Below are 54,326 nucleotides of genomic sequence, written 5' to 3' on the forward strand. Positions count from 1 at the left end.
GCTGGCGAATACAAGTTCAACCGCTGAGAGCACTCAGCAGGGCATGGTGACGCGCGGTAAAGGCTGCGCGCACCTCGGGCGGGGGACGCAGGCGGATCGCCAGACCCCGCACAAGGACAGGATCCGGCTTTCCGAAGATCCTGTCCGCCTCGGCCTCTGAAAATCCCGCGATCTGCTCGGCTTCCAGCCTGGCCGAAACCGTATCTGCCGCCTTGATCGCACGTTTGATCGGGGCGGGCAGCACCGCGGGCAGGCCGAAGCGCAGATGCACCGCCGCCGTCAGCCGCTCATCCAGCTCGCCATAGGCCGTGCCGATCGCCGCCTTGACCGGGGTGATCATGTCGCCCAGCACATATTCGGGCGCATCATGCAACAAGGCCGCCAGCCGCCAGCGTTCGCCGACCCCGGGATTGGCGCGGGCGAACAGCTCCTCGACCAGCAGCGAATGTTCCGCCACCGAATAGGCGTAATCGCCCCGCGTCTGGCCGTTCCAGCGCGCGACAAAGGCCAGGCCATGGGCGATATCCTCGATCTCGATGTCCATGGGCGTCGGGTCGAGCAGATCCAGCCTGCGCCCTGACAGCATCCTCTGCCATGCCCGTTTCATCGAAAATCCCCCGTTTTCCTTCTGCTAGCCAAAGCGAAAGAGACTGTAAACGTCGCAGCTTCGCTTCGTTGCGCCACGGGGCTCAAGGTGCTATGCAACCGCCGACTGAAATTCAAGGAGCGCCCGATGGCCGATTACATCGTCAAGGATATCAAGCTGGCTGATTTCGGCCGCAAGGAACTGGATATTGCCGAAACCGAAATGCCGGGCCTGATGGCCTGCCGCGAAGAATTCGGGCCGAGCCAGCCGCTCAAGGGCGCCCGCATCGCCGGCTCGCTGCATATGACGATCCAGACCGCGGTGCTGATCGAAACGCTGAAGGCGCTGGGCGCCGAAGTGCGCTGGGCCTCGTGCAACATCTTCTCGACCCAGGATCACGCCGCCGCCGCCATCGCCGCGGGCGGCACGCCGGTCTTTGCCGTCAAGGGCGAGACGCTGGAAGAATACTGGGCCTATACGGACAAGATCTTCCAGTTCCCGGAAGGCACCTGCAACATGATCCTGGATGATGGCGGCGATGCGACGCTGTACATCCTCTTGGGCGCCCGCGTCGAAGCCGGGGAAACCGATCTGATCGCCACGCCGACCTCGGAAGAGGAAGTCTGCCTCTTCAACCAGATCAAGAAGCGCATGGTCGAAAGCCCCGGCTGGTTCACCCAGCAGCGCGCGGCGATCAAGGGCGTTTCGGAAGAAACCACGACGGGCGTGCATCGCCTGTATGACCTGCACAAGAAGGGCCTCCTGCCCTTCCCGGCGATCAACGTGAACGATTCCGTCACCAAGTCGAAATTCGACAACAAATACGGCTGCAAGGAATCGCTCGTGGACGGTATCCGCCGCGCCACCGACACAATGATGGCGGGCAAGGTCGCCGTCGTCTGCGGTTATGGCGACGTGGGCAAGGGCTCGGCCGCAAGCTTGCGCGGCGCGGGCGCCCGGGTGAAAGTGACCGAGGTCGATCCGATCTGCGCGCTGCAAGCCGCGATGGACGGCTATGAAGTCGTCGTGCTGGAAGATGTGGTGGCGGATGCCGACATCTTCATCACCACCACCGGCAACAAGGACGTGATCCGCATCGAGCACATGCGCGAGATGAAGGACATGGCCATCGTCGGCAACATCGGCCATTTCGACAACGAAATTCAGGTCGCCGCGCTGAAGAACCACAAATGGACCAACATCAAGGACCAGGTGGACATGATCGAGATGCCCTCGGGCGCGCGGATCATCCTGCTGTCCGAAGGCCGCCTCCTGAACCTCGGCAATGCCACCGGCCACCCCAGCTTCGTGATGTCGGCGAGCTTCACCAACCAGGTTCTGGCGCAGATCGAGCTTTGGACCAAGGGCGCCGACTATCAGCCGGGCGTCTACATCCTGCCGAAATCGCTGGATGAAAAGGTGGCGCGTCTGCATCTGAAGAAGATCGGCGTGAAACTGACCACGCTGCGTCCCGATCAGGCCGAATACATCGGCGTCACCGTCGAAGGCCCGTTCAAGTCGGACCATTACCGCTATTGATCCTGCCAGTCACGGCAACGGGCGGGGCCTTCGGGCCCCGCTTTCGTTTGCGCCCTGCCCGATCGGCAAAGACATGCCGGATCAAAGCCCGCGCCGGGGAAACCCTTTGTCTCGCACAGCGCTCCGCCCTAGGCTGGCCACGACAGGGAAAGAACGCGCCGACCACGGAGACGACGACAGATGGGCAAGCGAGACGCATTGATCGCGAAATATGCCGAAGATTTGCAGGGAAAATGTGGCATCACGCCGGACATGGCGCTGCTGGAAAAGGTCACCATCGGCTGCGGCCCGGCGATCTACGACCCCGATGCCGAAATCGTTGCGGCCAGCCAGAAAAGCGAGCTTGACCACATCCGCCGGGCCTTTCTTGGCAAGAAGCTCGGCCTGCCCGACAGCCCCGATCTCGACGATGCGATCGACGCCGCGATCGAAACCTATGGCCGGTCGGAACCGCGCAAATATCGCGCGGTGATCTATTACATGCTGGTCCGGCATTTCCGCAAGGAAAGCCATTACCTCTGATCAGATCAAGCCCTTGATCGCCGCCACATGGGAAGGACTGGCGGCGGTCACATCGGCCAGCAGCTCGGCCAGCACCGTGTCCATCGCTTCGGGCGCCACGATCCGGTCGATCAGCCCCCAGGACAAGGCCTCGGCCGCGTCGATCTTTTGCCCCGCCATCAGGATCATCTTCGCCCGCGCCGGACCGACCAGCACCGCAAGCCGCTTCGGGTCCGAGGGCTGCGGCAGGAAGCCCAGTTTCATCACCGGATAGAAGACCTTCGCCTGCGGCACGGAAATGCGCAGATCGCAGGCCAGAGCCATGCCCATCGCCCCCCCGGCCAAAGTGCCGTTCAGCGCCGCGACGGTCAGACAGGGCAGCGCCGCCACCGCCCCCGACAGCCGCTCCCAGACCGGATCGGTGGCAAGGCCTGTCTGCGCCTCGTCAAGGTCCATCCCCGCCGAAAACACCTTGCCGGTGCCGCGCAGAACAAAAGCATGTGCCTGCGCACGGCCCGCCGCATCGGCGGCATCGGCAATCTCGGACAGCATCGCCCGGGTCAGGGAATTCGCCTTTTCCGGCCGGTCGATCGTCACCGTCCAGACGCCCTCGGCCGATTTCACATGGATCATCCGTCCCTCCGCGCTCTGGTTTCCCAAACCTGTTAGCAACCCCATTGCCCCTTGACCATTCCTGACGTGCAGCGGAAGGTGGACCAATTCCTTTTTCCACGAGGTCCCCGATGGCACGGCTGAAGTCCGCTGGCACCACCACATTCTTCGCGCTTCTGATGAGCTCGACCGCGGCCATGGCCGATGTCACCCCGGAACAGGTCTGGGAGAGCTGGCAAAAACAATATTCCGCTTATGGATTCACCGTCACCCCCGGCGCCGTCGAACGCGATGGCGACGTGCTGACGATTTCGGATCTGGTCCTGACCAACGAGACGACGACCGAAATCGGCACCGACAAGCAGGTCTCGAAGACGAAGCTGACCGTGCCCGCGATCTTGCTGGAAGATCTGGGCGACGGCACCGTCAAGGGCGCGGTCGAGGGCGAGATAACCGGCAGCAATGACACCACCGATGCCGCGGGCAAGACCGAAACCGCGAAGATCAAGATCGACAAGACCGATGCCAGCGTGGTGATTTCGGGCACGCCCGAGGAAATGTCCTATCTGGTCGATGCGCCCAGCATCTCCGCCAGTATCGAGGCCCAGCCCTCGGCCCCGGGCAGCCAGCCGGCGCTTTTGGGCATGACCCTGACCGGGCTGACCGGCACGCAAACCATGTCTTCGGCCGGCGGTCAAAGCACGAAGGCCGATCTGAAGGCCAGCGCGATGTCGCTGAGCATGACCGGCGCCGATCCCGAGGAATCGACGACGATCGACGCCAAGGTCGAAATGAAGGATCTGGCGATCAAGGGCGACAGCCTGATGCCCGAAGGTGCGGATGCCGCGCAGCTCGGCGATGCGATCGGCAAGGGCATGCGCACCAACAGCGACATGAGCTATGGCGCCCTGAGCTATACGATGCAGTCTGGCACCAAGACCGGCCCGGTGAGCGTCACCGGCTCGGCCGAGGGCGGCCATGCGATCATCGCCTTTTCCCGGGACGGTGTGCGCTATGCGGCCACCGGCACCAAGACCCGGATGGAGATTAAAACCGCCGAATTCCCGATGCCGATGTCGGCCAGCATTGATCAGGGCGAGATCGACTTTGCCCTGCCGCTTTCCGCCACGACCGCACCGCAGCCCTTCACCAGCAAGGTTTCGCTTGTCGGGCTGAGCCTGTCCGAGCAGATCTGGCAGATGATCGACCCGATGGCGAAGCTGGCGCATGATCCGGCGACCCTGATCATCGACCTGACCGGCACCGGTCGGCCGACGGTCGATCTGTTCTCGGGCGCCGCCGCGGCCTCGCCGGTGCCGCCGGTGGAGATCAACAGCCTGAATGTGAACAAGGTGCAGCTGACCGCCGCCGGGGCCGAACTGACCGGGACGGGGGCGATGACCTTCGACAATTCCATGGGCGTGCCGATGCCGATCGGCGCGGTCGATCTGCAGCTTTCCGGGGCCAACAAGCTGATGGACGGGCTTGTGGCCATGGGGGTCATGCCGCAGGATCAGGTGATGTTCGCCAAGATGATGATGGGCATGTATGCCGTGCCCGCGGGCGAGGATCTGTTCACCTCGAAGATCGAGTTCAAGGAAGGCGGCCATATTCTGGCCAATGGCCAGCCGATCAAGTAAGACAGACGAACCGGAACAGCGAAACCGCCCGGCCTTCCGGGCGGTTTTTCACAAGGAGAGCCGATGCCCCCCGTTCTTGCCGATCTGACCGAGGCCCTGCTGACCGCCGCCCGCAAGGCCGGGGCCGAAGCCGCCGATGCGCTGGCTGTCGATGGTCGCGCCGTGTCGATCGACGTGCGCGGCGGGGCTTTGGAACAGGCGGAACGCTCCGAAGGGCTGGAGATCGGCCTGCGCGTGCTGATCGGCGGGCGTCAGGCCTGTGTCTCGGCCTCGGATATTTCCGCCCGCACGATTTCCGACATGGCCGAACGCGCCGTGGCGATGGCCCGCGAAGCCCCAAAAGACCCGCATGCCGGTCTGGCCGATCCGTCGCAACTGGCGCAGGGTTGGGACATTGAGGCGCTGGAACTGGCCGATCCGGGCGCAGAACCGCTGGCGAACGCACTGGAAACCGACGCGCGCGAGGCCGAAGCGGCGGCGATGTCGGTCAAAGGGGTCTCGCAGGTGCAATCGGCCTCGGCCTCGTGGTCGAAGCGTCTGTTGCACATGGCGGCAACGAACGGATTTTCAGGCGGTTACGCCCGCACCTCGCGGTCGATCTCGGCGGTGGCGATTGCCGGTGAAGGCGCGGCAATGGAACGCGACTGGGCCTCGGAGGCGCGGATTTTCGGCGCCGATCTGCCCGCGGCCACGTCCATCGGGCTGCAGGCGGGCGAACGCGCCGTGGCCCGGCTGGGCGCAGTGCAACCGAAAACCGGGGCCTTTCCGGTGCTGCTGGATGAACGCGTCGCGGCCAGCCTGATCGGCCATCTGTTGTCGGCGATCAACGGCACCGCCATTGCCCGGGGCGCTTCCTGGCTGCGCGATGGTCTGGAAACCGAAGTGCTGCCCAAGGGCCTCAGCCTGATCGAAGACCCGTTCCGGCCGCGCATCTCGGGCTCGCGTCCCTTCGACGCCGAGGGGCTGCCCCCCGCCCGCCGCGCGCTGGTGGACGACGGCGTGCTGACCGGCTGGGTGCTGGATCTGGCCACGGCGCGCAAGCTGGGGCTGCGCAGCACCGGCAATGCCTCGCGTGGAACATCGATGCCGCCCAGCCCCGCCGCGGCCAATGTCGCGCTGACGCAGGGCCCGAAATCGCGCGAGGATCTGATCCGCGACATGGGCACCGGGCTTCTGGTGACCTCTTTCATCGGCGCGACGATCAACCCGACCACGGGCGATTATTCGCGTGGGGCGGCAGGCTACTGGGTTGAAAACGGACAGATTTCGCATGTGGTGAACGAATGCACCGTGGCCGGAAACCTGCGCGAGATGCTGCGCCGGATCATCCCCGCCAATGACGCGCGGCCACATCTGAGCCATGTCGTGCCGTCGCTTCTGCTTGAGGGGCTGACGATTGCCGGGTGCTGATGCCGCCACCGATCTTGAACTTCTGATCAAGGCCGCCGAAGCCGCGGGCGAATTGGCGCTGCAATACTGGAAACATGCGCCGAAACATTGGGACAAGGACGGCGATGCCGGTCCGGTATCCGAGGCCGATCTGGCGGTGAACGACCTGCTGGCGCATATCCTGCGCAAGGCGCGGCCAGATTATGGCTGGCTCTCCGAGGAAAGCCAGGACGACGCGGCCCGGCTGTCCTGTCGGCGCCTCTTCGTCGTCGATCCGATCGACGGCACCCGCGCCTTCCTGTCGAACGAGCCCGGATTTGCCCATGCCATCGCCGTCGTCGAAGAGGGCGAGGTTCTGGCAGGCGTCGTGCATCTTCCGGTGTTCGAGGAGACCTATGCCGCGATCCGCGGCGGCCCGGCATTGCTGAACGGCCAGCCGATCCGCAGCGCCGATCCGGCCTCGATCCAGGGGTCGAGCCTGCTCGCCTCGAAAGTCTGCGATGTCGCGACGAACTGGATTGACGAAAAGCCCGATTATCGCCGTTTTTTCCGCCCCTCGCTGGCCTGGCGGCTGTGTCTGGTGGCCGAGGGCCGCTTTGACGCCAGCCTGACGGTGCGGCCGACCTGGGAATGGGACGTGGCCGCCGCCAGCCTGATCGCCACCTGCGCGGGCGCCATCGTCACCGACCGGGCGGGCGCCTCGATCCGCTTCAACACCCCCAGCGCCCAGATCGAGGGATTGCTGGTCGGCGCCCCCGGTCTGCATGCGCAATACCTGTCCCGCTTGCGGCCCCTGGCCGAAGAATCCGATCTCTGATTACCGGATATAAACCTTCTCTCCCTAGCTTCAGCCTTGGCAAGAACTGCTGAACCAAGGGGGAATCCCATGCCAAGGCTTTGGCGCACCGTCATTTTCTTCATGCTGGGCATGTCGGCGCTGCTGCGTCCCGTGCTGGCGTCCGAGTCGGCCAGTTCGATCTCGGCCACCTGCGAAAGGGTCGCGGAATATGCCGCGCAGCAAAGCGGGGTTCCTGTTTCGGTGCTGAAAGCGATTTCGCTGACCGAAACCGGCAAGAAGATCGACGGCAAATTGCGGCCCTGGCCCTGGACCGTGAACATGGAGGGGGCGGGTCACTGGTTCGACACGCTTGATGAAGCCCGAACCTATGTGTTCAAGGAATTCCAGCGCGGGGCGCGCAGCTTCGACATCGGCTGCTTCCAGATCAATTACAAATGGCACAACGAGCATTTCTCCTCGATCGACGAGATGTTCGATCCGCAGGCGAATGCGCTTTATGCCGCCAAGTTCCTCTCCGATCTTTACGCCGAGACCGGGTCGTGGAACGCCGCCGCCGGGGCTTACCATTCCCGCACCAAGGAACATGCGGACCGCTATTCCGCCCGCTTCGCCGAGTTGCGTCAGCGCTTCATGGGCGCCGATGCTGCCGGGGAGGCGCTGGCGATGAATGCCGCACCCGAGGCGATGGGCTATGACGACATTCCGGAAATCCCTGACATCGTTGCCGCGATGAACGCGCCGATGACGCCGCCGAAGCCGCCGCGGGTCAATTCCTACCCGCTGCTGCGCCGCACCGGCACCGTCTCTCCGCCGCTTGGCGCCGCCCCCGGGGCCAGCCTTTTCGCCATCGCGCTCAACAAGACCGAGGTGAACTGATGCCGAAGCTGACGATTTCGGCGATCTTCCAGCCGACCATCCTTCTGGCTCTGGCGCTGATGGCGGTGATCGTGATGATGATCCTGCCGGTTCCGGCCTGGGTGCTTGACCTTGGCCTGGCGGTTTCCTTTGCCCTTGCGATCCTGATCTTCACCGTGACGCTTTTCATCGAGCGTCCGCTGGATTTCTCGGCCTTCCCGACGATTCTGCTGGCCTCGCTGATGCTGCGGCTGTCGCTGAACGTCTCCTCGACGAAGCTGATCATCGGCAATGGGCACACCGGACCCGGGGCCGCCGGACATGTGATCGAGGGTTTCGCCAATTTCATCATGGGCGGCTCGGTGATGATCGGGCTTGTCGTCTTTGGCGTGATCCTGATCGTCAACTTCATCGTGATCACCAAGGGCGCGGGCCGGATGGCCGAGGTGGGCGCCCGTTTCGCCCTCGATGCGATGCCGGGCAAACAGCTTGCCATCGACAGCGACATGAACGCTGGCGCCATCGACCATGCCGAGGCGCGGGCGCGGCGCGAAAAGGAACAGGCGGAAACGACCTTCTTTGGCTCGCTTGACGGTGCGTCGAAATTCGTCAAGGGCGATGCGGTCGCCGGTCTGCTGATCACGCTGCTGAACCTTGTCGTCGGCCTGGCCATCGGCACGATCGTGCATGACATGCCGCTGCAGCGCGCCTTGGAAACCTATGCGATCCTGACCGTCGGCGATGGCCTGACCAGCCAGATCCCGGCCGTGATCATCTCGATCGGCTCGGCCATCCTGCTGTCGCGCGGCGGTGCCAAGGGCTCGGCGGATTCGGCTCTGTTCGAGCAGCTTTCGCGCTATCCCTCGGCGCTGGCCACGGTGGCGGTGCTGATGGCGGGCTTTGCCATCGTGCCCGGACTGCCCTTCGTGCCCTTCATGATTGGCGCCATCGTGCTGGGCGGCACCGCCTTCATGGTCAAGCGCAGCACGATGAAAAAGGCCGAACTGGAGGCGATGCGCATTCCCGAAAGCACCGAGCCGAAGAAACGCAAGTCGATCGGCGACGTGCTGGATGTCGATGATATCCATGTCGAATTCGCCCCCGATCTGGTGGCGATGGCGCTGGACCCGGCAACCGGGCTCGACGCGCGGATCACCAACATGCGCAACCATGTGGCGGCCAGCTATGGTCTGATCCTGCCCGAAATCCGTCTGACCGACGATGCCACGCTGGATTCCGGCTGCTACCGCATCCGCATCCAGGGGGTCGAACAGGCCAAGGACAAGCTTTTCCCCGATCGCATCCTGGCGCTGATCACCGACAATCGCGATTTCCTGCCCGAGGGCGAAGACGTGCGCGAACCGGTCTATGGCGCCCCCGCGCGCTGGCTTTCGCCCGCGAAACAGGAAGATGCCGCCCTTGCCGGCTCGACCGTGGTCAGCCCGACCGAGGTTCTGGCAACCCATCTGCTCGAGGTGATCCGCCGCAATTTCGGCCGTCTGATGACGCTGCGGGCGCTGCGTCGCCTGCTGGACGAGGTCTGCAACCTCTCCGATCCGGTGCGGGCCGATTCGAACCGGCGGCTGCTTGACGAGCTGATCCCCGACAAGGTGCCGGTCGATCTGCTGCTGGCGGTGCTGCGCCTGCTTCTGGAAGAGCGTGTCTCGATCCGCAACTTGCTGGTGATCGTCGAATCCATCGCCGAGGTCCGCGGCATGCAATCGCCCGAGGCGATCTGCGAACATGTCCGCCAGCGTCTCGGCTTCCAGCTCGTCGCGGAATACCGCCGCGACGATGGCACGCTGCCGCTTTTGCAACTGGCGCCCGAATGGGAGGACACTTTCGCCGCCTTCCAGGTTCCCGGCGATCGCGGCCAGACCGATGTCGCGCTGCCGCCCGACAAGTTCAATCGTCTGGCCAACAATGTCGCCGAACGGATCGCGAAAGCGGGCGAAGCGGGCATCTTCCCGGCCATCGTCACCTCGACGCGGCGCCGTCGCTTCCTCAAGACGGTGCTGGGCGCCAAGGGCATCCTGGCCCCGGTGCTCAGCTTCGAGGAAATCGGCCTTGATGCGCGGCCCTCGATGGTCGGCGTGGTGCAGGCATGACCGAGGATCTTGCCCTCCTGCTGCAATCGACCCAGAACCTGCTCTGGGTCGGTTTCGTCGTCTTCCTGCGGGTGGGCGGCACGATGGCGGTGATGCCCGCCTTCGGCGAGATGCTGGTGCCGACCCGGGTCAAGCTTGCGCTTACCCTGGCCTTTACGGCAATCGTCCTGCCCGGCGCCCTGCCCCATGTCCAGGCGCCCCAGAGCTCGCTGCCGATCCCGGTCTGGCTTTTTGCCGAGGCGGTGATCGGTCTTTTCCTCGGTCTGATGCTGCGTCTGTTCGTGCTTTGCCTGCAGATCGCGGGCACGATCGCGGCGCAATCCACCTCGCTGTCGCAATTGTTCGGCGGCACCACCGGCGAGCCGCAACCTGCGGTGGGCGAACTTCTGGTTCTGGCCGGTCTGGCGATCTCGGTCCATCTTGGCCTGCATGTGAAAGTGACGCAGATCTTCCTTGGCTCGTATCAGGTCCTGCCCCCGGGCGCCTTTCCCGATGCCGACCTGTTCCGGCAATGGGGTCTTGGCGGCATTTCCCAGGCTTTCGCGCTCGGATTTTCGATTGCGGCGCCTTTCGTGATCGCCGGGCTGATCTACAACGTCGCGCTGGGCGCGATCAACCGGGCGATGCCGCAGCTGATGGTCTCGATGATCGGCGCTCCGGCGCAGACGCTTGGCGGGCTTGCGCTGCTGATGGTGGCGCTTCCGACCGGGCTTGTGGTCTGGCATGACGCTTTCGAAACCTTCCTGGCCGCGCCCTTCGAGGTGACGCGATGAGCGAGGAAGACGAAAGCTCGAAGGAATTCGACCCAACTCCGCAGAAAATCGAGCAGGCGCGCAAACAGGGCGATCTGGTCCGATCCTCCGAAGTCACCGTCGCCGCGGTTTATGCGGGATTCGTGGTGACCGCGCTGGCCTTCGGCAAAGCCACGCTCGAAGGGTTCGGGTCCTGGGCCAGCGTGCTGATCGATCAGGCCGATTCGATCTCGACCGAGTTGCTGGGCGGCGGCACCAGCGTGGCCGCCCGAATCCTGCTGAATACGAGCCTGTCGATTGCGCCCTGGTTGCTGTTGCCGGGCGTTTTGGTGCTGGGTGCCCTGTTTGCGCAACGCGCGGTCGTCTTTGCGCCCGAAAAGCTGATGCCGAAGCTGAACCGCATTGATCCGATCGCGAATTTCAAACAGAAATTCGGCCGCACGGGCCTGTTTGAATTCGCGAAGAGCTTCGTGAAACTGGTGGTGATCTCGATCATCCTGGGCAATTTCATCCTGCGCGAACTGCCGGAGATCCTGCTCAGCCAGAAGTTCGACGCGATGATCGTGGCGGGTCGATTTCCCGAATTGATCGTCGAATTCCTGCTGCTGATGCTCCTTCTGGCGGGTGTGATCGGCGCCATAGACTATCTGTGGCAAAGGTTCGAATTCCTGCGTCGCAACAAGATGACGCGCAAGGAACTCACCGACGAGATGAAGCAATCCGAAGGCGACCCCCATATCAAGGCGCAACGTCGGCAAAAGGCGATCGAAATCGCGACCAGGCAGATGATCGCGGATGTGGCCAAAGCGGATGTGGTGATCGTGAACCCGACTCACTATGCCGTGGCGCTGAAGTGGGAACGCGGCGTGAAGCGGGCCCCGGTCTGCGTTGCCAAGGGCGTCGACGAGGTGGCCGCGCGGATCCGCGAGGTCGCGGCCGAATCCGGTGTTCCGATCCATTCCGATCCTCCGACGGCCCGCGCCCTGCATGCGGCCGTGGAGGTCGGCGAGGAAATCCATCCGGACCATTATCGCCCCGTTGCCGCGGCGATCCGCTTTGCCGAAAAGATGCGCCGCCGGTCGCGCGAACGCGGGATGAGAAAATGAAACGCAAGGATCTCGATTCACTACAGGGGATCGCCTCGATGATCCGCGATCGCGAGATGGCCGAACTGGCCAAATTGACACTGCGGCGGCAGCGTCTCGAAGCCGAACGGCAAAAAGTCGGCGAGGAGGCGCAGGCCGCCTGGCGTGCCGGCTCCGAGAACATGATGCTGGCCCGGGCGGCGGAAAGTTTCGAAAAATGGGCGCAGATCCGGCAAACGCAGATCACAGATCATCTGGCGCAGCTGCAGCCCCTGATCGACTTGCAAAAGCAACGCACGGCGGCGGCGACGGGCCGCCACCGAAATATCGGCGAAATCGCCCGGGATCTTCTGGCAACGCAGCAGAAAGCCAAGGACAACCGGCTTTAGCCCGGCTCAACCGATCTGGCTGAGCGCCTGGCACAGCCGGTCGAGATCGTCGAGCGACCGGTAGCGAATCGTCACCTTCCCGCCCTCGACCCCGTCGTGATCGATGCTCACCGCCATGGCGATGGTCGCGGAAAGATCCGCCTCCAGCGCGCGCGTGTCCGCATCCTTCTCTCGGGCGGGACTGGCGGCCGATCTGGGGGATGCGGCGACCGATGGCGACGTTTCGCCCTTGGCAAGGCGCTCGACATCGCGGACCGACAACCCCCGCGTGATCGCCTCCTTCGCCAGACGCACAGGATCGGTGGCGGTCACCAGCGCGCGGGCATGACCGGCCGTCAGCTTGCCCTCGCGCAGGAACTCCTGCACCTCGTCGGGCAGGTTGAGCAGACGCAGCAGATTCGCGATATGGCTGCGGCTTTTCGACAGTGCCTCCGCCAGTTTTTCCTGCGTATGGCCGAAACGATCCATCAGCTGGCGATATCCCATCGCCTCTTCCAGCGGATTGAGATCAGCGCGCTGGATATTCTCGATGATCGCAACCTCGAGGACCTCGGTATCGGTAAAATCGCGCACGATCACCGGCAATTCGTGCAGCTTCGCCAATTGCGCCGCCCGCCAACGCCGCTCGCCCGCGACGATTTCGTAAAGATCGGCGCCCTCGGGATGCCGCCGCACGATCAGCGGCTGGATGATCCCCTTTTCGGCGATAGAGGCGCGCAATTCCTCCAGCGCCTCGGGCGCGAAGCTCCGACGCGGCTGATCGGGGTTCGGAACCACCTTCTCGATCGGCACCAGCAGATCCTTGCGCCGCAGTGCGGTCTCGGGTTCCGTCACGGGAAGCTGGACATCCGCCATCAGCGCAGACAGGCCGCGACCAAGACCGCGGCGCTCGGGTTTCTTTTCGCTCATCGCCTAGCCTTTCGTTTTCATCGTCGCATGATGGTCGAGCAATTCCGCCGCCAGCGACCTGTAGGCCTCGGCGCCTTTCGACGACGGATCATAGCTCAGCACCGGCAAGGCGTAGGAGGGCGCCTCGGAAATGCGCACATTGCGCGGGATCATCGTCCGGAACACCAATTCCCCAAGCGTGGCCCGGGCATCGGCCTCGACCTGCTGCGACAGGTTGTTGCGCACATCATACATGGTCAACACGACCCCTTCGATCCGCAGGTCACGGTTTGCGGTTTGCCGCACCTCGCGGATCGTCAGCATCAATTGCGAGAGACCTTCGAGGGCGAAAAATTCAGCCTGCAGCGGCACAAGAACCGACTGCGCCGCGACCATCGCATTCACCGTCAGAAGATTGAGCGAGGGCGGGCAGTCGATCAAAACGTAATCCAGCGCATAAAGGTCGATATCGGTCTGTCGCAACGCATCATGCAGCAGAAAACTGCGCTTTTCCGACGAAACGAGTTCCATGTCGGCAGAGGAGAGATCGATCGTCGCCGGCGAAAGAAACAGACCATCGAAAGCAGTCTTGTGGATGACATCCGACAAAGGTGCTTCGCCGAAAAGCAGGTCGTAAGTGCTGAACTTGCGATCCGCAAGCTCGAGACCAAGGCCGGTCGAGGCGTTCCCCTGCGGATCGAGATCGACCAGCAGCACACGGCAGCCGCGTTCGGCCATCGCCGCCGCAAGGTTTATCGCCGTCGTGGTCTTCCCGACGCCGCCTTTCTGGTTGGCAATCGCGACGATTCTTGGCTGGGCGGGTCGTATAGGATCAGGCACGTTGCAACCCCTTGATTTTCAAGACCACGGAATCCGGGTCCGTGGCACTGGGTTTCTGTTCACAATCAAAGGACCATGGCTGACGCGCCAGTGCAACCTCTTCGCGCCAGCTTCTGCCCTTTGGAAAGATCGCGACACCCTCTGGCAACAGGTGGCGGCTTGCGAAACCAAGAAGAACGTCAAGCGGCGCGAGCGCGCGGGCCGAAAGATGGTCCACCTGGAGCGGATCAAGCGATTCGATCCGGACAGAGGCAACCTTCGCCCCAAGATCCAACTCACGAACAGCATTCACCAGGAAGGCAGCCTTGCGCTTGTCGCTCTCGACAAGCGTGAGGCGCATGGTCGGAAAGATCTCGCGCGCGAGAATTCCAATGACCAATCCGGGAAACCCGCCACCGCTGCCGAGGTCCCCCCAATGCTGCGGAGGCGGATCTGCGATCTGCAGAAGCTGCGCAGAATCCAGAAAATGCCTTGTCCAGACCTCGGAAAGCGTGCTTTGCGATACAAGATTGATCGCCGGGTTCCATTTCAGCAGCAGGGCTTCCATAAGTTCAAGCCGAAGAATTGTTTCACGTGAAACATCGAATCGGCGGCGAAAGTCGTCTTGTCCGGTCACTTCGATGCCGCCCTTTTCTCTTGCCGCAACCGCGCCAGAAGCAAGGCAAGCGCAGCCGGGGTTGCGCCATCGACCATGGCAGCCTGATGCAATGTTCTGGGTCGGGCCGCGGAAAACTTCGCCTTCAGCTCATTCGACAGGCCGGTCAATCCGGCATACTCGAAGCCTTCGGGAATTTCCCAGTTCTCGTCACGGCGCATGGCTTCCACATCGCGCTGCTGCCGAAGGATGTAATTTGCGTAAAGCGCCTCCCGGGCCAGCTGAGCGCCAATATCCGGAGAAATCTCTGAAATCTCGGGAAAGGCAGCGCCAAGCTGCTCAAAGCTGACATCGGCAAAAGACAGCAACTGAAAAGCCGAGCGCCTTGTGCCGTCCTGATTAAGGTCCAGACCGAGCGCCATCGTTTGTTTCGGTGTCAGCGTGATCGCCTCCAGAACCTCTCGTCCGGCGGATATCGCCTGCATCTTCCGTTCGAAAATCACGCGACGCTCCGGCCCGACACAGCCAATCTCGACACCCCGCGGCGTGAGCCGCTGATCTGCATTGTCCGCACGCAGGAACAAGCGGAATTCGGCGCGAGAGGTGAACATGCGATAGGGCTCACTGACCCCCCGCCCAATCAAATCGTCAATCATGACACCGATATAGGACTCTGTCCGGCTGAAATTGACAGGGTCACGGCCCAGCGCCCTGGCCGCCGCGTTGATCCCGGCAACGAGGCCCTGCGCCGCGGCTTCCTCATATCCGGTCGTGCCGTTGATCTGACCCGCCAGAAACAAACCTTCCTGATCGCGCAGTTCCAGCGCCAGCGTCAGCGCCCGCGGATCGACGAAATCGTATTCGATCGCATAGCCAGGCTGCAGAATGCGCACCTGCTCCAATCCGCAGATTGACCGGACATAGGCCTCCTGAACATCGGCGGGCAAAGAGGTCGAAATGCCGTTGGGATAGACCGTGTCGTCCTCCAGACCCTCCGGCTCCAGAAAGACCTGATGCGAGGACTTATCGGCGAAGCGAATCACCTTATCCTCGATAGACGGACAATATCTTGGACCGACCCCCTCGATATGCCCACCATACATCGCCGAACGCTTCAGGTTGTTGCGAATGACCTCGTGCGTCGCTTCATTGGTATGCGTGATGCCGCAGGAGATCTGGCGCACGAAGGGCTTTTGGCTGAGAAAGCTCAGCATCACCGGGTCTTCATCCCCCGGTTGCGTTTCCAGCCTGTCCCAGTCGATGCTCCGGCCATCCAGCCGCGGCGGGGTTCCGGTCTTGAGACGTCCAACCTTCGGAACGATGGCGCGCAAACGATGCGCCAAGGGCACAGAAGCCTCGTCGCCGACGCGCCCGCCAGGCCTGCGCTGATCGCCGACATGGATCACCCCGTTCAGGAACGTGCCCGTCGTCAACACGACAGCCGCGGCGCGAATCTCCGACCCGTCCGCCAATCGAACGCCCGCGATGGTCGACCCGGACATCAGAAGATCCGTCACCTCCCCGGCAACAAGGTCCAGATTCGGCTGGCGCGCGCAAAGGTCTGCAATGGCGAGACGATAGAGCTTCCGGTCGGCTTGGGTCCTTGGACCCTGCACGGCTGGTCCCTTGCGACGGTTGAGAAGCCGGAATTGAATTCCTGCCCGGTCGGCCGCCTTGCCCATCACACCGTCCAGCGCGTCGATCTCGCGGACAAGATGCCCCTTGCCCAGGCCCCCGATCGCCGGATTGCAGGACATGACACCGATCGCCTCAAGACGCATCGTCACCAACGCCGTCCGTGCCCTAAGCCGCGCGGCCGCATGCGCGGCTTCGGTTCCCGCATGCCCGCCTCCGACGACGATCACGTCAAAATGTTTCACGTGAAACACTCCTCATTTGCCGATGCAGAAACTGGCGAAGATTTCATCAAGAAGGGCCTCGACATCAACCCGGCCAAGCAAGGATTCCAACGCCCGGACCGCGGTTCGACACTGCTCCGCCGCCAGATCAAGCCGTTCCAACCCGTGATCCAGTTCGCCAGAGGCCGCCCGCAAGGCGGCTTCGGCACGGGCCAGGCAGTCGCGATGCCGTTCGCGCGTCATCACCCCGGCCCCTGACGCCCGCTGCGACAACCGTGCCGTGATTTCGGCCACAAGCCTGTCGAGTCCCTCGCCGGTCTTTCCGGAAACACGAAGACCATCGCCCCCGCCAAGGTCCGACTTGCCCTTCACGACAAGATCATCGGCAACCGGGTCCAAAAGCGGAACTTCCCCCTCATCCAGCAGAAAAACGCGCAAATCCGCCTGTTGCGCCCGTTCGAGCGCGCGCGCAACCCCGATGGCTTCGACGCGATCCTCGGTTTCGCGCAGCCCTGCCGTGTCCAGCAAAGTGACCGCAAGACCCGAAAGATCCATGCGAACCTCGATCACATCCCGCGTCGTTCCCGCGATTTCCGAGGTGATCGCCGCTTCGCGCCCCGCCAGCGCATTCAGCAGGGTCGACTTGCCCGCATTGGGCCGACCGACGATCGCTACTTCAAACCCTTCGCGAACCCGCTCCGTCACCGAAATCCGCGCCATCTCGCGGCCCAGTTCCGCGGCGACATCCTTCAGCAAATCGCGCACTTCCGGAGTCACGTCCTCGGGGACATCCTCGTCGGCAAAATCGATGCAGGCTTCCATCAGCGCCGCCGCGCGAATCAGCTTGCTGCGCCAGACCTCCACCATCCGCCCGACCGCTCCCGACAGGACCGCCAAGGCCTGCCGTCGCTGCGCCTCGGTTTCCGCTTCGATCAGATCGGCCAGCCCCTCGACCTGCGCCAGATCCAGCCGACCGCTCTCCATCGCGCGTCGGGTGAACTCTCCCGGTTCCGCCAGCCGCAGAAATCCCAAGGACCCAAGCGCCTTCAGCACCGCAGCAACGGTTGCCAATGCCCCATGCAGGTGCAATTCCGCCGATTCCTCGCCGGTGAAACTGTGGCCCGGGGCGAAGCAAAGCACCAGCGCTTCATCCAGCACATCGGCGCCGGATTTCAGCAGCCGCACCGCAGTTTGCCGCGGCGGGGGCACATTGCCGCAAAGCGCGGCCACCGCCGCCCAAGACTGCGGCCCGGACAGGCGAATGACTGCAATGCCGGCCTTGCCGCGGCCGGATGCCTGCGCATAGATCGTATCCATCGAAATCCCTCTCGGGGGTAACGATACCTCAGCCGTTCATCGAATCGAAGAACTCGCCATTGGTTTTCGTCTGCTTCAGCTTCGAGATCAGGAATTCGATCGCATCCGTCGTGCCCATCGGGTTCAGGATGCGGCGCAGCAGATAGGTTTTCTGTAGGTCTTTCTGATCGACCAGAAGATCTTCCTTCCGCGTACCGGATTTCAGAATATCCATCGCCGGGAAGACGCGCTTGTCGGCGACCTTGCGGTCCAGCACGATCTCGCTGTTGCCGGTGCCCTTGAATTCTTCAAAGATCACCTCGTCCATGCGCGAGCCGGTGTCGATCAGCGCCGTGGCAATGATCGTCAGCGAGCCGCCCTCTTCGATGTTGCGCGCCGCGCCAAAGAAGCGCTTCGGCCGCTGCAGCGCGTTGGCATCGACACCGCCCGTCAGCACCTTGCCCGAGCTGGGCACGACCGTGTTGTAAGCCCGCCCAAGTCTTGTGATCGAGTCGAGCAAGATCACCACATCTCGTTTGTGCTCGACCAGACGCTTGGCCTTTTCGATCACCATTTCGGCCACGGCAACGTGGCGCGTCGCGGGTTCGTCGAAGGTCGAGGAAATCACCTCGCCCTTCACCGAGCGCTGCATGTCGGTGACCTCTTCCGGGCGTTCGTCGATCAGAAGCACGATCAGATAGCATTCCGGATGGTTCATCGCGATCGAATGGGCGATGTTCTGCAGCAGAACGGTTTTCCCGGTCCGCGGCGGCGCCACGATCAGCCCGCGCTGCCCCTTGCCGATCGGCGACACCAGGTCGATGATCCGCGCCGAACGATCCCGCAGCGTCGGGTCCTCGATCTCCATCTTCAGCCGTTCATCGGGGTAAAGCGGCGTCAGGTTGTCGAAGGCCACCTTGTGACGCGCCTTTTCCGGGTCTTCGAAATTGATCCGTTCCACCCCGGTCAGGGCGAAATAGCGCTCGTTTTCGCCCGGCGCGCGGATGATGCCTTCGACCGTGTCGCCGGTGCGCAGGCTGAACTGACGGATCATCTCGGGCGACACATAGATGTCATCGGGGCCGGGCAGATAGTTCGCCTCGGGCGAGCGCAGGAAGCCGAACCCGTCCTGCAGCACTTCCAGCACGCCATCGCCACCGATCTCGATATCTTCCTCGGCATGTTCCTTGAGGATCGAGAACATCATCTCGCCCTTGCGCATGGTCGAGGCGTTCTCGATCTCCCATTCCTCGGCCATGGCCAGAAGATCCTTGGGGCTTTTCGCCTTCAGATCGGAAAGGTTCAAACGTTCGGTCATCTCGTATCCATCCGCGAAAGGCGCCAGACCCCGAAAGGGCGGCGCAGCAGGGGTCAGGGCTTGGCTAAACCTGTCGGCCGGACGGCCGGGGCTGCGGCGCTTCTACGCCCAAACCCCGGGTCGAGTCAACGAAGTCAGAATTTCACGATCACCGCGATGACGATGAGGAACATCAGCAGCGTCGGCACTTCGTTCATCATCCGCCATTGCCGGCCGGCCAGATCATTCGTGCCATCGACGAATTTCAGCCGCGCGCGTGCCAGGAACAGGTGAAACACCGTCATGGCGATCACGCAGGCGCCCTTGATCCAGGGCCATTGCATGCTCCAGTCGATGATCCCCGGCGTGAAGACCAGACACAGGCCAAAGACCCAGGTCGAGACCGCCGCCGGGTTCATGATCGCCTTGAGCAGCAGCCGTTCCTGATGCTGAAACAGCTGATCCATGTCGCTGCCGCGAACAACACCCTGCTTTCTCAGCCCTTCGACGTGATAAACGTAAAGCCGCGGCAGGTAGAACAGGCCCGCCATCCAGGCCAGCACCGACATCACATGCAGCGACTTCGTCCAGAAATACCACTCCGAAAGGAAATCCGTGACGAGTTCGAACATCTGAGCCTCCTGTGTCGGCTTCTTCTTAAGAATATTTCTTGAAAAGAAAAGATGATGATTTTGTAAGGGCTGTGGACAGTGTGGATAGATGACTTTTCCCGTCGCTTTTCCGCCCTGTGCGCAAGCTGGCGGCACTGTTGAAAAACCCTGTTGATGGTTTTGATTTATCCTTTTTTACTCAAAGCTTTGCGCGGTTGAAAATCGGGGTGTCCCCTTGGGGTATTCCGTTTTCGTTCTTGTGCGATGCGGCACTTCCTCACATCCGGCCGGGCGGGCTTCCCACATGCTGGGAGTCTCCCTTCGTTCCTTGACAAAAGCCCCCCCGAACGGGGAGGAAAGATGCGGGGCCGCTTGCTCCCCCAGCTTCACCCCATGGTTTTCCTGCCGGTTGTCCACATGTTTCCCGACCTTGTTCTGGCCTCGTCTTCGGAAATCCGCTCCCGGCTTTTGCGCGCTGCCGGGCTTGGTGTGACGATTTCGCCAGCCCGTATCGACGAAGAGGCGATCCGTCACGGGCTCGCACAGGAGGGCGCCACGCCCCGCGATGTCGCCGATCATCTGGCCGAGGCGAAGGCGGTGAAGCAATCCGCCCGCTACCCCGGCGCGCTGGTGCTGGGCGCCGATCAGGTGCTTGAATTGCAAGGCGAGATCTTCTCGAAACCCGAAACCCCCGATCAGGCCCGGGCGCAGCTGCGCGCGCTGTCGGGCCAGACGCATCGGCTGCTCTCGGCGCTGGTCGTGGTGCAGGATGGCCGCCCGCTATGGGGCCATCTGGCCGAGGTGCGGCTCACCATGCACCCGCTCTCTGACGCGTTCATCGCCGAGTATACCGCCCGCAACTGGGACTCGATCCGCCACGCCGTCGGCTGCTACAAGCTCGAAGAGGAAGGCGTGCGGTTGTTTTCCGCGGTCGAGGGCGATTATTTTGCCGTTCTGGGCCTGCCCCTGATCGAATTTCTGAACTGGCTGCGCGCCCGAGGAGATCTGACGACATGACCCGCATTCCTCTGGCCGGGGTGATCGGTCATCCGATCAATCACTCCCGCTCGCCCGCGCTGCATGGCTATTGGCTGAAAACCTGTGGCATCCGTGGCCATTACATCCCGATGGATGTGGCCGAAGGCGATCTGGAAGCCGTTCTGCGGGCCCTGCCCCGCGCCGGGTTTGTCGGCTGCAACATCACCATTCCGCACAAGGAAACAGCGCTGGCGCTGGCCGATGTGGTCTCTGACCGTGCCGCGCGGATCGGGGCGGCGAATACGCTCGTTTTCGATGAAACCGGCCGGATTCATGCTGACAACACCGACGGCATCGGCTTTCTTGCCAATCTGATCGAGGGCGCCCCGGGCTGGCAGGCCAGTTCCGGCCCCGCCGCGGTGATCGGCGCAGGCGGCGCCGCCCGCGCCATCGTCGTGGCCCTGCTTGATGCCGGTTGCCCGGAAATCCGCATCGCCAACCGCACCCGCGCCCGGGCCGAGGCACTTTGCACCGAATTCGGCCCCCGCCTCGTGGTTCAGGACTGGGACAGCGTCGGCCAGATCTTCGAGGACGCGACGACGGTGGTGAACACCTCCTCGCTTGGCATGGCGGGCAAGGCCGCCTTCGACCTGCCGCTGGACACCCTTTCCGCCCCGGCCGTCGTCACCGATTGCGTCTATACCCCCCTGCGCACCGATTTCCTGAATGCCGCCGCCGCCCGCGGCTGTGTCACCGTCGACGGTCTTGGCATGCTCTTGCATCAGGCCGTCCCGGGGTTCGAGCGCTGGTTCGGCCACCGCCCCGAAGTCACCCCGGAATTGCGCGCCGTGGTGTTGGCGGCATGAAAGGCCCCTTCCGTCTCGGTCTCACCGGCTCGATCGGCATGGGGAAATCGACGACGGCGCGACTTTTTGCGGATGAGGGCATCCCGGTCTGGGATGCTGACGCCACGGTTCATGCGATTTACGCCAAAGGCGGCGCCGCCGTTGCGCCTTTGGCGGCGATCTTCCCCGAAGCGATCCGCGACGGCGCGGTGGATCGGGACCGGCTGAAGACCCTGCTGAAAGCCGACAAACAGGCTCTATCCCGGCTGGAATCGGTGGTTCATCCGCTGGTGCAGGCGTCGCGGCAGGCGTTCCTTCTGGCCCATCAAACCGCGGATCTGATCCTTCTGGATATCCCGCTGCTCTATGAGACCGGCGCCGAAAAGGACTGCGATGCCGTGCTTGTCGTCACCGCCCCGCCCGATGTGCAACGCGCCCGCGTTCTGGCCCGCGGCCAGATGACCGCTGCGCAGCTGGACATGATCCTCGCCCGCCAGCTGCCCGATGCCGAAAAGCGCCGCCGTGCCGATCATGTGATCCAGACCTTGATCCTTGAACAGACCCGCGCCGAAGTGCGAAAGCTGATCGCAACCCTGCGGAGCCGCCATGCGTGAAATCGTCCTTGATACCGAAACCACCGGATTTGAACCCTCCGAAGGGCATCGCATCGTCGAAATCGGCGCGGTCGAGCTGATGAACCACGTCCCCACCGGGCGGACCTATCATCAATACATCAACCCCGAACGCGCGATGCCGCAGGAAGCCTTTGCCGTGCATGGCTTGGGCGATGATTTCCTGCGCGACAAGCCGAAATTCGGTGCGATTGCGCAGGATTTCCTCGATTTCATCGGCGCGGATTCGAAGCTTGTCATCCACAATGCCGCCTTCGACATGAAATTCCTGAATGCGGAACTCGGCTGGGTGCAAAAGCCGCTGATCGCGGCGGATCGTGCGCTGGACACCCTGGCGATGGCGCGGCGAAAATTTCCCGGCTCGCCCGCCACGCTCGATGCGCTGTGCCGTCGGTTCGGCATCGACAATTCGGCCCGGACCCTGCACGGGGCGCTCCTCGATTCCGAGATTCTGGCCGAAGTCTATCTGGAACTGATTGGTGGCAGGCAACCCGGGTTTGGCCTCAATATCGACCCTGTTCAGGCCAAATCCACGGTTTCCGGCGGCGAATGGCGGCCCCGGCCGCGCCCCGTTCCCCTGCCCCCGCGGATCACCGAGGCCGAGGCCGAAGCCCATGTCGCCTTTGTCGCCAAACTGGGCGAGGGTGCGATCTGGAAGCGGCCCCGCTGACACATAAATTTCACAAAACGCAGCCTTGCGGCAATTTTCCCATTCCATCCCCGCCCCGCAGCCATTAGATGCATCGCGTTCGCAGTTTAGGGCGTTCGCAGTTTTGGGGAGGGAGCCCATGCTGGACTTCGCTACGATGCGCGCGGCTCTGGCCGAGGCTTATGATCTGGCGCCCTCGCTGACGCTGGCGCAAGAGATGGCCGAGGTTCATGCCCGCATGGATCGCGTGATCCCCCTGCCCGATTTCGCCCGCCACGCGCCCTATATCCGCGCGATCAACCGGCTGAAGCGCGAAAAGAACGCGGTGATCCTGGCGCATAACTACATGACGCCCGAGATTTATCACGGTGTCGCCGATGTCGTGGGCGACAGCCTGCAGCTGGCGATCGAGGCGACGAAGGTCGAGGCCGAGACCATCGTGCAATGCGGCGTGCATTTCATGGCCGAGACCTCGAAGATCCTGAACCCGGCCAAGCGCGTGCTGATCCCCGATGTTCAGGCGGGCTGTTCGTTGGCCGAAAGCATCACCCCCGAAGGCATCGCTCAGATGCGGGCGAAATACCCGGGCGCGCCGGTCGTCAGCTATGTCAACACCACGGCGGCGGTCAAAGCCGCGTCGGACATCTGCTGCACCTCGGCCAATGCGGCGCGGATCGTGGCGGCCCTGCCCGAACAGACGGTCATCATGACGCCCGATCAATATCTGGCGCAGAACGTGGCGAAGGCCGTGCCGCAGAAAAACGTGGTCTGGTGGGCCGGGTCCTGCATCGTGCATGAACAATACACGCCGCAAGACCTGCGCGATTTCCGCGCCTGGCATCCCGGAACGAAGATCATCGCCCACCCGGAATGCCCGCCCGATGTGGTGGCCGAGGCGGATTTTTCGGGCTCGACCGCGGGGATGATCGACTTCGTGACGCGCGAAAAACCGGCGCAGGTGATGCTGGTCACCGAATGCTCGATGGCCTCGAACATCGCCGATGCCCTGCCCTCGGTCGAGTTTCTGGGGCCCTGCAACATGTGCCCCTATATGAAGATGATCACGCTGGAAAAGATCCTGTGGTCGCTGCATGCGGGCACAGAAGAGGTTACCGTCGATCCCGCCATCGCGGGCAAGGCGCGGGCAGCGGTCGAACGCATGATCGAGCTGTCGCGGTGAGCGATCCGGTGATCGAGACCCCGCGCGTCGTCATCGTCGGTGCGGGGCTGGGGGCGCTTTATGCGGCGCTGAAACTGGCACCGCATCCGGTTCTGGTGATCTCGCCCGAGAGCTTGGGCGAAGGCGCGTCGTCGGCCTGGGCGCAGGGGGGTGTGGCTGCTGCAATGGCCCCCCCCGACAGCGCCGAGGATCACGCGAAAGACACCGAAACCGCAGGGGCCGGCACCGTCGATGCCGCCATCGCGCGTCTGGTGACGAACGAGGCGCGCAATCGCATTCTCGATCTGACCGCTTTGGGCGCGCCTTTCGACCGCGATGCGCAGGGCGATTATGTGATGTCGCGCGAGGCCGCCCATTCCCGCCCCCGCGTCGTGCGGGTCAAGGGCGATCAGGCGGGCCATGAGATCATGCAGACGCTGATTGCCGCCGTGCGCGCCTGCCCCTCGGTGCAGGTGCTCGAAGGGGTGATTGCGACGCGGCTTCAGGTCCAGAATGGCACCGTCACCGGGCTTTGGGTTGAATCCGCCGCCGCCTCGACCGGCCGCGTGCTGATCCGCACCCCTGCGGTGCTGCTCGCCGGGGGCGGCTCGGGCGGGCTTTACGCCGTCACCACCAACCCGCCGCGCATCCGGGGTCAGGTGATTGGCATGGCCGCCCGGGCGGGCGCCCTGATTGCCGATGCGGAATTCGTGCAATTCCACCCGACGGCGATGGCGACGGGCGAAGACCCGGCCCCCTTGGCGACCGAGGCGCTTCGGGGTGAAGGCGCCGTCCTGCTCAATGACCGGGGCGAGCGCTTCATGCTTCCGATCCATCCCGATGCCGAACTCGCGCCGCGCGATATCGTTGCCCGCGCGGTCTATCTGGAACGGCAGGCGGGGCGGAACCCGGTTCTGGACACGCGTCAGGTGCTGGGGGCCGAGCTGCCGAAACGCTTCCCCGCCGTCGCGGAAGCCTGCTTTTCAGCCGGAATAGACCCTGTTTTGCAACCGATCCCGGTTGCCGCCGCCGCGCATTATCACATGGGCGGGATTGCCGTCGATGACCGCGGCCGATCCTCGCTGAACCGGCTCTGGGTCTGCGGCGAGGCCTCCTCGACCGGGCTGCATGGCGCCAATCGGCTGGCCTCGAACGGGCTTCTGGAAGCGCTTGTCTTCGCCCGCATCTGTGCCGAAGGCATTGCCGAAACGGTCCCCGTGACGCAGGCCGACACCGTTGCCCTGTCCTTCCCCGCGGGCGGTTCCCCGGTGGACGAAGCCGCGGTGGCCCGTCTGCGGCAGGCGATGACCGATGGCGTCGGCGTTGTCCGGGATGCCACAGGGCTGAAAGCCGCCCTGCGCATCCTTGCGGAAATCGAGGCCAAGGCCGACCGCGAGGCGCTCCGCAACATGACCGCCACCGCGACGCTGATTGCCGCCGCGGCGCTGATCCGCACCGAAAGCCGGGGCGGCCATTACCGCTCCGATTTCCCGAAAACAGACCCTGTTCAAGCCAAACGCAGCTTTCTGACCCTGACCGAAGCGCTGGACATCCGCGCCCGCGCGCTGGAGGAAGAATGACCCAACTGCCCGATTTCCTGCTGGAACCCGTGATCCGCGCCGCGCTGATGGAGGATCTCTCGCCGATGGGCGATGTCACCACCCGCGCCGTCGTGCCCGCCAGCACGCGCTATGAAGCCCGGGTGAACGCCCGCGAAGAGGGCGTCGTCTCGGGGATGCAGGTCGCCGCCCTCGCCTTTCGCCTTGTCGATCCGACGCTTGCGGTCACCACCCATGTCGCCGACGGCCATCCCTGCGGCAAGGGTCAATGCCTGATGACGATTTCGGGCGCAGCCGCCTCGATCCTGATGGGGGAACGGGTTGCGCTGAACTTCGCGGGCCGGATGACCGGCATCGCCAGCCTGACCGCCAGTTTCGTCGCGCAAACCCGCGGCACCAAAACCCGCATCACCTGCACCCGCAAGACCACCCCCGGCCTGCGCCTGATCGAGAAAACCGCGGTGGCGCATGGCGGCGGCTCGAACCACCGCTTTGGCCTCTCCGATGCGATCCTGATCAAGGACAACCATATTGCCGCCGCCGGGGGCATCCGCGCCGTGCTGGAAGCCGCCAAGGCCGCCTGCAGCCACATGATGCGCGTCGAGCTGGAGGTGGACAGCCTGGACCAGCTGGAACAGGCGCTGTCCATCGGTGGCGCCGACGTGATCTTGCTCGACAACATGGACACGCCGACCCTGCGCGAGGCGGTGGCGCTGACCCACGGCCGCGTGGTGCTGGAAGCCTCGGGCAACATGCGGCTCGACCGCATCGCCGAAGTCGCCGCGACCGGGGTTGATTACATTTCGTCGGGGGCGCTGACGCATTCGGCGCGCACCTTCGACCTTGGCCTCGATTTCTGACCGAACAGAGCCTATTTCTTCAGGTGTTCGGCGAAAATGTCGAACACCTGTTCATAGACGGCGCGCTTGAAGGGCACGATCTTTTCCACCAGTTCCGCCGGTTCCATCCAGCGCCAGACGGAAAATTCCGGGTGCTCGGTCGCGATATTCACATCGCTGTCCTGGCCCAGAAAGCGGAACAGGAACCATTTCTGCTTCTGGCCGCGATATTTGCCGCCCCAGATATTGCCGATCAGCTCCTCGGGCAGGTCATAGACCAGCCAATCCTCGGTCTTGGCGATCTTTTCCACCAGATCCGGGCGGACCCCGGTTTCCTCCTGCAGCTCGCGCAGCGCGGCTTCCTTCGGCCGTTCGCCCGCGTCGATGCCCCCTTGCGGCATCTGCCAGGCATGGCCCGGATTGTCGATGCGCTGACCGGCAAAGATCAGTCCCTTTGCGTTGATCAGCACAAGGCCGACATTCTTGCGATAGGGCAGCGCGGCAAGCTTTTCGGGGGTCATCTTGTCCTCATGTGGCAAGGGGGCCTTTCGGCCCCCGGTCCGGGATTACGGCTTGGCGGGTTTCGCCGCGGCTTTCGGATCGTCCACCGGCTCGATCGTCTGACCGGCGACGGCCAGCCCCTTGATGATGTCGATCGCATAGGCCAGCTGGAAATCCTCCAGCCGCATCTTGGCGGCTTCCTCGGCCTTGACGCGTTCTTCCTCGGCCTGCTTCTTCTCGTCCTCGGTCATCGAGTCGTTCGACAGCACGCCGCGCAGATCGGCCTCGGACCGGGTGTCCGCCGTGTCTTCCTTGTCGGTTTCGGGCGGCGCGGGCGGTTGCGGCACGACGATGTCGGGGGCAATCCCCAAAGCCTGGATCGACCGCCCCGAGGGCGTGTAATAGCGCGAGGTGGTCAGCCGCATCGCCCCCTCGTTCTGCACCGGAATGACCGTCTGCACCGAGCCCTTGCCGAAGCTTTTCGTCCCCACGACGATGGCGCGGTGATGATCCTGCAGCGCCCCGGTGACGATCTCCGACGCCGAGGCCGAGCCGCCATTGATCAGCACGACAATCGGCTTGCCCGCGGCCAGATCGCCCGGCGTGGCGTTGAACCGTTCGCTTTCCTCGGGCTTGCGGCCGCGGGTCGAAACGATCTCGCCCTTGTCAAGGAACGCATCCGAAACGGCGATCGCCTGCGTCAGCAGCCCGCCCGGGTTGTTGCGCAGATCCAGCACCACCCCGTTCAGCTTGCCGATGCCGCCCGCTTCCTCGGCCACCTTCTTCAGGCTCTCCTGCAGGTTCGGGAAGGTCTGGTCGTTGAAGGTGGTGATGCGCAGGATCGCGGTATTCGCCTCCAGCCGCCCCTTGACCGCGGTCAGCTTGATCGTGTCGCGGGTCAACGTCACGTCAAAGGGTTCGGTCTTGCCTTCGCGCACGATTTTCAGCGTCACCTCGCTGCCGACCGGACCGCGCATCTTGTCCACCGCATCATCCAGCGTCAGCCCCATCAGGCTTTCGCCATTCACATGGGTGATGAAATCGCTGGCCAGAATGCCCGCGGCGGCGGCGGGCGTGCCATCCATCGGCGAGACCACCTTGACCGCGCCGTTTTCCATCGTCACTTCGATGCCCAGACCGCCGAAAGAACCGCGCGTCTGCACCTTCATGTCGTCATATTCTTCGGCGGGCATGAAGCTGGAATGCGGATCAAGCGACGACAGCATGCCGTTGATCGCCGCTTCGATCAGCTTCTTGTCGTCCACCTGTTCGACGTAATCGGTGCGGATGCGCTTGAACACGTCGCCAAACAGATCCAGCTCCTGATAGACCGAGGCCGGTTTCGACGTCTCCTCCGCCAGAAGCGGCGCCACCTGCACCGAGAGCAACGTCCCGGCGATCGTTCCGCCCAGTGCGGCAATGACGAATTTCTTCATTTTCAGCCCTTGTTCTGGTCTTTCGTCGGGGTGAACCACGGCGCGGGGTCCACGGGCTTCTTGCCCTTCCTCAACTCGATATAAAGCGTTTCCGAGCGCGTGGCGCCACTCCCCATCTGCGCGTTTCTCAGGAAATCCTCGCCGAATTCCTGTGCCCCGGGTTCGCGCCCGCCCATCAGCCCGACCGGGGCCCCCGCGGCCAGCACGTCGCCCGTTTCACCATAGACGCTGCCCAGCCCCGCCAGAACAAGAAGATAGCCCTCTGCCGGTTCGAGGATCATCACATTTCCGTAGTCGAGCAGCGGGCCGCGATAACGGATCGTGGCGGGCCAGGGCGTCGTCACCAGCGCCGCGGGCGCCGTTGCCACCACCAGCCCCGGACGGCGGATGCCTGCCGCATCGGCTTCGTCGAACTTGCGCAGCACGGTCCCCAGAACCGGCATCGGCAGGCTGCCCTTGGCGCCTGCGAAATCCTCCATCGGGGCGCCGATATCGCCCTCGAGATCGGCCAGACCCGAGGCGAAGCCCTCCAGCGTATCGACGCTTTCGACCAGTTCGCGCAGCTCTTCGGGCTCTTCCAGATAGCGGCGCGGCAGTTTCGAGCGATCCGCCACCGCCTTCGACAGCGCCGTCCGTGCCGCCTGAACCGAGGCCAGCCCGGTTTCCAGCACCTTCTGCGCATTGCCCTGCACCGCGCGCAGCTCTTCGATCTCGATCAGATCGGCGCGCATCTTTTCCGCCTCGGCCTGCAGCGCGGGCGTCACCGCGCCCAGCATCATCCCCGACCGCGCCGTGCCCAGGGGCCCCGAGGGATGCAGCAGCAACAGCGGCCCCTCGGTGCCGCTCATCGTGCTCATCACGCCCAGAAGCCGGCCGATATCTTCGCGTTTCGCCTCGAATTTCGCGCGGATCTCGGCTTCGCGCACGGCGGCCCGGCGCAGCCCGTCGCGCAGCGCGCCAAGGCCGGTTTCATAGGCCGAAATCGTCCGCGTCAGCGCCGCCACCCGGTCGGCCTTGGTCTGGGCCGCGTCCAAAGCCTCGATCGAGGCGCGCAGATCCTCGGCGGCCTTTTGCGCCACGTCACCGGCAGGGCTGGCCAAGGCCGTCCCCGCGGAAAGCAGAAGGGCAAGGACCGCCTGACGGATCATCTGTCGATCAGCGTCTTGCCGGTCATTTCCGGCGGCACGGGCAGTTGCATCAGGTCAAGCAGCGTCGGGGCAAGGTCGGACAGCCGCCCCGGATGCAGGCTGACCCCCGCGGGGCCACCGACCAGCGCCACCGGCACCAGGTTCGTCGTATGCGCGGTGTGCGGCCCGCCCGTCACCGGGTCGATCATGGTTTCACAGTTGCCGTGATCGGCGGTGATGATCATCGCCCCCCCGGCCTTTTCGAGCGCCGCCAGCACCCGGCCCAGATCGCGGTCGATTTCCTCGCAGGCGGCAATCGCGGCGGGCAGGCTGCCGGTATGGCCGACCATGTCCGGGTTGGCATAGTTCACCACGATCAGATCATAGCCCTTCTCGATCGCGGCGACGAAGTGATCGGTGACCTCTGGGGCCGACATTTCGGGCTGCAGGTCATAGGTCGCCACCTTGGGCGATTTCGGCATGTAGCGATCCTCGCCCGCCCAAGGCGCTTCCTTGCCGCCGTTCAGGAAGAAGGTCACATGCGGGTATTTCTCGGTTTCCGCCAGATGGAACTGCGTAAGCCCCTGTTTCGAAACCCATTCGCCCAAGGTGTTGACGATATCGCGCTTCGGGTAAGCCGCCGTCATGTAGGCGTTATGGGTGATTGAATATTCGACCATCCCCAGCATCGCCGACCAGTGCGGCCGGGCCGAGACGTCAAATTCCACAAAGCCCGGCTCGCCCAGCGTGCGCAGAATTTCCCGCGCCCGGTCGGCGCGGAAGTTGAGGCAGAAGAAGCCGTCGTGATCCGCCGTGCCAGTGTAACCGGCAATCACGGTCGGCTTGATGAACTCGTCCATCTCGCCCTTGGCATAGCTTTGCGCGACGGCCTCGGCCGGAGTGGCGGCGCTGAACCCCTGCCCTTTCACCATCGCGTCAAAGGCGGTGCCGACGCGCTCCCAGCGGTTGTCCCGGTCCATCGCCCAGTAGCGGCCGATCACCGTGGCAACGCTGCAGCCCGCGGGCAGACGCGCGCACAGGTCATCGACGAACCGGGCGGCGGAATCCGGGGCGACGTCGCGGCCATCAGTGATCGCATGCAGCACGACCGGAACCCCTGCCCCGGCAATCATCTTGCAGGCCGCCAGAACGTGTTCGATATGGCCATGCACGCCGCCATCGGACACGACACCCATCAGATGCGCCCGGCCCCCGGCGGTCTTCACTTTCTCAATGAATTCAAGGATCGGCGCGTTCTGGAAAAAGCTGCCATCCTCGATCGCCAGATCGATCTGGCCCAGATCCATCGCCACCACACGCCCGGCGCCGATATTGGTATGCCCGACCTCCGAATTGCCCATCTGCCCGGTGGGCAGGCCGACATCATTGCCATGGGTGATCAGCGTCGCTTTCGGGCAGGTGGCAAAAACCCGGTCCAGGTTCGGCGTATGGGCCAGTTTCGGGGCGTTCCCCTCGGTTTCGGCGCGTTCGCCCCAGCCATCGAGAATGCACAGAACAACGGGTTTCGGACGGGTCATCGGCGCCTCCTGACGAATTTGCCCCTTCCTACGCTGCCCCGGCCGAAACGGCAAGTTCGGCGGGATCAGACCCGGTGATAGGGCGTTCCGGCCAGAATCTGCCCGGCGCGGTAAAGCTGTTCGGCCAGCATCACCCGCACCAGCATATGCGGCCAGACCATCTTGCCGAAGGACAGCGACCAGTCGGCCCGCGCCCGCAGCGCAGGGGCAATCCCGTCCGCCCCGCCGATGACGAAAGTCACATCCCGCGCCGCATCGCGCCAGCCGCCCAGCCGCGCGGCAAACTCGGGCGAGGAGATCACGTCCCCCCGCTCGTCCAGCGTCACCAGCACCGATCCGGCGGGAATCGCGCGCTCCAGCAGAACCGCCTCGGCCTCCATGCCCAGATTGCGCTTGTCCTCGACCTCAAGGATCGCGGCCGGCCCAAGACCAAAGGACCGCCCGGCCTTGCCGAAGCGGTCCAGATAATCCGTGATCAGATCCAGCTCGGGGCCCTTGCGCAGCTTGCCCACCGCGCAGATCGTGACCTTCATGCGCCGATCAGACCTTGGCGCCGGTCGGCATCCACATCTTTTCCAGCTGATAGAATTCGCGCACTTCCGGGCGGAAGACATGCACGATCACATCGGTGGCGTCGATCAGAACCCAGTCGCCCTGATCCTTGCCCTCGATCTTGCAATTGCGGCCAAAGGCTTCCTTCAGCCGCTCCATCAGCTTCTCGGCGATGGCGCCGACCTGACGCGACGACCGGCCCGAGCAGATCACCATGTGATCGGCAATCGAGGACCGACCGCGCAGGTCGATGGCGACGATGTCTTCTGCCTTGTCGTCGTCGAGGGAAGAAAGCACGAGCGCCAGCACCTGATCGCTCGTTTCGGCATCCGTGACATTCATGGTCATGGCTGCCACCGGTGCACCCGAAGCGACGGGCGCGGCATTGAGATGAGACAGGACATTGTCCTCCGAAACTCCACACGCCACTTACCCCGGGCGCCAGGTCGAAGCCAAACCTAACATCGCGGGGGCGAAATCTCAACCGATGGGCGACAGAATTGCTGAAGCCGTGGCAAAGGGTGTCACATCGCGGCCAAATTCCTTGCGTCAAGACCCGCCTTGGCCTATATCGCGGCCATGATCCGCATCTTCGACATGGACGATCGCGCCCGGCTTCGGGAACGCTTCTACGGCGAAAGCCGTTCCATCCTCGCCCGACTTTGACGTTGGCCGCGGGGGCTTCGCCCTGTCCGCCCGGCCGTTCCGGCCAAGATCTTCCTCAGCTATCCAAAGAGAGAGCCATGTCCGCTCCGAAGACCCTTTATGACAAGATCTGGGATGCCCATGTCGTCAGTGAAGACGCCGATGGCACCTGCCTGCTCTATATCGACCGCCATCTGGTCCATGAAGTGACCAGCCCCCAGGCCTTCGAGGGCCTGCGCATGACCGGTCGCAAGGTCCGCTGCCCGGAAAAGACCATCGCCGTGCCGGATCACAACGTCCCCACCACCGAGGGCCGTGAGACGCATATCGAAAACGAGGAAAGCCGCATTCAGGTCGAGGCGCTCGACAAGAACGCCAAGGAATTCGGCATCCATTATTATCCGGTGACCGATATCCGTCAGGGCATCGTGCATATCGTCGGCCCGGAACAGGGCTGGACGCTGCCGGGCATGACCGTCGTTTGCGGCGACAGCCACACCGCCACGCATGGCGCCTTTGGCGCGCTGGCGCATGGGATCGGCACGTCCGAGGTGGAACACGTTCTGGCGACGCAGACGCTGATCCAGAAGAAATCGAAGAACATGAAGGTGGAAATCACCGGCAAGCTGCGTCCGGGCGTGACCGCCAAGGATATCACGCTCGCCGTGATCGGCCTGACCGGCACCGCGGGCGGCACCGGCCATGTGATCGAATATTGCGGCGAGGCGATCCGCGCGCTGTCGATGGAAGGCCGGATGACGGTCTGCAACATGGCGATCGAGGGCGGCGCCCGTGCGGGCCTCATCGCCCCCGATGAAACCACCTTCGACTATGTGAAGGGCCGCGCCCATGCGCCGAAAGGCGCGCAGTGGGAAGCGGCGCTGAATTGGTGGAAAACGCTTTACACCGACGAAGGCGCGGTCTTCGACAAGGTCGTGACGATCCGCGGCGAGGATATCGAGCCCGTCGTCACCTGGGGCACCAGCCCCGAGGACGTGCTGCCGATCTCGGCCGTGGTGCCCGCGCCCGAGGATTTCACCGGCGGCAAGGTCGAGGCGGTCAAGCGCTCGCTCGACTACATGGGTCTGACCCCCGGCCAGAAACTGACCGATATCGCGATCGACACCGTCTTCATCGGGTCCTGCACCAACGGCCGCATCGAAGACCTGCGCGCCGCGGCCAATATCCTCAAGGGCAAGAAGATCAAGCCGGGGATGCGGGCGATGGTGGTTCCGGGTTCGGGCCTTGTGCGGCATCAGGCGGAAGAAGAGGGCATCGCCCAGATCTTCATCGACGCCGGCTTTGAATGGCGTCTGGCGGGCTGCTCGATGTGCCTTGCGATGAACCCCGACCAGCTTGGCGAATACGAACGCTGCGCCTCGACCTCGAACCGCAATTTCGAGGGCCGTCAGGGCTACAAGGGCCGCACCCATCTGGTCAGCCCGGAAATGGCCGCCGCCGCCGCGCTGACCGGCCACCTGACCGATGTCCGTGAAATGATCTGAGGGGGCAAAGCCATGAAAAAGTTTGAAAAGTTCACCGGCATCGCCGCCCCCATGCCGCTTGTCAACATCGACACCGACATGATCATCCCGAAAGGGTTCCTGAAAACGATCAAGCGCACCGGCCTGGGCGTGCATGCCTTCGACGAGATGCGCTATGACCGCGCGGGCAATGAAATCCCGGATTTCGTGCTCAACAAGCCGCAATACCGCAAGACGGAAATCCTGATCGCGGGCGACAATTTCGGCTGCGGCTCCTCGCGCGAACATGCGCCCTGGGCCTTGGCCGATTTCGGCATCAAGGTGATCGTCTCGACCTCGTTTGCGGATATCTTCTTCAACAACTCGTTCAAGAACGGGATGCTGCCGATCGTGCTGCCCGCCGAACAGGTCGAGCTGCTGATGAAGGATGCCGAGCGCGGCGAGAATGCCCGGATGACGGTGGATCTGGAAGCGCAGGAAATCACCACCTCGGATGGTCAGGTGATCAAGTTCGAGGTCGACGCCTTCAAGAAGCACTGCCTGCTGAACGGGCTTGATGACATCGGGCTGACGCTGGAAAAGGCCGCCGCGATCGACGGATTCGAGAAACAATCGGCGCAGGCCCGCCCTTGGGTCTAGGCCCGATAGTGGGGGCCAACCCCTTGAAACACAAGATGAAGGGCCGCCCACCGGGCGGCCTTACTTTTGTGCCGAAATTGATGCAATCACGCACCAGTTTTTCCCACAAATCGTCGGAATGAAGCCGCAACACTTAACCGTTGGTTGCCAGGATTCAGGAAGTGGGGCAAATTCATGGCAAGAATGAGGCGGTTCGCCACAATCGGCGGCAATGACTGGCACGGCACCGGCAAAGCATCGGGGCTGGCAAGGACAAAGGGCAGAATCGTGGTGGCACGTTATCTGGGCGCATTGGTGCGGGCCGTTCTGGTGATCGCGGCCATTGCCATGCCCTCGCTCATCCTGCCCTCGGTCAGCGATGACACGCGGCAGATCGTGGCGCTGGTGGGCATCTTCGCCGCCGCGCTGACCTTTTTCGAATATGCCTCGGTCTATCCGGGGCTGATCGAATTCCGCGATGCGCCGCCCTTCAACCGCATCCGCTATGCCTCGCTCGTGGCGACGGTTGGGTTGCTTTCCATGGTGGTGCTGGCCCGGACCGAGCCCTCGACCCTGACGCTGTTCGTCGATGTGCTGGGGTCTGCGATGGCGCGCTCGATCGACCTGCCCTATTCGCCGGTCCGGCTTCTGGTGCTGATGCTGCCTGAAAACGCCTCGGCCGAGCAGATCGAGATCGTCCGCACCGCAGGAGGCATCGCCTATATGACCTCCTTGATCACGCTGGGCTATTTCGTCGTGGTGATCCGCGCGCTGGGCTGGCCGAGTTCGGGGCAGGGGTTCAACGTCTGGGTCAACCTGCCCACCTTCGATCCGACCGCGGGCGGCGATGTGGTCGAGCGTCTGCGCCGCGACGCCTGGTTCAACATTGCGCTGGGCTTCCTTTTGCCCTTCCTTATCCCGGCGGTGATCAAGGCGATTTCGGCAGGCTTTTCGCCGGTGACGCTGGACGCGCCGCATACCATGATCTGGACGGTGACAGCATGGGCCTTCCTTCCCGCCAGCCTGTTCATGCGCGGCATCGCGATGGGCCGGGTGGCCAGCATGATCGAGGAAAAACGCCGCGTCTCGGGCTTGGCGGACTTGCATCCGGCCTGATCGCCCTTTGCCTCGGTCTTCCCGCCGCAGCCGAGACGCTGCGGCTGGCGACCTTTTCCCCCGGCCTGTCGCGCCAAGGTCCCGGGCTGGTGCTGGCGGCGTTGCAAAAGGGCGAAGATCCGCAGATCAAGGCTGCCGTCGCGCTGATCGCCGAAGCGAATGCCGATGTGCTGCTGTTGACCGATCTGGACTGGGATTATCGGTCCGAGGCGCTGGGCGCCCTGCAGGAACGGCTGGCGGGGCAGGGGGTTGATTACCCGTTTGCCTTCGCGCCCCAGCCCAATACCGGGATCGACACCGGCTTCGACATCGACGGCAACGGCCGCCTGTCCGAGCCCCGCGATGCGCAGGGCTATGGGCAGTTCACCGGCCAGCACGGCATGGCGCTGCTGTCGAAATGGCCGATCCTGACCGATCAGGCGCGGGATTTCTCGGGGTTCCTGTGGCGGGATCTGCCCGGATCGCAACTGCCGCAGGCGCGCTTGCCGAAGGGCGCCGAGACGGTGCAGCGGCTTGCCGCGACCGCGCATTGGGATGTGCCGATCGACACCGGGGCAGGGGCCCTGCATCTGTGGGCCTATGGCGCGACGACGCCGGTCTTTGACGGCCCCGAGGATCGCAACGGCCGTCGCAACAGTGACGAAACCACCTTCTGGCGGCACTATCTGAACGGCGCTCTGCCGCAACAGCCGACGGCGCCTTTCGTGATCCTGGGTCTTGCGAACCTTGACCCCGACCGCGGCGAGGGCCAGCGCGACAGCCTGCGCCGCCTGCTTGCCGATCCGCGCGTGCAGGACCCGCATCCGAGCGCCCCCGATGCGCCCGCGGGCCATCCGCTGGCCACCGCCGATTTCGGGGGCACCATCGGCCCGCTGCGGGTGGATTACATCCTGCCCGCCGCCGGGCTGAAGCTGCACGCGGCGGGCACGCTGGGCGATCCGCGGGCCTCCAGACACCGTCTTGTGTGGGTCGATCTGGCGCTGCCGTAAGACCCCGCGCTTGACCCCGCCCCGGCCCTCGGCTAGGCCGCTTGCAACCCTTGTTCCATTGGAGAAAACGATGGCCAACCCTTCCCTTCTCATCCTCGCCGGTGACGGCATCGGCCCCGAAGTCATGGCCGAAGTGAAAAAGATCATTTCGTGGTATGGCGACAAGCGCGGGCTGACCTTCGACGTCAGCGAGGATCTGGTCGGCGGGGCCGCCTATGACGTGCATGGCGTGCCGCTGGCCGATGCCACGATGGCGAAGGCGCAGGAAGTGGATGCGGTGCTGCTCGGCGCCGTCGGCGGGCCGAAATACGACGTGCTCGATTTCTCGGTGAAGCCGGAGCGTGGCCTGCTGCGTCTGCGCAAGGAAATGGACCTTTACGCCAACCTGCGTCCCGCGCAGTGCTTCGACGCGCTGGCCGATTTCTCCTCGCTGAAAAAGGATGTCGTCGCCGGTCTCGACATCATGATCGTGCGCGAACTGACCTCGGGCGTCTATTTCGGCACGCCGCGCGGCATCACCACGCAGCCCGATGGCTCGCGCGTGGGCATCAACACGCAGGTCTACACCACCGAGGAAATCCGCCGCGTCGCCCGCTCGGCCTTTGAACTGGCGCGGCGTCGGAACAACAAGGTCTGCTCGATGGAGAAGGCCAATGTGATGGAATCGGGCATCCTGTGGCGCGAGGAAGTGCAATGGGTGCATGACAACGAATATCCGGACGTGGAACTGAGCCACATGTATGCCGACAATGGCGCCATGCAGCTGGTCCGCCGCCCGAAGCAATTCGACGTGATCGTCACCGACAACCTCTTTGGCGACGTGCTGTCGGACTGCGCCGCGATGCTGACCGGCAGCTTGGGCATGCTGCCCTCGGCCAGCCTTGGCGCGCCGATGGCCAATGGCCGTCCGAAAGCGATGTATGAGCCCGTGCACGGCTCGGCGCCCGATATCGCGGGGCAGGGCAAGGCGAACCCGATCGCCTGCATCCTCTCCTTCGCGATGGCGCTGCGCTACAGCTTCGATCAGGGCGACGAGGCCACGCGCCTTGAAAAGGCGATCGAGAAAGTGCTGGCCGACGGCGTCCGCACCGCCGATCTGATGGGCCCCGAGGGTGGCCAGCCGGTTTCGACCAGCGAGATGGGCGACAAGATCCTTGCGGCGCTGAACGCCAGCCTCTGAGCTTGGGACCAGACGACAGGACGGCGCGGGGGGAATCTCCCCGCGCCGTTTTCATTGCCACCGCTTGCATCCGCGACACTTCGGCGCGATTGTCAGCGGTAACGGAGGACATCCATGCATTCGGGAAAGCAGAACGCGAAAGGGGCCGGTCTGGGGCTTCTGTCGATGGCGATCTATGCCACGCATGACGCGGTGGTGAAGCAGCTGGGCTATACCTATTCCGCGGTGCAGATCATCTTCTTTGCCGCGCTGCTGTCCTTTCCGCTTCTGACGGTGATCCTGCTGCGCGATCCGCGTGCGGGCAGCCTGCGCCCGGTGCGGCCGTTCTGGGTGATCCTGCGTGCGGTCGCCACCGTCGCCACCTCGGTCAGCGCCTTTTACGCCTTTGCGCATCTGCCGCTGGCGCAGGTCTATCCGCTGTTGTTCGCCATGCCGCTTTTGCTGACGATCATGGCGATTCCGATCCTGGGCGAGCGCGTCGGCTGGCATCGCTGGGCGGCGGTCATCGTCGGGCTGATCGGCGTCCTCATCGTCGTTCGCCCTGGTCAGGCCGAGCTTGGCCTCGGGCATTTGGCCGCAGTCTTCGCGGCCTTCTGCGGCGCGCTTGCCTCGGTGATCGTGCGCAAGATCGGCAACGAGGAACGTTCGGTCGTGCTGCTGCTCTCGCCGCTTCTGGGCAACTTCCTGGCCATGGGGGTGGCGCTGCCCTTCGTCTGGGTGCCCTTGCAACTGCCCGACCTTGGCCTGATGGCGGTGGTGGCGCTGTTCGGCCTTGTGGCGGCCTTTCTGTCCATCCTGGCCTATCGTCTGGGCGAGGCGGTGATCGTGGCCCCCATGCAATATTCGCAGATCCTTTGGGCGGTGTTCTTCGGCTGGGTGCTGTTTCACGAGCCGGTCGATGCCGCGACGCTGCTGGGCGCAGCGGTGGTGATCGTCTCGGGGCTTTACATCGTCTGGCGCGAAAGCACGGCCGACGTGTCGCAAAATACCCCGGTGCTGCAGACGCGCGGGCGCACGGAAACCGTGACCACGCCGCGGGCCTCGATCCTGCAGCGGGTGCTGAATCCGGGCCTGCGCAGATAGTTGCAAGAATACCCCTTGCAAATGCCGCCGGGGTTGGGTAACTCCCGCCCCACACGGTCGGAGCGTAGCGCAGCCTGGTAGCGCACCTGCTTCGGGAGCAGGGGGTCGGAGGTTCGAATCCTCTCGCTCCGACCATGTGAAATCCCCGAAATCCTGAAAACGCAAAGCGCATCCGGGCCGGAGTGCAGCTGTTTGCTGTCTGGTATGTCACCCTGCGCCCCGGGGGGCCGGCTGCGGCAGATGCCTCAAGCCGATGCGAGATGAAAAACCGCCCCGATGTGGCGCGGGGCCTCGGGGCGGTGACAAGCCGGTTTCGGACAGGGCGGTTGCGCCGCCTTCGGTTCAGGGTGCGGGGCTGTAGTATTCCGCCCCCGCACATCCGTCTTTGGATTTGCAGCCGCAACAGGCCGCCTGTTCCATCTCCACCCGCAACCGACCCTTGCGCACCAGCCGACCGGCCATGTCGCGCATCGCCTCGGGCGAGGAGCCGAAATGCAGGCTCAGATCGCGCAGGCTGACCTTGCCGGCCTGCGCCACATAATCCTGAATGTCTTGCAGGGCCATCGTCGTCTCCTATGCCGGCATCGCCCCGGCGCGGTCCGCGCGGTTTGCCCAGAATCGCAGCCCCGCGAACATCGCCGCCGAGATCAGCGCCAGACCCACCAGCCAGACCGCCGAAGATCCGGGATGCGCGGTGAACCGCGCCGCCTGATAGACCCCCGTGCCCAGAATCCAGCCCACCGCGGTGGCCCAGCTGGCCACGAAGACGGTCCAGCCCATCCCCGCTTCCCGCACCATCGCCGCCAGCGCCGCGGTGCAGGGGAAGTAAAGCAGGATGAACAGCAGATAGGCATAGGCCCCGGCGGCGCCGTCAAAGCGGGCCAGCATCGCCTGACCGGTGGGGGTCTCGTTCGCGCCGGCCTGCGCCGCGATCTCGCCCAGGCCCAGCGGGTCGGCCCAGTTCGCGATCGCATCGCCCAGGTTCGCGGGCACGGTCGCCACGGCCTCGCCAAGTGCTGCGGTCAGGCTGAAGGGCGCCTCTTCCTCGGCCGCGACCTCTTCGCCCGAGGCTTGTGCCGCGGCGGCGGCATCGGCCTTGCCCGCCTCGGCGTAAAGCGCATCCAGCGTGCCGACGACGGCCTCTTTCGCCAGAATGCCGGTGAAGACACCGACGGCGGCGGGCCAGTTTTCCTCACTCATGCCCATCGGCGCGAAAATCGGCGTGATCGAGCGGCCGATTTCGCTCAGCACCGAATTGCGGCTGTCGGCATTGCCGAAGCTGCCATCCGTGCCCATCGAGTTCAGCACGTTGAGCACCATCACCATCGGCACGATGATTTTCGTCGCCTGGGTCACGAAATTGCGGGTCTTTTCCCAGGTGCGGATCACCACGCCCTTCAGCGTCGGCACGTGATAGGGCGGCAGTTCCATCACGAAAGGCGTGACGGGGCCCGACAGCAGCGTCGATTTCATCACCAGACCCGAGAGGATCGCCACCGCGATCCCGGCCATGTAAAGGCTGAACACGATCAGCCCGCCATGCGCCGGGAAGAACACCGCCGCGAACAGCGCATAGACCGGCAGACGGGCGCCGCAGGACATGAAGGGCGCCATCAGGATCGTCATCAGCCGGTCGCGGTGGCGCTCGATCGTGCGGGCGGCCATGACGGCGGGCACGTTGCAGCCGAAACCGACGATCAGCGGCACGAAGGCCTTTCCGGGCAGGCCGATGGCCCGCATCGCCCGGTCCATCACAAAGGCCGCCCGTGCCATGTAGCCCGAATCCTCCAGCGTCGAGAGGAAGAGGAACAGGAAGACCACGACCGGAATGAAGGTCGCGACCGTCTGCACCCCGCCGCCAAGGCCGGTGGCGATGACCTCGCGCAGCCAGTCGGGGCTGCCGATGGCCGTCAGCAGGTTGCCAAGGGCATCGACAAAGATCGCCCCCGCGGCAATGTCGAAAAAGTCGATGAAGGCGCCGCCGATGTCGATGGTGAACAGGAACATCAGATACATCAGCAAAAGAAAGATCGGCACGCCGAAGAGGCGGTTCAGCACCACCCGGTCGATCCGGTCCGAGGTGGTCTCCGACACCCGGCGCTGGTCGCGGATCGTGGCCGCCATCACCGTGCCGATGAAGCCATAACGGGCATCGGCCAGAACGATGTCGATATCCTCGCCCAGCTTGTCGACCAGATCCTTGCGCGCCAGGGCCAGCGCGGACCGCAGCGCCGGATCGGGGGTTTCGCCCAGAAGACTGTCGCTTTCCAGCAGCGACAGCGCCGCCCAGTCGGGCTCCACCCCGCGCGCCACCGCCAGCGGCTCGACCAGCGGGCGCAGCGCCGTCACCGCCGCCTGCACCGCCGCCCCATGAAACGAGGCGCGTTTCGGCTGCACGATTTCATGCCCGAGCGCCGCCAGCGCGGATTTCAGCGCGCCGACGCCCCGGCCCTCGGCTGCCACCACCCCGAAGACCGGGCAGCCCAGCCGCTCCGACAGCGCCGCCAGATCCAGCTTCAGCCCGCGGGCCTCGGCAATGTCGATCATGTTGACCGCCAGCAGCACCGGAACCTTCATCTCCAGAAGCTGCGTGGTCAGGTAAAGGTTGCGCTCCAGGTTCGAGGCATCGACGATGTTGAGCACCACATCGGCTTCCCGCGCCGCAACGAAATCGCGGGCGATCTGTTCGTCCAGCGACAGATCGCCCTCGGCGGCGTCCAGCGAATAGGTGCCCGGCAGGTCGATCAGCTCGACCTCGGTGCCGTCCTGGCGGAACCGGCCCGACTTGCGTTCAACGGTGACGCCGGGCCAGTTGCCGACCTGTTGCCGGGCGCCGGTCAGCGCGTTGAACAAGGTGGTCTTGCCGCAGTTCGGGTTGCCGACGGTGCCGACGATCAGTTTCTTCATTGCGCATCCTCCGCCAGCATTTCCACTTCCAGCGCATCGGCCTCGGCCTTGCGCAACGTCAGCCGAAAGCCGCGCAGGGCGATTTCCACGGGGTCGCCCATCGGCGCCACCCGCTGCACGGTGAATTCGGCGCCGGGGGTCAGGCCCATCGACAAAAGCTTTGCCCGGTAGCCCCCCGCGCCGCCCGCCAGACGCAGCACCCGGCCGCGGGCCCCGATTTTCATGTCCTTGAGCTGCACCGTCATTCTCCGTCCTCCGGCCGCGCCACGACCACCATGATTTTCTGCGCCACGCCGCGCCCGATGCCGAAACGGCTGTCGCCGACGCCCAGCACCACATGGCTGCCCTCGCTCTGGATCAGCCGGATCACCCGGCCGGGACCGATTCCCATCGCCAGCATCCGCGCCGCGAAATCGGCGCAGCCGGTCAGACGCCGCACCTCCAGCGCCACCCCGAGGGGCGCCAAAGCCAGGGGAAGGGCCTTCAGATCGGGGTGAAAGGGCATGTTCATCCAGCGGCCTCGCTTAATCTGACAACAGAAGTCAAGAATTGCGCTATTCCTGATAAATTTAGTATTGGTCAAAAGCGCGCAGCCGTCAAAGCCCCAGGAGGGCCGGGCGCGAAGAACGTGCCAAGTCTGGGTTCGCAGCCGCCGGGGCCTTTGCGGTCCGGGCCGGAGGGGGTCCGCCTGCGGTCACAGGACCTGCGCCGCCGCCCAGGCCGAAGACCAGGCCCATTGGAAGTTGTAACCGCCAAGCCAGCCGGTCACATCGACGACCTCGCCGATGAAATGCAGCCCCGGCACCGCTTTCGCCTCCAGCGTCTTCGCGTCCAGCGCCTCGGTTGCCACGCCGCCCACCGTCACCTCGGCGGTGCGATAGCCTTCCGACCCCACGGGGCGCACCTGCCAAGCCTGCACCTGCGCCGCCAGCTGCGCCAGCGCCCGGTTGCCGTGATCGGCCAGCCGCCCCGACAGACCCGATTGCGCCACCGCCAGCGCCGCCAGCCTGTCGGGCAAAAGCCGCCCAAGCGCGGTCTGCAGTGCGATCCGCCCGGTCCCGGCCCGGATCGCGGCCAGTTCGGCGGCGATGTCGCGCCCGGGGGCAAGGTCGATCGTCAGCGCCTCGCCCTCGCGCCAGTAGCTGGAGATCTGCAGGATCGCCGGGCCGGACAGGCCGCGATGGGTGAACAGCAGATCCTCTGTCAGGCTGCGCTTGCCCAGGCTTACCCGCGCGGGCAGGGCGATCCCCGCCAGCGGCGCGGTGCGCGCCAGATCCTGCTCGGCGAAGGTCAGCGGCACCAGGCCGGGGCGGGTCTCGGTCACCCGCAGCCCGAAGCTTTCGGCGATGCGATAGCCCAGCCCCGAGGCCCCGATCTTCGGGATCGACTTGCCCCCCGTCGCCACCACCACCCGGGGCGCGCGCAGCAGACCCTCTGCGGTCACCACCTCGAATCCCTCTGCCGTCTGCCGCACCGTCTCGATGGCGCAGCCCAGCCGCAACTCGCCGCCCGCGCGCAGCTCGCCAAGCAGCAGATCGACCAGCTGCCCGGCCTTGCCGTCGAAGAACAGCTGGCCAAGGTGCTTTTCATGCCAGGCGATGCCCGCGGCATCAATGCGGGCGATGAAGTCGGCGGGGGTGAAGCGGCTCAGCGCCGACAGTGCGAAACGGGGGTTTTCGGACAGGAACCGCTCGGGCGCGTTCTGGCGGGTCAGGTCGCGGTTGGTGAAGTTGCACCGCCCCCCGCCCGAGATGCGGATCTTTTCGCCCGGTCTTTGGGCATGGTCGAGCACGGCGATGCGCCGCCCGCGGCGGGTGGCTTCGGCGGCACAGAAGAGCCCGGCGGCCCCGGCCCCGAGGATGATGGCGTCGTAATGGGTCATGCCGGAGGCTTTGCCCCGCTGCGGACAAAACCGCAACGGATTTCGCACATTTTCCTCTTGCGCGGCTCCGCACCCTTGGCTAAACAGCGCGGCACAGCGTTGGGGTATCGCCAAGTGGTAAGGCAGCGGTTTTTGGTACCGCCATTCCTAGGTTCGAATCCTAGTACCCCAGCCATTTTACCTTATAAGCACTGAACACGGTCCCCTGCAGGTCCAGATCCCTGATCGCCGCGCCGTTGAATCTGCTGGTCTATGGAACGGGCGTCAAGTTTCTGGCCATCTCGGCGAAGCCTTGCGCCGACCGGTTCAGTCGTCGCTCTGCCCCGACCCTGGAACGGCAACACCGCGTCGGGCGCGGCGCGCGGGGGCGATGAAGCGCAACGGGTCGACGGGAAGGGACATGCGTTTCTCCTTGGACAACCGATCCGGGCGGGAACCTTGCCCGGTTTGGCGCGCGCGGACAATCCTTGTTCCGAAAAGGGAAGCCTCACATAGTCCGGATCACCCGAAAGCGGCTCCTTGCCGCGCGCAATTCGCGGGTTTGCAAAGACCCGCCCGAGCAGATTGTGGCGGGCGACGGTCTTGCAATGCCGATGAATCAATCATATGATTGAGTCATGGACGAGCACTCTCCACCCCAGCACTATCTGCGCAAGAAGACGCGGCGCGAGATGATCGCGGCGGCGGCCATCGCGCTGATCCTGGAAAAGGGCGCCGCCGCGCTGCGCACCCGCGACGTGGCCGCGCGCGTCGGCATCAACATCTCGACGCTGCATTTCCATGTGGCGACGAAATCCGACCTGCTGCGGCTGGTGGCAGAAACCGTGCGCGCGGCCTTTGAGGCGCTGCTGCCCCCCCTGCCGGACCCGACCCAGTCTGCGCAGGATCAGCTGCGCGCCGAGGTGCAGGCCTATCATGACAGCCTGCGTGATCGCCCCGAACTGGCCGCCTGTTTCGCGCAGCTCGCGCAGATCGCCCCCTCCGAGCCCGAGATCGGGGCGCTGATCGAGGATTTCACCCGCGGCTGGTGTGCCCGCTATGCCGAGATTCTGACGCTTGGCCGGGCTCAGGGCGTCTTCCGCGCCGATCTCGTGCCACTGCCGGCGGCGCTGATGATCACCGGGGCACTGACCGCCTTTGGGCCGCGCGGACCCGGGGGGTTGGCGCTGTTCTGGCCGGTCTTCACCGAAATCGAACACGGGCTGCTGGCCCGACCCAGGGGAGACAGGCGATGAAATTTTCCGACATGGCCGAGCGGCAGATCCTGAAGGCGCAGGCCGAGGGGCAGTTCGAGAACCTGCGCGGCGCGGGCAAACCGCTCGATATGGAGAATGACGCGGGCAGTTCCGATGCCATCGGCTTTCGCATCATGGCCGAGGCGGGGGCCCTGCCGCGCGAGATCGAGCTGCGCAAGGCGGTCGAGGCGCAAACCGCACGACTGCGCGCGGCAACAACAGAAGAGGACCGCCGCCGCGAGGCCAGGGTTCTTGCCGATCTGCAGCTGCGCCTCGACATCGAGGCCGAGGCGCGGCGGCGGTTTTATGGCCGCTGAACGGTTGGAGCCCGCTGCGGTCAAGATCGCTGCGCGCGGCCTCAGGTCTCGGCCGCCTCGGCGTCCAGCCGTGCCCGCAGCGTCGACAGAACCCGCTGTGCCGCCGCCAGATCCTCGGCCGCGATCCCCTCGGCCAAGGCGTTCGCCTGCGGATCATAAAGCGCCAGCGCCGCCGCAGAGGTCGCCGCCCCCGCCTCGGTCAACACCACCAGCTGCGCGCGTTTGTGATGCGGGTTGGGGGCAAACCGCACCAGCCCCGCTTGCGCCAGATCGTTGACGATACGTTGCACATTCTGCCGACTCGACCCCAGATCGCGGGCCAGCCAGGCGACCGGCTGCGGGCGTTCGGCCGCCGCCACCGCGCCCAGCACCTGCCAGCGCGCCGAGGTCAGGCCCAAAGGCGCCACCAGCCGATCCCCCCAGCCAAGGATCAGGTTGTTCACCCGAAAGAGATCCAGAATCAGCGTCGTCAGGGACTCGCCTGCCGGGCTGCGCGGCTGCCTGTGCATTCGTCAACAGCCTTTCATTTTGACAATATAATGTCAATTGGGGTTCCTGTTGACGATACCGCAGCCCCGCGCTGCCTTCAAGCCAAGGAGATCCCGATGACCAAATCCCTTCACCCGATTGCCGGTCTGCTGGCACTGGCCACCATCGCCAGTTTCTGGAGCGCCACCGTGATTGCCGAGCTTTTCGGCTCCTCCGCCACCATCGCCACGGTCAAGACCGCGGTTCTGTGGGGCTTTCTGATCCTGATCCCGGCCCTTGCGGCGACCGGGGCCAGCGGATTTGCGCTGGCGCGGGGGGCCACGGGCGGGGTGATCGGGGTCAAACGCAGGCGCATGCCGATCATCGCCGCCAACGGTCTTCTGGTTCTGGTGCCCTCGGCCATCTTTCTTGCCATGCGGGCGCGGGCGGGAGATTTCGGCCCGGGTTTTGCGCTGGTGCAGGCGATCGAGCTGATCGCGGGGGCGCTCAACCTTTGGCTTCTGGGATTGAACCTGCGCGACGGACGCCGGATGACGGCCGCGCGGCGCGCCGCGGGCCACCGATGACATCGCGCCATGCGGGGTCAGCCCGGTTTCGGCCTTGAAGGCGCGGGCGGAACGCAGAGAGGCGGTGAGGTTTGCCAGATCGCCAAATGCGGGGCTTGCGCGATCGGGACCCGCCGGGGCCCTGGCCGCGAGATCCCGATGATGCCCCGGACAGGCACCCCTCGCCAGCCCGGGGCGGCGCGATCATCGGGATTGAGCCGCCTTGCCCGCGCCGCTATGAACGGGGTGAAACGGGTCGGATCGGAACAGAACATGGAAGTCGTCGCGGACAGGATCGGCAAAGCCGCCATCATGGCAGCCATCAGCAGCCGGGAAGAAGAAGACCTGATCAAGGAACAGATCCTTGCCCATCCGACCTGGAAGGTGGGGATCACCTATGTCACCGGGCGGCGCTCGGAGATCGAGAAGGGCTTCGTCAAGTCGATCGTCGCCTGTGCGCTCAATGGCGGGGTGATCCACAACCGCCCGGGCGAGGTGCATGGGGTGATCCATGCGGGGCTTGAATGCCTGCAGGGCGTCTCGGCGACCGTGGTGGCCGAATCGAATCTCAAGCTCAAGGTGGCGCTGGTCTCGGACGGGCATTGGGTCGCGGTTGCCGCGCATGGCGAATCGGCCTTTCACCCGACGACGAACCACGAGCGCATCGGCTTCGGAGTGATGCATATCTAGCTTTCCGTGGCTGCATGGCGGGGGGTGTGCGGCCGCAATCGCCTGCGGCCGTTGACGAAATCGCGAGCGGCACACCGCGGGCCCCCCGGCCCGCCGCGCTGTTGCAAACCCCCCAAGAATTTCCGCAACTATCTGTTTTCATGCTGAATAAATGCAAATATGCGACATGGCGTCGCGGCGTTTCGGCCTTTTTGAAACGCCTTCTGGACAAGCGGAACCGGCAGGCGTAACGATGGCGCCAAGCTTCGGATCACGATCCATCACAACGGCGTGAGACGGGGCTGCCCGCAAGGGCCGTGATCCCGTGATGAGCCGTGCTGCCCCTGTGGGGCGAAGGGACGGCTGACGAACCCAAAGCGCCGCGTGAGCAAGTGACATCGGTGTGGCGCATGTCTGACGGTCTCCCCGACCAGATGTAATCCCTGCATTGGCCGTGGAACGCCTGGCGTTCACGAAGCGCCGCGCTGCCGTCAGTTGCGCGGGACGAAACCCATGAAATACGCGTTGCGCAGGCCGCTGGACTGGTTCAGCGATATCGCCCTGTCTCCGCAAACCAGCGCCTGGTCGATCGGATCGGCTTTCCTGACCGGGGCGCTTCTGGAAATCTCCACCCACCCGAAACCCGGTCTGGTCACGCCGCGCTCGAACGGCGCGCACCGGGACATGAACCTGCAGACCTTCATGGTCTCCTCGGCGGTGATTGCCCCCTGCCTTTATCAATGTGCCGAAGCGGGGCTGGATCATTCCGGCCCGGCCTGGGCGCTTCTGCCCCGCGTTCGGGCGATCGGCGCGGTTTATGAAGCCCGCCTTCTGGCTGCGACGCGCGGCGTCAACACCCAGCGCGGGCTGCTGTTCTCGGCGGGCGTGCTGTCGGCCGCGGCGGGGCTGGTCGCCCGCAAGGAGGCACTGACCGAGACGGCGCTTTTCGACACCGCCGCGGCGATGGTCGCCGGCATCTGTGACCGCGAGTTGCGCGCCGGACTGGACCAGGACCCGGTCACCGCGGGCGAGAAACTCTTTCGCCAATACGGCGTTCTGGGCATCCGCGGCGAGGCTGAGGCGGGCTATCCGACCGTGCGCAGCCACGGCCTGCCCGCCCTGCGCGCGGCCCGTGCAAGCGGCGCGACGCTGGCCACCGCCCTCACCCATACGCTGATCGCGCTGATGGCCGAGACCGAGGACACCACCGTGCTGTGGCGCGGCGGTCCCGAGGCGCTGGCCTTCATGCACACCAAGGCCCGCAAGATCCTGGCCCTTGGCGGCGCGCTGACCGGCGACGGGCTGGCGGCGATCCACGCGCTCGAGGCGCGGTTCATCGCACGACACATCAGCCCCGGCGGCGCTGCCGATCTTCTGGCCGTGACCCTTGGCGTCGATGCGCTTTCGGGGGGCGAGCTGCCCCCGATCTTCCCCGCGGAGGCCAAGCCCTTCGCCCCCTGCAACCCCTGAGGCCACCATGCACATCATCACCTATGCCGCCTTCAGTTACCTGATCACCGCGGTGATCTCCTTTGCCGTGATCGGCGTGATCGTCGGCATCGCGAAACTCCTCTCCTCTCCCAACGCATCCTGAGGCGCTCACATGCTTGAGACCCTGTTCAACATCTTTCCCGGTATCGGGACCCTCTTCATCCAGGAGCCGATGATCGCCATTGCCCGGCTGCTCTTCATCGGGCTGGGCTTCCTGCTCGCCTATCTGGGCTTCAAGCGCACGCTGGAACCGCTGATCATGGTCCCGATGGGCCTTGGCATGATGGCGGTCAACGCGGGCGTCATGATCCTGGAAGGCGGCCAGCTGGGCACGCTGATCATCTCGCCGCTGGTGTCCGACACCGACGCGCTGATGAACATCATGCAGATCGACTTCCTGCAGCCGATCTACAACTTCACCTTCGTCAACTCGCTGGTGGCCTGCATGCTCTTCATGGGCATCGGCACGATGGCGGACATCTCCTTCATCCTGGCCCGGCCCTGGGCCTCGATCACGGTGGCGGTCTGCGCGGAACTGGGCACCTTCGTGACGCTGGTCGTGGGCTATTACTTCGGCCTGACGCCCGGTCAGGCGGCGGCCGTGGGCACGATCGGCGGCGCCGATGGCCCGATGGTTCTCTTCGGCTCGCTGATGATGGCCAAGGATCTCTTCGTTCCGATCTCGATCATCGCCTATCTCTACCTGTCGCTGACCTATGCGGGCTACCCCTATCTGGTGCGCTGGCTGATCAAGGAAGAGCACCGCGCCATCGAAGTCGAGTATGACTTCCCCGATGTGACACCGCAGGCGAAATTCGTCTTCACCGTGGTTGCCGCCGGTCTGCTGTGCCTGCTCTTGCCGGTCGCCACGCCGCTGATCCTGTCCTTCTTCCTGGGCGTCGCGATCAAGGAAGCCGAAATCGAGCCCTATCAGAAACTGCTGGAAAACACCGTCACCTATGCCTCGACGCTGTTGCTTGGCCTGGTTCTGGGGGTGCTGTGCGAAGCCGGAACCCTGCTCAATCCGCAAGTCGCGATCCTCGTGGTACTGGGCATCTTCGCCCTCACGGTCTCGGCGCTGGGCGGCATCGGCGGCGGCTATCTGATCTGGAAGCTTTCGAACGGCAATTACAACCCGGTCATCGGCATCGCCGGCGTCTCCTGCATGCCCTCGACCGCGAAGATCGCCCAGAAGGAAGCCTTCAAGGCCAGCCCGCACGCCATGATCATGCCGCTCGCCATGGGCGCCTCGATCTGCGGGGTCATCGTCTCGGCCATCGCTGTCGGTGTCTTCGCCTCCACCATCGGTCTTGTTCACTGAGCCGCTGACCTTCTGAAAGGAGCCCTCCCATGACCGCGCAGCACTCCCTCCTCCTCTCTCAAGCCCCGACGCTTGCGCTTCCCTTCCGGCGTCGGGGCGGGATTGGCTGCGCGGTCCACCACCGGCCTTGTCTCGCCTCCACGAACAGCTTTCTGGCCGGTCTGGCGCAGAACGGCGCGCCCATCGGCACCGTCGTTCTCGCCGACCATCAAACCGCCGGGCGCGGCAAATACGATCGCCCCTGGCATGCCCGCCCCGGACAAAGCCTGCTGACCTCGGTTCTGCTGCGCCCCAACCGCCCGCTTGAAGACATGGGACAGGTGACGCTGGTCATCGCCGTCGCCGTGGCCGAGGCGGTGGCCCGCGCCTGCGGCCTTGCCGCCCGGATCAAATGGCCCAACGACCTGATGGTGCAGGGCCGCAAGCTGTCCGGCATCCTGTGCGAAATGGCGCTGACCCCCGCGGGCGATCTGGCCCATGTCATCGCCGGGATCGGCATCAACCTGACCCAGGCCCCCGCCGATTTCCCGCCCGAGTTGCAGGGCCTTGCCACCTCGATCAGCGCCGAGACCGGCCGTGTCCCCGACCGTTTCGCGCTCTTCTCCCATCTGGTCGATCGCCTCGATTACCGGCTTTCCGAATGGGAAAGCCTTGGTTTCGAGCCCGCCCGTCAGGCCTGGAGCGCGCGGTCCTGCACGCTTGGCCACAGTGTCACGCTCTCCACCCCGCAAGGCCGGCTCTGCGGCACCGCCGCCGGGCTTGATCCCGATGGCGCGCTGCGCCTGCGCGATGCGGGCGGCACCCTTCACAGCGTCATCTGCGGCGAGATCCCCCTGCCGCAGCCTGTCGCAACCCATTGAACCCCTTTGCAAACCCTCTGAAGGAGGAAGACGAAAGCAAATGACGCAGCAAGACAAGCGCAACAGCTGGCGCAAGCGGGCCGAGGATACCGCCGCCCGCAAGGAGGCGGCAGCCCCCCTCTTCGTCAAGGGCAAGGAAGTGCTCGCCAAGGATACGGTGGCGCTTCTGGAAGCGGTGATCCGCCCCTTCGACATCATCAACATCGAGGGCAACAACCAGAAACAGGCCGACTTTCTGGCCGACTGCCTGAACAAGGTTGACCGCGCGAAGATCCACGATCTGCACATGGTGCAATCGGCCGTGCCGCTGCCCGCGCATCTGGATCTGTTTGAAAACGGCATCGCGAAGAAACTCGACTTCGCCTTTGGCGGGCCGCAAGCCGGGCGGGTGGCGAAGTTCATCGCCAATGGCAAGATCGAGCTGGGCGCGATCCACACCTATCTGGAACTTTTCGGCCGCTACTTCCTCGACCTGACGCCGCGGGTCTCGCTCGTCTGCGCCTACAAGGCCGACCGCAAGGGCAACCTCTACACCGGCTTCAACACCGAAGACACCCCCGCCATCGTCGAGGCGACGAAGTTCCGCGAAGGCATCGTGATTGCGCAGGTCAATGAAATCGTTGACGAACTGCCGCGCGTCGACATTCCGGGCGACTGGGTGGATGCGGTGATCCAATCGCCGAAACCCTTTTTCATCGAGCCGCTCTTCACCCGCGATCCGGCGCTGGTGACCGACAGCCAGATCCTTTTGGCGATGATGTGCCTCAAGGGGATCTATGCCGAATATGGCGTGAGTTCGATGAACCACGGCATCGGCTTTTTGACCTCGGCGATCGAGCTGATCCTGCCGACCTACGGGCTGGAACTGGGGCTCAAGGGCAAATGCTGCACGCATATGATCCTGAACCCGCATCCCACCATGATCCCGGCGATCGAGGAAGGCTGGGTCGACACGATCCACTGCTTCGGTGGCGAATTGGGGATGGAAGATTACGTCGCCTCGCGGCCCGACGTGTTCTTCGTGGGCCCCGATGGCACTTTGCGCTCGAACCGGGCCTTTGCCCAGACGGCGGGGCATTACGCCATCGACATGTTCATCGGCGGCACGCTGCAGATCGACAAATACGGCAATTCCTCGACCGCGACGGCGGGCCGAGTCGCGGGCTTCGGCGGCGCGCCGAACATGGGCTGCGATGCCAAGGGGCGGCGCCACCCGACCGACGCCTGGCTCAAATGCGGGCAGGAACTGCCCAGCCTTGACCGTGACATCGGCAACCTGCCGCGCGGCAAACGCCTTGTGGTGCAAGGGGTCGAGACCTTCGGCGAGGGCCGTGCCCCGGTCTTTGTCGATGAACTCGACGCCTGGAAACTGGCGCGGGATGCCGATCTGCCGATCCCGCCGGTGATGATCTATGGCGACGACCTGACCCATATCGTGACCGAGGAAGGCATCGCCTACCTGAACCGCTGCAAGGACATGGAGGCCCGCATGGCCGCCATCCGCGCCGTCGCGGGCTTCACCGACATCGGCCTTGCCGCGAAACCCGAAGAAACCCGCGCCCTGCGCGAGGCGGGCATCGTCAAGACCGTCTCCGATCTGGGCATCAACCCCGCCCGCGCCAACCGCGACCTCTTGGCCGCGAAAAGCATGCGCGATCTCGTGACCTGGTCCGGCGGACTTTACAACCCGCCCGCCCGCTTCCGCAACTGGTAAAGACAGGCAAAATCATGGCCTTGCACACTCTCACCCTGGATCTGGCCCCCGCCGAGCCGAAGACCACGATCCAAGCCCGCCTGCATGTGGGCGTCACCGGATCCAGCGATCTGGAAATCATGATGCATCCCGAAGACCTTTCGGGACGCGTCGCGGTGACCGTGGTCACCCCCGTCACCGGCTTTGACGCGCTCTGGACCCGCGTCTTGCAGAAATTCCTTGATGAAACAGGGCTTTGCGACGCCCGCATCGAGATCAACGACAACAACGCCACCCCCGCCGTCGTGCTGTTGCGCCTGCAACAGGCGCTGGCCGCGGCCTGAGGCGGAGAGACGAGATGACCAACTGGACAGACCTGCAACCCCGCAGCTTCCTTGAAGCCTCGGCCCGCGAGCGTGCCATCGGACTGGTGGACGAGGGCAGCTTCACCGAACTCGCCGGCCCCTTCGACCGGGTGACGAGCCCCCACCTGGCCCTGCTTGGCGATGCCGTGGCCTTTGACGACGGCATCGTCACCGGCGTGGGCAAGATCGGCCGCACCCCCGTCTTCGTGATCTCGCAGGAAGGCCGCTTCATCGGCGGCTCGGTCGGTGAGATCGGTGGCGCGAAAATGGTGACCGCGATCAAGCTGGCGATCGACTTCCACGACGATCTTGTCGCGCAATTCGACGACCTTGACGAAGAAGAAAAGCCCCTCGTGGTGATTTCCTTCGAGACCGGCGGCGTGCGGCTGCATGAAGCCAACGCCGGGCTTCTGGCCCATGCCGAGGTGATGGACCAGCTGCAGAAAGCCCGCGGCAAGGTGCCGGTGATCGCGCTCATCGGCTCCAAGGTCGGCGCCTTTGGCGGCATGGGCTTTGTCGCCGCCGCCACCGACGTGATCATCATGTCGGAATTCGGCCGCCTTGGCCTCACTGGCCCCGAGGTGATCGAGCAGGAAATGGGCAAGGAGGAATTCGACGCCTCCGACCGCGCGCTTGTCTACCGCACCACCGGCGGGCGGCACAAATACATCATGGGCGATGCGAATTTCCTGGTCGAAAACACCGTCGCGGCGTTTCGCGATCAGGTCTCGGCGCTGGCCGGGCTGTCGATCGAGGCGTTTGAGGAAATGCGCCGCATCGGCTCGCCCGCCAAGGTCAAGGCGCAGCTGCGTGCCGTGGCGCTGGCGGCCGAGATGCAACCCGGGGATGCGACCGATGTCTGGACGCGGGCGGGCAACACTGACGCCCACGGGCTGATCGACCTGCCCCTGTCCGAGTTTCTGGCCACTGTGCGCCGTCTCGCCGTCTGACCCGAAAAGGAGTGAAATCATGGACATGCAGGAAAGCATGATGGGGCGGGGCCGCGACGCGATCGAGATGATCGTCGATGCGGGCAGCTTCGCCGAGGGCACCGTGGGGGCGAAAAGCTTCGACGATCCCGAATTCGGGCCGGGCGCGGTCGTCGGCACCGCGACGCTGCAAGGCACGGTCTGCACGATCATCGCCTCGGATGGCGGCGCGATGAACGAGAAATTCCCGGTGGTCTACGCCGGGATCATCGGGCTGGAGGAAGGCTACAAGATGGCCGAGGCGGTCTATGCCTCGATCATCGAGGATGCCGAAAAGCCGCTGGCGGAAAAACGGCCGCTGGTGCTGATCGTCGACACCCCCGGCAACGGCCCGGGCAAGGTCGAGGAAATCTTCGGCATGAACAAATCGACCGCCGCCTATCAGCTGGCGCTGGCCGAGGCGCGGCTGAAGGGCCATCCGATCATCGCCATGGTGATCGGCCGGGCGATCTCGGGGGCGTTCCTGTGCCACGGGCTGCAGGCCGATGCGATCCTGTCGCTCGATGCGCAATTCGGCACGATGATCCATGTGATGCCCTTGACCTCGGTCTCGCGGATCATCCGCAAGGATCTGGAAACGCTGGAAGTCCTGTCGAAGCAAAGCGCCGTCTTTGCCGCCGGTCCGCGCTTCTTCCACTCGCTCGGCGGCGTCGAGGCGCTGGTCGAGACGCTCGATGGCATGCGCCCCGCCATCGTCGCGCGGATCGCCGAGGTCCGGGCCGCGAAGCTGGAGGGACGGCAGGACGATCTTGGCCCCTGGGGTCGCGGCAAGCTGGGCGAAGCCCGCGGCGGCCGGATCGAGCGTCCCCGCGTCATCGAGATGATGACCCGCGATTTCGCCGCCGTGGCGGATCGCTACGCGCCCAGCCGCTGAGCCCCGAAAGACCGACGGCCAAAGGAAGACGAAGATGTCAGACGATCTCAAAGCCCTCGAAGACGCGCTGAGCCTGCAAGGCGCCGTGCCGACGCTGGCGGACATGCCGCGCCGCACG

57 protein-coding genes and 2 tRNA genes (1 of these 59 cut by a window edge) are annotated in these 54,326 nt (G+C 64.5%); 38 read left to right on the forward strand and 21 right to left on the reverse strand.

Features of this window, described 5'->3' with window-relative positions; genetic code table 11:
* Positions 1-16: 16 nt before the first annotated feature.
* Positions 17-607 (reverse strand): HD domain-containing protein, encoded by a 591-nt coding sequence (locus tag ACTTAG_RS00245; protein WP_444463648.1) that lies wholly within the window; start codon positions 605-607, stop codon positions 17-19.
* Positions 608-733: 126 nt separating this feature from the next.
* Here ACTTAG_RS00245 and ahcY point away from each other — a divergent pair, with 126 nt between their 5' ends.
* Positions 734-2,125, forward strand: coding sequence for an adenosylhomocysteinase (ahcY, locus tag ACTTAG_RS00250; protein ID WP_444463649.1), 1,392 nt, complete (start codon positions 734-736; stop codon positions 2,123-2,125).
* 180 nt (positions 2,126-2,305) lie between these two features.
* Positions 2,306-2,647: a DUF2853 family protein gene (locus tag ACTTAG_RS00255; protein ID WP_444463650.1), complete on the forward strand. Its 342-nt coding sequence runs from the start codon at positions 2,306-2,308 to the stop codon at positions 2,645-2,647.
* On the opposite strand, the gene ACTTAG_RS00260 is transcribed toward ACTTAG_RS00255, so the two are convergent.
* Positions 2,648-3,259, reverse strand: coding sequence for an enoyl-CoA hydratase/isomerase family protein (locus tag ACTTAG_RS00260; protein ID WP_444463651.1), 612 nt, complete (start codon positions 3,257-3,259; stop codon positions 2,648-2,650).
* Between the two features lie 110 nt (positions 3,260-3,369).
* Here ACTTAG_RS00260 and ACTTAG_RS00265 point away from each other — a divergent pair, with 110 nt between their 5' ends.
* From ACTTAG_RS00265 to ACTTAG_RS00300, 8 genes are all read left to right on the forward strand, one after another.
* Positions 3,370-4,878 (forward strand): DUF2125 domain-containing protein, encoded by a 1,509-nt coding sequence (locus ACTTAG_RS00265; protein ID WP_444463652.1) that lies wholly within the window; start codon positions 3,370-3,372, stop codon positions 4,876-4,878.
* A gap of 63 nt (positions 4,879-4,941) precedes the next feature.
* A complete protein-coding gene (locus ACTTAG_RS00270) occupies positions 4,942-6,288 on the forward strand; it encodes a TldD/PmbA family protein (protein ID WP_444463653.1) in 1,347 nt (448 codons plus the stop codon).
* Positions 6,275-7,084: a 3'(2'),5'-bisphosphate nucleotidase CysQ gene (locus ACTTAG_RS00275; protein ID WP_444463654.1), complete on the forward strand. Its 810-nt coding sequence runs from the start codon at positions 6,275-6,277 to the stop codon at positions 7,082-7,084. Before ACTTAG_RS00270 ends, ACTTAG_RS00275 begins: the two co-directional genes overlap by 14 nt.
* 69 nt (positions 7,085-7,153) lie before the next feature.
* Positions 7,154-7,942 (forward strand): transglycosylase SLT domain-containing protein, encoded by a 789-nt coding sequence (locus tag ACTTAG_RS00280; protein ID WP_444463655.1) that lies wholly within the window; start codon positions 7,154-7,156, stop codon positions 7,940-7,942.
* Positions 7,942-10,029: a flagellar biosynthesis protein FlhA gene (gene flhA / locus ACTTAG_RS00285; protein ID WP_444463656.1), complete on the forward strand. Its 2,088-nt coding sequence runs from the start codon at positions 7,942-7,944 to the stop codon at positions 10,027-10,029. The genes ACTTAG_RS00280 and flhA overlap by 1 nt, the downstream gene beginning before the upstream one ends.
* Positions 10,026-10,802, forward strand: coding sequence for a flagellar biosynthetic protein FliR (locus ACTTAG_RS00290; RefSeq protein WP_444463657.1), 777 nt, complete (start codon positions 10,026-10,028; stop codon positions 10,800-10,802). Before flhA ends, ACTTAG_RS00290 begins: the two co-directional genes overlap by 4 nt.
* Positions 10,799-11,887 carry a flagellar type III secretion system protein FlhB gene (flhB, locus tag ACTTAG_RS00295; protein ID WP_444463658.1) on the forward strand — a complete coding sequence of 363 codons (1,089 nt, stop codon included), beginning with the start codon at positions 10,799-10,801 and terminating at the stop codon, positions 11,885-11,887. The genes ACTTAG_RS00290 and flhB overlap by 4 nt, the downstream gene beginning before the upstream one ends.
* Positions 11,884-12,255, forward strand: a complete 372-nt coding sequence (locus ACTTAG_RS00300) for a hypothetical protein (RefSeq protein ID WP_444463659.1) — start codon at positions 11,884-11,886, stop codon at positions 12,253-12,255. The genes flhB and ACTTAG_RS00300 overlap by 4 nt, the downstream gene beginning before the upstream one ends.
* A 6-nt stretch (positions 12,256-12,261) precedes the next feature.
* On the opposite strand, the gene ACTTAG_RS00305 is transcribed toward ACTTAG_RS00300, so the two are convergent.
* The 7 genes from ACTTAG_RS00305 to ACTTAG_RS00335 all read right to left on the reverse strand — a co-directional run bounded on the left by ACTTAG_RS00305 (position 12,262) and on the right by ACTTAG_RS00335 (position 19,662).
* Positions 12,262-13,164, reverse strand: coding sequence for a ParB/RepB/Spo0J family partition protein (locus tag ACTTAG_RS00305; RefSeq protein WP_444463660.1), 903 nt, complete (start codon positions 13,162-13,164; stop codon positions 12,262-12,264).
* Positions 13,165-13,167: 3 nt separating this feature from the next.
* Positions 13,168-13,983 (reverse strand): ParA family protein, encoded by an 816-nt coding sequence (locus ACTTAG_RS00310; protein WP_444463661.1) that lies wholly within the window; start codon positions 13,981-13,983, stop codon positions 13,168-13,170.
* Positions 13,976-14,599, reverse strand: a complete 624-nt coding sequence (rsmG, locus tag ACTTAG_RS00315) for a 16S rRNA (guanine(527)-N(7))-methyltransferase RsmG (RefSeq protein ID WP_444463662.1) — start codon at positions 14,597-14,599, stop codon at positions 13,976-13,978. The genes ACTTAG_RS00310 and rsmG overlap by 8 nt, the downstream gene beginning before the upstream one ends.
* Positions 14,596-16,458: a tRNA uridine-5-carboxymethylaminomethyl(34) synthesis enzyme MnmG gene (gene mnmG, locus ACTTAG_RS00320; protein WP_444463663.1), complete on the reverse strand. Its 1,863-nt coding sequence runs from the start codon at positions 16,456-16,458 to the stop codon at positions 14,596-14,598. The genes rsmG and mnmG overlap by 4 nt, the downstream gene beginning before the upstream one ends.
* Before the next feature lie 12 nt (positions 16,459-16,470).
* A complete protein-coding gene (gene mnmE / locus ACTTAG_RS00325; RefSeq protein WP_444463664.1) occupies positions 16,471-17,754 on the reverse strand; it encodes a tRNA uridine-5-carboxymethylaminomethyl(34) synthesis GTPase MnmE in 1,284 nt (427 codons plus the stop codon).
* Between the two features lie 28 nt (positions 17,755-17,782).
* On the reverse strand, positions 17,783-19,051 hold the full coding sequence (gene rho, locus ACTTAG_RS00330) for a transcription termination factor Rho (protein WP_444463665.1): 1,269 nt from the start codon (positions 19,049-19,051) through the stop codon (positions 17,783-17,785).
* A gap of 134 nt (positions 19,052-19,185) precedes the next feature.
* Positions 19,186-19,662 carry a CopD family protein gene (locus ACTTAG_RS00335; RefSeq protein WP_444463666.1) on the reverse strand — a complete coding sequence of 159 codons (477 nt, stop codon included), beginning with the start codon at positions 19,660-19,662 and terminating at the stop codon, positions 19,186-19,188.
* 396 nt (positions 19,663-20,058) lie between these two features.
* On the opposite strand from ACTTAG_RS00335, the gene ACTTAG_RS00340 reads away from it, so the two are divergent.
* The 7 genes from ACTTAG_RS00340 to nadC all read left to right on the forward strand — a co-directional run bounded on the left by ACTTAG_RS00340 (position 20,059) and on the right by nadC (position 26,323).
* The gene (locus ACTTAG_RS00340) at positions 20,059-20,658 is read left to right on the forward strand and encodes a Maf family protein (RefSeq protein ID WP_444463667.1); all 600 of its coding nucleotides are present in this window, start codon (positions 20,059-20,061) and stop codon (positions 20,656-20,658) included.
* Complete coding sequence (locus ACTTAG_RS00345) at positions 20,655-21,485, forward strand: shikimate dehydrogenase (RefSeq protein ID WP_444463668.1); 831 nt, start codon at positions 20,655-20,657, stop codon at positions 21,483-21,485. The genes ACTTAG_RS00340 and ACTTAG_RS00345 overlap by 4 nt, the downstream gene beginning before the upstream one ends.
* On the forward strand, positions 21,482-22,078 hold the full coding sequence (gene coaE, locus ACTTAG_RS00350; protein ID WP_444463669.1) for a dephospho-CoA kinase: 597 nt from the start codon (positions 21,482-21,484) through the stop codon (positions 22,076-22,078). Before ACTTAG_RS00345 ends, coaE begins: the two co-directional genes overlap by 4 nt.
* Positions 22,071-22,766: a DNA polymerase III subunit epsilon gene (gene dnaQ, locus ACTTAG_RS00355; protein WP_444463670.1), complete on the forward strand. Its 696-nt coding sequence runs from the start codon at positions 22,071-22,073 to the stop codon at positions 22,764-22,766. The genes coaE and dnaQ overlap by 8 nt, the downstream gene beginning before the upstream one ends.
* Positions 22,767-22,884: 118 nt before the next feature.
* Entirely contained in the window at positions 22,885-23,925 is a 1,041-nt protein-coding gene (nadA, locus tag ACTTAG_RS00360) for a quinolinate synthase NadA (protein WP_444463671.1), read from the forward strand.
* An 8-nt stretch (positions 23,926-23,933) separates the two neighbouring features.
* Complete coding sequence (locus ACTTAG_RS00365) at positions 23,934-25,484, forward strand: L-aspartate oxidase (RefSeq protein ID WP_444465283.1); 1,551 nt, start codon at positions 23,934-23,936, stop codon at positions 25,482-25,484.
* The gene (nadC, locus tag ACTTAG_RS00370) at positions 25,481-26,323 is read left to right on the forward strand and encodes a carboxylating nicotinate-nucleotide diphosphorylase (RefSeq protein WP_444463672.1); all 843 of its coding nucleotides are present in this window, start codon (positions 25,481-25,483) and stop codon (positions 26,321-26,323) included. Before ACTTAG_RS00365 ends, nadC begins: the two co-directional genes overlap by 4 nt.
* Positions 26,324-26,334: 11 nt before the next feature.
* Here the strand turns inward: nadC and ACTTAG_RS00375 are convergent, their stop codons facing one another.
* From ACTTAG_RS00375 to rsfS, 6 genes are all read right to left on the reverse strand, one after another.
* Positions 26,335-26,823, reverse strand: a complete 489-nt coding sequence (locus tag ACTTAG_RS00375) for an RNA pyrophosphohydrolase (RefSeq protein ID WP_444463673.1) — start codon at positions 26,821-26,823, stop codon at positions 26,335-26,337.
* A 45-nt stretch (positions 26,824-26,868) separates the two neighbouring features.
* Positions 26,869-28,239: a S41 family peptidase gene (locus ACTTAG_RS00380; RefSeq protein ID WP_444463674.1), complete on the reverse strand. Its 1,371-nt coding sequence runs from the start codon at positions 28,237-28,239 to the stop codon at positions 26,869-26,871.
* 2 nt (positions 28,240-28,241) lie between these two features.
* Positions 28,242-29,387: a murein hydrolase activator EnvC family protein gene (locus ACTTAG_RS00385; protein WP_444463675.1), complete on the reverse strand. Its 1,146-nt coding sequence runs from the start codon at positions 29,385-29,387 to the stop codon at positions 28,242-28,244.
* Positions 29,384-30,904, reverse strand: coding sequence for a 2,3-bisphosphoglycerate-independent phosphoglycerate mutase (gene gpmI, locus ACTTAG_RS00390; protein WP_444463676.1), 1,521 nt, complete (start codon positions 30,902-30,904; stop codon positions 29,384-29,386). The genes ACTTAG_RS00385 and gpmI overlap by 4 nt, the downstream gene beginning before the upstream one ends.
* 65 nt (positions 30,905-30,969) lie before the next feature.
* The gene (gene rlmH / locus ACTTAG_RS00395; RefSeq protein ID WP_444463677.1) at positions 30,970-31,437 is read right to left on the reverse strand and encodes a 23S rRNA (pseudouridine(1915)-N(3))-methyltransferase RlmH; all 468 of its coding nucleotides are present in this window, start codon (positions 31,435-31,437) and stop codon (positions 30,970-30,972) included.
* A gap of 7 nt (positions 31,438-31,444) precedes the next feature.
* Entirely contained in the window at positions 31,445-31,798 is a 354-nt protein-coding gene (gene rsfS / locus ACTTAG_RS00400; protein WP_444465284.1) for a ribosome silencing factor, read from the reverse strand.
* A 219-nt stretch (positions 31,799-32,017) separates the two neighbouring features.
* Here rsfS and ACTTAG_RS00405 point away from each other — a divergent pair, with 219 nt between their 5' ends.
* From ACTTAG_RS00405 to ACTTAG_RS00440, 8 genes are all read left to right on the forward strand, one after another.
* On the forward strand, positions 32,018-32,122 hold the full coding sequence (locus ACTTAG_RS00405) for a hypothetical protein (RefSeq protein WP_013065827.1): 105 nt from the start codon (positions 32,018-32,020) through the stop codon (positions 32,120-32,122).
* Between the two features lie 77 nt (positions 32,123-32,199).
* Positions 32,200-33,606: a 3-isopropylmalate dehydratase large subunit gene (gene leuC, locus ACTTAG_RS00410; protein ID WP_444463678.1), complete on the forward strand. Its 1,407-nt coding sequence runs from the start codon at positions 32,200-32,202 to the stop codon at positions 33,604-33,606.
* Positions 33,607-33,618: 12 nt separating this feature from the next.
* Positions 33,619-34,224, forward strand: a complete 606-nt coding sequence (leuD, locus tag ACTTAG_RS00415) for a 3-isopropylmalate dehydratase small subunit (protein ID WP_444463679.1) — start codon at positions 33,619-33,621, stop codon at positions 34,222-34,224.
* Between the two features lie 267 nt (positions 34,225-34,491).
* Positions 34,492-35,319, forward strand: coding sequence for a hypothetical protein (locus tag ACTTAG_RS00420; RefSeq protein ID WP_444463680.1), 828 nt, complete (start codon positions 34,492-34,494; stop codon positions 35,317-35,319).
* Positions 35,205-36,308, forward strand: a complete 1,104-nt coding sequence (locus ACTTAG_RS00425) for an endonuclease/exonuclease/phosphatase family protein (RefSeq protein WP_444463681.1) — start codon at positions 35,205-35,207, stop codon at positions 36,306-36,308. The genes ACTTAG_RS00420 and ACTTAG_RS00425 overlap by 115 nt, the downstream gene beginning before the upstream one ends.
* Before the next feature lie 70 nt (positions 36,309-36,378).
* Positions 36,379-37,488 (forward strand): 3-isopropylmalate dehydrogenase, encoded by a 1,110-nt coding sequence (gene leuB / locus ACTTAG_RS00430; protein WP_444463682.1) that lies wholly within the window; start codon positions 36,379-36,381, stop codon positions 37,486-37,488.
* A 114-nt stretch (positions 37,489-37,602) separates the two neighbouring features.
* Positions 37,603-38,571 (forward strand): DMT family transporter, encoded by a 969-nt coding sequence (locus tag ACTTAG_RS00435; protein WP_444463683.1) that lies wholly within the window; start codon positions 37,603-37,605, stop codon positions 38,569-38,571.
* A gap of 58 nt (positions 38,572-38,629) precedes the next feature.
* Positions 38,630-38,706, forward strand: a tRNA-Pro gene (locus tag ACTTAG_RS00440).
* Positions 38,707-38,913: 207 nt separating this feature from the next.
* On the opposite strand, the gene ACTTAG_RS00445 is transcribed toward ACTTAG_RS00440, so the two are convergent.
* From ACTTAG_RS00445 to ACTTAG_RS00465, 5 genes are all read right to left on the reverse strand, one after another.
* Positions 38,914-39,135, reverse strand: a complete 222-nt coding sequence (locus ACTTAG_RS00445) for a FeoC-like transcriptional regulator (protein ID WP_444463684.1) — start codon at positions 39,133-39,135, stop codon at positions 38,914-38,916.
* Positions 39,136-39,144: 9 nt separating this feature from the next.
* A complete protein-coding gene (gene feoB, locus ACTTAG_RS00450) occupies positions 39,145-41,478 on the reverse strand; it encodes a Fe(2+) transporter permease subunit FeoB (RefSeq protein WP_444463685.1) in 2,334 nt (777 codons plus the stop codon).
* Positions 41,475-41,723, reverse strand: a complete 249-nt coding sequence (locus ACTTAG_RS00455; protein WP_444463686.1) for a FeoA family protein — start codon at positions 41,721-41,723, stop codon at positions 41,475-41,477. Before ACTTAG_RS00455 ends, feoB begins: the two co-directional genes overlap by 4 nt.
* Positions 41,720-41,989 (reverse strand): FeoA family protein, encoded by a 270-nt coding sequence (locus ACTTAG_RS00460; protein ID WP_444463687.1) that lies wholly within the window; start codon positions 41,987-41,989, stop codon positions 41,720-41,722. Before ACTTAG_RS00460 ends, ACTTAG_RS00455 begins: the two co-directional genes overlap by 4 nt.
* 183 nt (positions 41,990-42,172) lie before the next feature.
* Positions 42,173-43,360: an NAD(P)/FAD-dependent oxidoreductase gene (locus tag ACTTAG_RS00465; RefSeq protein ID WP_444463688.1), complete on the reverse strand. Its 1,188-nt coding sequence runs from the start codon at positions 43,358-43,360 to the stop codon at positions 42,173-42,175.
* Positions 43,361-43,460: 100 nt separating this feature from the next.
* Between ACTTAG_RS00465 and ACTTAG_RS00470 the strand changes: the two genes are divergently transcribed.
* The 3 genes from ACTTAG_RS00470 (at position 43,461) to ACTTAG_RS00480 (ending at position 44,912) form a co-directional block, all read left to right on the forward strand.
* Positions 43,461-43,535, forward strand: a tRNA-Gln gene (locus ACTTAG_RS00470).
* A 442-nt stretch (positions 43,536-43,977) separates the two neighbouring features.
* Positions 43,978-44,595, forward strand: a complete 618-nt coding sequence (locus ACTTAG_RS00475; RefSeq protein WP_444463689.1) for a TetR/AcrR family transcriptional regulator — start codon at positions 43,978-43,980, stop codon at positions 44,593-44,595.
* A complete protein-coding gene (locus ACTTAG_RS00480) occupies positions 44,592-44,912 on the forward strand; it encodes a J-domain-containing protein (RefSeq protein ID WP_444463690.1) in 321 nt (106 codons plus the stop codon). Before ACTTAG_RS00475 ends, ACTTAG_RS00480 begins: the two co-directional genes overlap by 4 nt.
* Before the next feature lie 41 nt (positions 44,913-44,953).
* Here the strand turns inward: ACTTAG_RS00480 and ACTTAG_RS00485 are convergent, their stop codons facing one another.
* Positions 44,954-45,421, reverse strand: a complete 468-nt coding sequence (locus tag ACTTAG_RS00485) for a MarR family winged helix-turn-helix transcriptional regulator (RefSeq protein ID WP_444463691.1) — start codon at positions 45,419-45,421, stop codon at positions 44,954-44,956.
* Positions 45,422-45,517: 96 nt separating this feature from the next.
* Between ACTTAG_RS00485 and ACTTAG_RS00490 the strand changes: the two genes are divergently transcribed.
* The 10 genes from ACTTAG_RS00490 to ACTTAG_RS00535 all read left to right on the forward strand — a co-directional run.
* On the forward strand, positions 45,518-45,967 hold the full coding sequence (locus ACTTAG_RS00490) for a hypothetical protein (RefSeq protein ID WP_444463692.1): 450 nt from the start codon (positions 45,518-45,520) through the stop codon (positions 45,965-45,967).
* A gap of 252 nt (positions 45,968-46,219) precedes the next feature.
* Entirely contained in the window at positions 46,220-46,636 is a 417-nt protein-coding gene (locus tag ACTTAG_RS00495; RefSeq protein WP_444463693.1) for a HutP family protein, read from the forward strand.
* 492 nt (positions 46,637-47,128) lie between these two features.
* Positions 47,129-48,085 (forward strand): triphosphoribosyl-dephospho-CoA synthase MdcB, encoded by a 957-nt coding sequence (gene mdcB / locus ACTTAG_RS00500; protein WP_444463694.1) that lies wholly within the window; start codon positions 47,129-47,131, stop codon positions 48,083-48,085.
* Positions 48,086-48,218: 133 nt separating this feature from the next.
* On the forward strand, positions 48,219-49,427 hold the full coding sequence (gene madB / locus ACTTAG_RS00505; RefSeq protein WP_444463695.1) for a Na+-transporting malonate decarboxylase, carboxybiotin decarboxylase subunit: 1,209 nt from the start codon (positions 48,219-48,221) through the stop codon (positions 49,425-49,427).
* Between the two features lie 29 nt (positions 49,428-49,456).
* Positions 49,457-50,287, forward strand: coding sequence for a biotin--[acetyl-CoA-carboxylase] ligase (locus ACTTAG_RS00510; RefSeq protein ID WP_444463696.1), 831 nt, complete (start codon positions 49,457-49,459; stop codon positions 50,285-50,287).
* A 40-nt stretch (positions 50,288-50,327) separates the two neighbouring features.
* A complete protein-coding gene (gene mdcA / locus ACTTAG_RS00515) occupies positions 50,328-52,001 on the forward strand; it encodes a malonate decarboxylase subunit alpha (protein ID WP_444463697.1) in 1,674 nt (557 codons plus the stop codon).
* 14 nt (positions 52,002-52,015) lie between these two features.
* Positions 52,016-52,324: a malonate decarboxylase acyl carrier protein gene (gene mdcC, locus ACTTAG_RS00520; protein WP_444463698.1), complete on the forward strand. Its 309-nt coding sequence runs from the start codon at positions 52,016-52,018 to the stop codon at positions 52,322-52,324.
* A gap of 14 nt (positions 52,325-52,338) precedes the next feature.
* Positions 52,339-53,295 carry a biotin-independent malonate decarboxylase subunit beta gene (locus tag ACTTAG_RS00525; RefSeq protein WP_444463699.1) on the forward strand — a complete coding sequence of 319 codons (957 nt, stop codon included), beginning with the start codon at positions 52,339-52,341 and terminating at the stop codon, positions 53,293-53,295.
* A gap of 19 nt (positions 53,296-53,314) precedes the next feature.
* Positions 53,315-54,208 carry a biotin-independent malonate decarboxylase subunit gamma gene (gene mdcE / locus ACTTAG_RS00530; protein WP_444463700.1) on the forward strand — a complete coding sequence of 298 codons (894 nt, stop codon included), beginning with the start codon at positions 53,315-53,317 and terminating at the stop codon, positions 54,206-54,208.
* Positions 54,209-54,242: 34 nt separating this feature from the next.
* On the forward strand, positions 54,243-54,326 hold the 5' end (the start) of the coding sequence (locus ACTTAG_RS00535; RefSeq protein WP_444463701.1) for an acyl carrier protein. The gene runs 1,002 nt beyond the window's last position; only the first 84 of its 1,086 coding nucleotides appear in the window; its start codon is at positions 54,243-54,245; its stop codon lies off the right edge, out of view.

It is taken from the genome of Rhodobacter capsulatus (assembly GCF_052363185.1).
Taxonomy (GTDB): domain Bacteria; phylum Pseudomonadota; class Alphaproteobacteria; order Rhodobacterales; family Rhodobacteraceae; genus Rhodobacter; species Rhodobacter capsulatus_E.

What these genes read in the sequence shown, in the direction of transcription:
- ACTTAG_RS00245 (WP_444463648.1), bottom strand. Translation starts at nt 607, where the DNA reads ATGAAACGGGCATGGCAGAGGATGCTGTCAGGGCGCAGGCTGGATCTG.
- ahcY (WP_444463649.1), top strand. Translation starts at nt 734, where the DNA reads ATGGCCGATTACATCGTCAAGGATATCAAGCTGGCTGATTTCGGCCGC.
- ACTTAG_RS00255 (WP_444463650.1), top strand. Translation starts at nt 2,306, where the DNA reads ATGGGCAAGCGAGACGCATTGATCGCGAAATATGCCGAAGATTTGCAG.
- ACTTAG_RS00260 (WP_444463651.1), bottom strand. Translation starts at nt 3,259, where the DNA reads ATGATCCATGTGAAATCGGCCGAGGGCGTCTGGACGGTGACGATCGAC.
- ACTTAG_RS00265 (WP_444463652.1), top strand. Translation starts at nt 3,370, where the DNA reads ATGGCACGGCTGAAGTCCGCTGGCACCACCACATTCTTCGCGCTTCTG.
- ACTTAG_RS00270 (WP_444463653.1), top strand. Translation starts at nt 4,942, where the DNA reads ATGCCCCCCGTTCTTGCCGATCTGACCGAGGCCCTGCTGACCGCCGCC.
- ACTTAG_RS00280 (WP_444463655.1), top strand. Translation starts at nt 7,154, where the DNA reads ATGCCAAGGCTTTGGCGCACCGTCATTTTCTTCATGCTGGGCATGTCG.
- flhA (WP_444463656.1), top strand. Translation starts at nt 7,942, where the DNA reads ATGCCGAAGCTGACGATTTCGGCGATCTTCCAGCCGACCATCCTTCTG.
- ACTTAG_RS00290 (WP_444463657.1), top strand. Translation starts at nt 10,026, where the DNA reads ATGACCGAGGATCTTGCCCTCCTGCTGCAATCGACCCAGAACCTGCTC.
- flhB (WP_444463658.1), top strand. Translation starts at nt 10,799, where the DNA reads ATGAGCGAGGAAGACGAAAGCTCGAAGGAATTCGACCCAACTCCGCAG.
- ACTTAG_RS00300 (WP_444463659.1), top strand. Translation starts at nt 11,884, where the DNA reads ATGAAACGCAAGGATCTCGATTCACTACAGGGGATCGCCTCGATGATC.
- ACTTAG_RS00305 (WP_444463660.1), bottom strand. Translation starts at nt 13,164, where the DNA reads ATGAGCGAAAAGAAACCCGAGCGCCGCGGTCTTGGTCGCGGCCTGTCT.
- mnmE (WP_444463664.1), bottom strand. Translation starts at nt 17,754, where the DNA reads ATGGATACGATCTATGCGCAGGCATCCGGCCGCGGCAAGGCCGGCATT.
- rho (WP_444463665.1), bottom strand. Translation starts at nt 19,051, where the DNA reads ATGACCGAACGTTTGAACCTTTCCGATCTGAAGGCGAAAAGCCCCAAG.
- ACTTAG_RS00335 (WP_444463666.1), bottom strand. Translation starts at nt 19,662, where the DNA reads ATGTTCGAACTCGTCACGGATTTCCTTTCGGAGTGGTATTTCTGGACG.
- ACTTAG_RS00340 (WP_444463667.1), top strand. Translation starts at nt 20,059, where the DNA reads ATGTTTCCCGACCTTGTTCTGGCCTCGTCTTCGGAAATCCGCTCCCGG.
- ACTTAG_RS00345 (WP_444463668.1), top strand. Translation starts at nt 20,655, where the DNA reads ATGACCCGCATTCCTCTGGCCGGGGTGATCGGTCATCCGATCAATCAC.
- coaE (WP_444463669.1), top strand. Translation starts at nt 21,482, where the DNA reads ATGAAAGGCCCCTTCCGTCTCGGTCTCACCGGCTCGATCGGCATGGGG.
- dnaQ (WP_444463670.1), top strand. Translation starts at nt 22,071, where the DNA reads ATGCGTGAAATCGTCCTTGATACCGAAACCACCGGATTTGAACCCTCC.
- nadA (WP_444463671.1), top strand. Translation starts at nt 22,885, where the DNA reads ATGCTGGACTTCGCTACGATGCGCGCGGCTCTGGCCGAGGCTTATGAT.
- nadC (WP_444463672.1), top strand. Translation starts at nt 25,481, where the DNA reads ATGACCCAACTGCCCGATTTCCTGCTGGAACCCGTGATCCGCGCCGCG.
- ACTTAG_RS00375 (WP_444463673.1), bottom strand. Translation starts at nt 26,823, where the DNA reads ATGACCCCCGAAAAGCTTGCCGCGCTGCCCTATCGCAAGAATGTCGGC.
- ACTTAG_RS00380 (WP_444463674.1), bottom strand. Translation starts at nt 28,239, where the DNA reads ATGAAGAAATTCGTCATTGCCGCACTGGGCGGAACGATCGCCGGGACG.
- ACTTAG_RS00385 (WP_444463675.1), bottom strand. Translation starts at nt 29,387, where the DNA reads ATGATCCGTCAGGCGGTCCTTGCCCTTCTGCTTTCCGCGGGGACGGCC.
- gpmI (WP_444463676.1), bottom strand. Translation starts at nt 30,904, where the DNA reads ATGACCCGTCCGAAACCCGTTGTTCTGTGCATTCTCGATGGCTGGGGC.
- rlmH (WP_444463677.1), bottom strand. Translation starts at nt 31,437, where the DNA reads ATGAAGGTCACGATCTGCGCGGTGGGCAAGCTGCGCAAGGGCCCCGAG.
- rsfS (WP_444465284.1), bottom strand. Translation starts at nt 31,798, where the DNA reads ATGAATGTCACGGATGCCGAAACGAGCGATCAGGTGCTGGCGCTCGTG.
- leuC (WP_444463678.1), top strand. Translation starts at nt 32,200, where the DNA reads ATGTCCGCTCCGAAGACCCTTTATGACAAGATCTGGGATGCCCATGTC.
- leuD (WP_444463679.1), top strand. Translation starts at nt 33,619, where the DNA reads ATGAAAAAGTTTGAAAAGTTCACCGGCATCGCCGCCCCCATGCCGCTT.
- ACTTAG_RS00425 (WP_444463681.1), top strand. Translation starts at nt 35,205, where the DNA reads ATGGGCCTTCCTTCCCGCCAGCCTGTTCATGCGCGGCATCGCGATGGG.
- leuB (WP_444463682.1), top strand. Translation starts at nt 36,379, where the DNA reads ATGGCCAACCCTTCCCTTCTCATCCTCGCCGGTGACGGCATCGGCCCC.
- ACTTAG_RS00435 (WP_444463683.1), top strand. Translation starts at nt 37,603, where the DNA reads ATGCATTCGGGAAAGCAGAACGCGAAAGGGGCCGGTCTGGGGCTTCTG.
- ACTTAG_RS00445 (WP_444463684.1), bottom strand. Translation starts at nt 39,135, where the DNA reads ATGGCCCTGCAAGACATTCAGGATTATGTGGCGCAGGCCGGCAAGGTC.
- feoB (WP_444463685.1), bottom strand. Translation starts at nt 41,478, where the DNA reads ATGAAGAAACTGATCGTCGGCACCGTCGGCAACCCGAACTGCGGCAAG.
- ACTTAG_RS00455 (WP_444463686.1), bottom strand. Translation starts at nt 41,723, where the DNA reads ATGACGGTGCAGCTCAAGGACATGAAAATCGGGGCCCGCGGCCGGGTG.
- ACTTAG_RS00460 (WP_444463687.1), bottom strand. Translation starts at nt 41,989, where the DNA reads ATGAACATGCCCTTTCACCCCGATCTGAAGGCCCTTCCCCTGGCTTTG.
- ACTTAG_RS00465 (WP_444463688.1), bottom strand. Translation starts at nt 43,360, where the DNA reads ATGACCCATTACGACGCCATCATCCTCGGGGCCGGGGCCGCCGGGCTC.
- ACTTAG_RS00475 (WP_444463689.1), top strand. Translation starts at nt 43,978, where the DNA reads ATGGACGAGCACTCTCCACCCCAGCACTATCTGCGCAAGAAGACGCGG.
- ACTTAG_RS00480 (WP_444463690.1), top strand. Translation starts at nt 44,592, where the DNA reads ATGAAATTTTCCGACATGGCCGAGCGGCAGATCCTGAAGGCGCAGGCC.
- ACTTAG_RS00485 (WP_444463691.1), bottom strand. Translation starts at nt 45,421, where the DNA reads ATGCACAGGCAGCCGCGCAGCCCGGCAGGCGAGTCCCTGACGACGCTG.
- ACTTAG_RS00490 (WP_444463692.1), top strand. Translation starts at nt 45,518, where the DNA reads ATGACCAAATCCCTTCACCCGATTGCCGGTCTGCTGGCACTGGCCACC.
- ACTTAG_RS00495 (WP_444463693.1), top strand. Translation starts at nt 46,220, where the DNA reads ATGGAAGTCGTCGCGGACAGGATCGGCAAAGCCGCCATCATGGCAGCC.
- mdcB (WP_444463694.1), top strand. Translation starts at nt 47,129, where the DNA reads ATGAAATACGCGTTGCGCAGGCCGCTGGACTGGTTCAGCGATATCGCC.
- madB (WP_444463695.1), top strand. Translation starts at nt 48,219, where the DNA reads ATGCTTGAGACCCTGTTCAACATCTTTCCCGGTATCGGGACCCTCTTC.
- ACTTAG_RS00510 (WP_444463696.1), top strand. Translation starts at nt 49,457, where the DNA reads ATGACCGCGCAGCACTCCCTCCTCCTCTCTCAAGCCCCGACGCTTGCG.
- mdcA (WP_444463697.1), top strand. Translation starts at nt 50,328, where the DNA reads ATGACGCAGCAAGACAAGCGCAACAGCTGGCGCAAGCGGGCCGAGGAT.
- mdcC (WP_444463698.1), top strand. Translation starts at nt 52,016, where the DNA reads ATGGCCTTGCACACTCTCACCCTGGATCTGGCCCCCGCCGAGCCGAAG.
- ACTTAG_RS00525 (WP_444463699.1), top strand. Translation starts at nt 52,339, where the DNA reads ATGACCAACTGGACAGACCTGCAACCCCGCAGCTTCCTTGAAGCCTCG.
- mdcE (WP_444463700.1), top strand. Translation starts at nt 53,315, where the DNA reads ATGGACATGCAGGAAAGCATGATGGGGCGGGGCCGCGACGCGATCGAG.